At 40.9% G+C, this 57671-nt stretch carries 53 protein-coding genes, 1 tRNA gene and 1 pseudogene (2 of these 55 cut by a window edge); 24 read left to right on the forward strand and 31 right to left on the reverse strand.

Annotation, left to right across the window (positions count from 1 at the left end; genetic code table 11):
- A protein-coding gene (locus tag V7K45_RS04015; RefSeq protein ID WP_335000612.1) for a GAF domain-containing protein crosses the window boundary here: on the forward strand, positions 1-497 show its 3' portion. The gene continues 2092 nt to the left of window position 1, outside the view; 497 of the gene's 2589 nt are visible here — the last part of the coding sequence; its start codon lies off the left edge, out of view; the stop codon is at positions 495-497.
- Positions 498-829: 332 nt separating this feature from the next.
- Here V7K45_RS04015 and V7K45_RS04020 read toward each other — a convergent pair whose 3' ends face one another.
- Together V7K45_RS04020 and V7K45_RS04025 are read right to left on the reverse strand one after the other, a co-directional pair.
- Positions 830-1912: a response regulator gene (locus tag V7K45_RS04020; protein ID WP_335000614.1), complete on the reverse strand. Its 1083-nt coding sequence runs from the start codon at positions 1910-1912 to the stop codon at positions 830-832.
- A gap of 1342 nt (positions 1913-3254) precedes the next feature.
- Positions 3255-3746 (reverse strand): hypothetical protein, encoded by a 492-nt coding sequence (locus V7K45_RS04025; protein ID WP_335000616.1) that lies wholly within the window; start codon positions 3744-3746, stop codon positions 3255-3257.
- Between the two features lie 1804 nt (positions 3747-5550).
- Here V7K45_RS04025 and V7K45_RS04030 point away from each other — a divergent pair.
- From V7K45_RS04030 to V7K45_RS04045, 4 genes are all read left to right on the forward strand, one after another.
- Complete coding sequence (locus V7K45_RS04030; RefSeq protein ID WP_335000618.1) at positions 5551-6780, forward strand: sedoheptulose 7-phosphate cyclase; 1230 nt, start codon at positions 5551-5553, stop codon at positions 6778-6780.
- A gap of 4 nt (positions 6781-6784) precedes the next feature.
- Positions 6785-7618: an O-methyltransferase gene (locus tag V7K45_RS04035; RefSeq protein ID WP_335000620.1), complete on the forward strand. Its 834-nt coding sequence runs from the start codon at positions 6785-6787 to the stop codon at positions 7616-7618.
- A 59-nt stretch (positions 7619-7677) separates the two neighbouring features.
- Positions 7678-9075: an ATP-grasp domain-containing protein gene (locus V7K45_RS04040; protein ID WP_335000622.1), complete on the forward strand. Its 1398-nt coding sequence runs from the start codon at positions 7678-7680 to the stop codon at positions 9073-9075.
- Positions 9076-9420: 345 nt separating this feature from the next.
- Positions 9421-10473 carry a D-alanine--D-alanine ligase family protein gene (locus V7K45_RS04045; RefSeq protein WP_335000624.1) on the forward strand — a complete coding sequence of 351 codons (1053 nt, stop codon included), beginning with the start codon at positions 9421-9423 and terminating at the stop codon, positions 10471-10473.
- Positions 10474-10634: 161 nt separating this feature from the next.
- Here V7K45_RS04045 and V7K45_RS04050 read toward each other — a convergent pair whose 3' ends face one another.
- The 4 genes from V7K45_RS04050 to V7K45_RS04065 all read right to left on the reverse strand — a co-directional run bounded on the left by V7K45_RS04050 (position 10635) and on the right by V7K45_RS04065 (position 15708).
- Complete coding sequence (locus V7K45_RS04050; RefSeq protein ID WP_335000626.1) at positions 10635-11897, reverse strand: glycosyltransferase family 4 protein; 1263 nt, start codon at positions 11895-11897, stop codon at positions 10635-10637.
- A 120-nt stretch (positions 11898-12017) separates the two neighbouring features.
- Positions 12018-12821 carry a phytanoyl-CoA dioxygenase family protein gene (locus V7K45_RS04055; protein ID WP_335000628.1) on the reverse strand — a complete coding sequence of 268 codons (804 nt, stop codon included), beginning with the start codon at positions 12819-12821 and terminating at the stop codon, positions 12018-12020.
- 200 nt (positions 12822-13021) lie between these two features.
- A complete protein-coding gene (locus V7K45_RS04060) occupies positions 13022-14476 on the reverse strand; it encodes an MFS transporter (protein WP_335000630.1) in 1455 nt (484 codons plus the stop codon).
- A gap of 371 nt (positions 14477-14847) precedes the next feature.
- The gene (locus V7K45_RS04065; protein WP_335000632.1) at positions 14848-15708 is read right to left on the reverse strand and encodes an alpha/beta fold hydrolase; all 861 of its coding nucleotides are present in this window, start codon (positions 15706-15708) and stop codon (positions 14848-14850) included.
- 123 nt (positions 15709-15831) lie between these two features.
- On the opposite strand from V7K45_RS04065, the pseudogene V7K45_RS04070 reads away from it, so the two are divergent.
- A pseudogene (locus V7K45_RS04070) lies at positions 15832-16153 on the forward strand (IS630 family transposase); the annotation flags it as partial.
- A 482-nt stretch (positions 16154-16635) separates the two neighbouring features.
- On the opposite strand, the gene V7K45_RS04075 reads toward V7K45_RS04070, so the two are convergent.
- Positions 16636-16706: transfer RNA gene (locus V7K45_RS04075), tRNA-Cys, on the reverse strand.
- A 243-nt stretch (positions 16707-16949) separates the two neighbouring features.
- Positions 16950-17540: a chromophore lyase CpcT/CpeT gene (locus tag V7K45_RS04080; RefSeq protein WP_335000634.1), complete on the reverse strand. Its 591-nt coding sequence runs from the start codon at positions 17538-17540 to the stop codon at positions 16950-16952.
- 371 nt (positions 17541-17911) lie between these two features.
- Here V7K45_RS04080 and V7K45_RS04085 point away from each other — a divergent pair, with 371 nt between their 5' ends.
- Complete coding sequence (locus V7K45_RS04085; RefSeq protein WP_335000636.1) at positions 17912-19138, forward strand: tetratricopeptide repeat protein; 1227 nt, start codon at positions 17912-17914, stop codon at positions 19136-19138.
- Positions 19139-19202: 64 nt separating this feature from the next.
- The gene (locus V7K45_RS04090; protein WP_335000638.1) at positions 19203-19982 is read left to right on the forward strand and encodes a Uma2 family endonuclease; all 780 of its coding nucleotides are present in this window, start codon (positions 19203-19205) and stop codon (positions 19980-19982) included.
- 344 nt (positions 19983-20326) lie between these two features.
- On the opposite strand, the gene V7K45_RS32895 is transcribed toward V7K45_RS04090, so the two are convergent.
- The 5 genes from V7K45_RS32895 to V7K45_RS04110 all read right to left on the reverse strand — a co-directional run bounded on the left by V7K45_RS32895 (position 20327) and on the right by V7K45_RS04110 (position 23441).
- Complete coding sequence (locus V7K45_RS32895; protein WP_442941953.1) at positions 20327-20473, reverse strand: hypothetical protein; 147 nt, start codon at positions 20471-20473, stop codon at positions 20327-20329.
- Positions 20474-20575: 102 nt separating this feature from the next.
- Complete coding sequence (locus tag V7K45_RS32900) at positions 20576-20710, reverse strand: hypothetical protein (protein WP_442941954.1); 135 nt, start codon at positions 20708-20710, stop codon at positions 20576-20578.
- A 565-nt stretch (positions 20711-21275) separates the two neighbouring features.
- Positions 21276-22283 (reverse strand): aldo/keto reductase, encoded by a 1008-nt coding sequence (locus tag V7K45_RS04100; RefSeq protein WP_335000640.1) that lies wholly within the window; start codon positions 22281-22283, stop codon positions 21276-21278.
- Positions 22284-22395: 112 nt separating this feature from the next.
- The gene (locus V7K45_RS04105) at positions 22396-22920 is read right to left on the reverse strand and encodes a hypothetical protein (protein WP_335000642.1); all 525 of its coding nucleotides are present in this window, start codon (positions 22918-22920) and stop codon (positions 22396-22398) included.
- 209 nt (positions 22921-23129) lie between these two features.
- Positions 23130-23441 (reverse strand): RNA recognition motif domain-containing protein, encoded by a 312-nt coding sequence (locus tag V7K45_RS04110; RefSeq protein ID WP_289798627.1) that lies wholly within the window; start codon positions 23439-23441, stop codon positions 23130-23132.
- Positions 23442-23845: 404 nt separating this feature from the next.
- Here V7K45_RS04110 and ilvA point away from each other — a divergent pair, with 404 nt between their 5' ends.
- The gene (gene ilvA / locus V7K45_RS04115) at positions 23846-25357 is read left to right on the forward strand and encodes a threonine ammonia-lyase, biosynthetic (RefSeq protein WP_335000644.1); all 1512 of its coding nucleotides are present in this window, start codon (positions 23846-23848) and stop codon (positions 25355-25357) included.
- A 147-nt stretch (positions 25358-25504) separates the two neighbouring features.
- Here ilvA and V7K45_RS04120 read toward each other — a convergent pair whose 3' ends face one another.
- Both V7K45_RS04120 and V7K45_RS04125 read right to left on the reverse strand, forming a co-directional pair.
- Entirely contained in the window at positions 25505-26545 is a 1041-nt protein-coding gene (locus V7K45_RS04120; protein WP_335000646.1) for a hypothetical protein, read from the reverse strand.
- 10 nt (positions 26546-26555) lie between these two features.
- A complete protein-coding gene (locus V7K45_RS04125; protein WP_099099597.1) occupies positions 26556-26801 on the reverse strand; it encodes a hypothetical protein in 246 nt (81 codons plus the stop codon).
- Positions 26802-26991: 190 nt separating this feature from the next.
- Between V7K45_RS04125 and V7K45_RS04130 the strand changes: the two genes are divergently transcribed.
- The gene (locus V7K45_RS04130) at positions 26992-27237 is read left to right on the forward strand and encodes a hypothetical protein (protein WP_335000648.1); all 246 of its coding nucleotides are present in this window, start codon (positions 26992-26994) and stop codon (positions 27235-27237) included.
- A gap of 325 nt (positions 27238-27562) precedes the next feature.
- Here V7K45_RS04130 and V7K45_RS04135 read toward each other — a convergent pair whose 3' ends face one another.
- A complete protein-coding gene (locus tag V7K45_RS04135) occupies positions 27563-29074 on the reverse strand; it encodes a TonB family protein (RefSeq protein WP_335000650.1) in 1512 nt (503 codons plus the stop codon).
- A gap of 341 nt (positions 29075-29415) precedes the next feature.
- Here V7K45_RS04135 and V7K45_RS04140 point away from each other — a divergent pair, with 341 nt between their 5' ends.
- From V7K45_RS04140 to V7K45_RS04150, 3 genes are all read left to right on the forward strand, one after another.
- Positions 29416-30069: a MotA/TolQ/ExbB proton channel family protein gene (locus tag V7K45_RS04140; RefSeq protein ID WP_335000652.1), complete on the forward strand. Its 654-nt coding sequence runs from the start codon at positions 29416-29418 to the stop codon at positions 30067-30069.
- The gene (locus tag V7K45_RS04145; protein WP_094352241.1) at positions 30053-30457 is read left to right on the forward strand and encodes an ExbD/TolR family protein; all 405 of its coding nucleotides are present in this window, start codon (positions 30053-30055) and stop codon (positions 30455-30457) included. Before V7K45_RS04140 ends, V7K45_RS04145 begins: the two co-directional genes overlap by 17 nt.
- Positions 30458-30797: 340 nt before the next feature.
- Entirely contained in the window at positions 30798-32732 is a 1935-nt protein-coding gene (locus V7K45_RS04150; RefSeq protein WP_335000654.1) for a hypothetical protein, read from the forward strand.
- Between the two features lie 2 nt (positions 32733-32734).
- Here the strand turns inward: V7K45_RS04150 and V7K45_RS04155 are convergent, their stop codons facing one another.
- The 3 genes from V7K45_RS04155 to V7K45_RS04165 form a co-directional block, all read right to left on the reverse strand.
- The gene (locus tag V7K45_RS04155) at positions 32735-33322 is read right to left on the reverse strand and encodes a Uma2 family endonuclease (protein ID WP_335000656.1); all 588 of its coding nucleotides are present in this window, start codon (positions 33320-33322) and stop codon (positions 32735-32737) included.
- Between the two features lie 78 nt (positions 33323-33400).
- Positions 33401-34084 carry an ImmA/IrrE family metallo-endopeptidase gene (locus V7K45_RS04160; RefSeq protein ID WP_335000658.1) on the reverse strand — a complete coding sequence of 228 codons (684 nt, stop codon included), beginning with the start codon at positions 34082-34084 and terminating at the stop codon, positions 33401-33403.
- 8 nt (positions 34085-34092) lie between these two features.
- Positions 34093-34545: a helix-turn-helix domain-containing protein gene (locus tag V7K45_RS04165; RefSeq protein ID WP_335000660.1), complete on the reverse strand. Its 453-nt coding sequence runs from the start codon at positions 34543-34545 to the stop codon at positions 34093-34095.
- A gap of 80 nt (positions 34546-34625) precedes the next feature.
- Here V7K45_RS04165 and V7K45_RS04170 point away from each other — a divergent pair, with 80 nt between their 5' ends.
- The 4 genes from V7K45_RS04170 to V7K45_RS04185 all read left to right on the forward strand — a co-directional run bounded on the left by V7K45_RS04170 (position 34626) and on the right by V7K45_RS04185 (position 38552).
- Positions 34626-34829 (forward strand): hypothetical protein, encoded by a 204-nt coding sequence (locus tag V7K45_RS04170; RefSeq protein WP_335000662.1) that lies wholly within the window; start codon positions 34626-34628, stop codon positions 34827-34829.
- 37 nt (positions 34830-34866) lie between these two features.
- Positions 34867-35688 (forward strand): PD-(D/E)XK nuclease family protein, encoded by an 822-nt coding sequence (locus V7K45_RS04175; protein ID WP_335000664.1) that lies wholly within the window; start codon positions 34867-34869, stop codon positions 35686-35688.
- 176 nt (positions 35689-35864) lie between these two features.
- Entirely contained in the window at positions 35865-37955 is a 2091-nt protein-coding gene (locus tag V7K45_RS04180; protein WP_335000666.1) for a Piwi domain-containing protein, read from the forward strand.
- Between the two features lie 141 nt (positions 37956-38096).
- Positions 38097-38552 (forward strand): nuclear transport factor 2 family protein, encoded by a 456-nt coding sequence (locus tag V7K45_RS04185; protein ID WP_335000668.1) that lies wholly within the window; start codon positions 38097-38099, stop codon positions 38550-38552.
- Between the two features lie 418 nt (positions 38553-38970).
- Here the strand turns inward: V7K45_RS04185 and V7K45_RS04190 are convergent, their stop codons facing one another.
- Positions 38971-39663 carry a hypothetical protein gene (locus V7K45_RS04190; RefSeq protein WP_335000670.1) on the reverse strand — a complete coding sequence of 231 codons (693 nt, stop codon included), beginning with the start codon at positions 39661-39663 and terminating at the stop codon, positions 38971-38973.
- Between the two features lie 179 nt (positions 39664-39842).
- Between V7K45_RS04190 and V7K45_RS04195 the strand changes: the two genes are divergently transcribed.
- A complete protein-coding gene (locus tag V7K45_RS04195; RefSeq protein ID WP_335000673.1) occupies positions 39843-39974 on the forward strand; it encodes a hypothetical protein in 132 nt (43 codons plus the stop codon).
- A gap of 8 nt (positions 39975-39982) precedes the next feature.
- Here the strand turns inward: V7K45_RS04195 and V7K45_RS04200 are convergent, their stop codons facing one another.
- The gene (locus V7K45_RS04200; RefSeq protein ID WP_335000675.1) at positions 39983-40945 is read right to left on the reverse strand and encodes an orange carotenoid protein N-terminal domain-containing protein; all 963 of its coding nucleotides are present in this window, start codon (positions 40943-40945) and stop codon (positions 39983-39985) included.
- Positions 40946-41417: 472 nt separating this feature from the next.
- Positions 41418-41552, reverse strand: a complete 135-nt coding sequence (locus tag V7K45_RS04205) for a hypothetical protein (protein WP_335000677.1) — start codon at positions 41550-41552, stop codon at positions 41418-41420.
- A 139-nt stretch (positions 41553-41691) separates the two neighbouring features.
- On the opposite strand from V7K45_RS04205, the gene V7K45_RS04210 reads away from it, so the two are divergent.
- On the forward strand, positions 41692-41904 hold the full coding sequence (locus V7K45_RS04210; RefSeq protein WP_335000679.1) for a chlorophyll a/b-binding protein: 213 nt from the start codon (positions 41692-41694) through the stop codon (positions 41902-41904).
- Positions 41905-41973: 69 nt separating this feature from the next.
- On the forward strand, positions 41974-42213 hold the full coding sequence (locus V7K45_RS04215) for a hypothetical protein (protein ID WP_335000681.1): 240 nt from the start codon (positions 41974-41976) through the stop codon (positions 42211-42213).
- A 477-nt stretch (positions 42214-42690) separates the two neighbouring features.
- On the opposite strand, the gene trpE is transcribed toward V7K45_RS04215, so the two are convergent.
- From trpE to V7K45_RS04230, 3 genes are all read right to left on the reverse strand, one after another.
- Positions 42691-44220, reverse strand: coding sequence for an anthranilate synthase component I (gene trpE, locus V7K45_RS04220; RefSeq protein ID WP_335000683.1), 1530 nt, complete (start codon positions 44218-44220; stop codon positions 42691-42693).
- Positions 44221-44426: 206 nt separating this feature from the next.
- Positions 44427-44849 carry a photosystem I reaction center subunit II PsaD gene (locus V7K45_RS04225; RefSeq protein ID WP_335000685.1) on the reverse strand — a complete coding sequence of 141 codons (423 nt, stop codon included), beginning with the start codon at positions 44847-44849 and terminating at the stop codon, positions 44427-44429.
- Positions 44850-45081: 232 nt separating this feature from the next.
- Entirely contained in the window at positions 45082-47091 is a 2010-nt protein-coding gene (locus tag V7K45_RS04230; RefSeq protein ID WP_335000687.1) for a DICT sensory domain-containing protein, read from the reverse strand.
- Positions 47092-48681: 1590 nt separating this feature from the next.
- Between V7K45_RS04230 and V7K45_RS04235 the strand changes: the two genes are divergently transcribed.
- A complete protein-coding gene (locus V7K45_RS04235; protein ID WP_335000689.1) occupies positions 48682-50973 on the forward strand; it encodes an amylo-alpha-1,6-glucosidase in 2292 nt (763 codons plus the stop codon).
- 142 nt (positions 50974-51115) lie between these two features.
- Here V7K45_RS04235 and V7K45_RS04240 read toward each other — a convergent pair whose 3' ends face one another.
- From V7K45_RS04240 to V7K45_RS04265, 6 genes are all read right to left on the reverse strand, one after another.
- Complete coding sequence (locus V7K45_RS04240; RefSeq protein WP_335000691.1) at positions 51116-51796, reverse strand: hypothetical protein; 681 nt, start codon at positions 51794-51796, stop codon at positions 51116-51118.
- Entirely contained in the window at positions 51796-52209 is a 414-nt protein-coding gene (locus V7K45_RS04245; RefSeq protein WP_335000693.1) for a RusA family crossover junction endodeoxyribonuclease, read from the reverse strand. Before V7K45_RS04245 ends, V7K45_RS04240 begins: the two co-directional genes overlap by 1 nt.
- Before the next feature lie 73 nt (positions 52210-52282).
- Positions 52283-52603: a hypothetical protein gene (locus V7K45_RS04250; RefSeq protein WP_335000695.1), complete on the reverse strand. Its 321-nt coding sequence runs from the start codon at positions 52601-52603 to the stop codon at positions 52283-52285.
- 48 nt (positions 52604-52651) lie between these two features.
- Complete coding sequence (locus V7K45_RS04255; protein WP_335000697.1) at positions 52652-52888, reverse strand: BrnT family toxin; 237 nt, start codon at positions 52886-52888, stop codon at positions 52652-52654.
- A 195-nt stretch (positions 52889-53083) separates the two neighbouring features.
- Positions 53084-53413 (reverse strand): DUF2973 domain-containing protein, encoded by a 330-nt coding sequence (locus V7K45_RS04260; protein WP_194045128.1) that lies wholly within the window; start codon positions 53411-53413, stop codon positions 53084-53086.
- 308 nt (positions 53414-53721) lie between these two features.
- Positions 53722-54039 (reverse strand): DUF2605 domain-containing protein, encoded by a 318-nt coding sequence (locus V7K45_RS04265; protein ID WP_335000699.1) that lies wholly within the window; start codon positions 54037-54039, stop codon positions 53722-53724.
- A gap of 489 nt (positions 54040-54528) precedes the next feature.
- Here V7K45_RS04265 and thrS point away from each other — a divergent pair, with 489 nt between their 5' ends.
- The 3 genes from thrS to V7K45_RS04280 all read left to right on the forward strand — a co-directional run.
- Entirely contained in the window at positions 54529-56364 is a 1836-nt protein-coding gene (gene thrS, locus V7K45_RS04270; RefSeq protein WP_335000717.1) for a threonine--tRNA ligase, read from the forward strand.
- Positions 56365-56695: 331 nt separating this feature from the next.
- Positions 56696-56971: a hypothetical protein gene (locus tag V7K45_RS04275; protein ID WP_335000701.1), complete on the forward strand. Its 276-nt coding sequence runs from the start codon at positions 56696-56698 to the stop codon at positions 56969-56971.
- A 392-nt stretch (positions 56972-57363) separates the two neighbouring features.
- Positions 57364-57671, forward strand: the 5' end (the start) of a protein-coding gene (locus V7K45_RS04280; RefSeq protein ID WP_335000703.1) for a GMC family oxidoreductase. 1285 nt of this gene lie beyond the right edge of the window; only the first 308 of its 1593 coding nucleotides appear in the window; it begins with the start codon at positions 57364-57366; its stop codon lies beyond the right edge, outside the window.

Raw genomic sequence — 57671 nt, forward strand, 5'->3', positions numbered from 1 at the left:
AAATTGGTATCGGCATCAACTCAGATACCGTGATTAGTGGAAATATTGGCTCTAGTAAACGGATGGAATTTACCGCCATTGGTGATGGCGTTAATCTTGGCTCCCGATTAGAAAGTGTTAGTAAACAGTACGGTTGCGATATTATTATTAGCCATAACACTTTTAAACCTTGCCAAGATAATATTTGGGCTAGGGAACTAGATTACATTCGTGTCAAGGGTAGAAACGAACCAGTAGCCATATACGAATTACTGGGTTTGCGTTCCAATCCAATTGAAAGCGAAAAATTGCAAGTGATTGAGCATTATCACAAAGGACGCGAATATTACCTCAAACGCGATTTTAACCGTGCTAGAGCTGAATTTGCCCTAGTTTTGGCAGCAGACAGCCAGGACAAAGCTGCTATGTTACATCTGTTACGTTGTCAGCATTGGTTACAATCACCCCCAACAGAATCAGATTGGGATGAAGGAGTCTGGACATTTCAAGAAAAATAATCCTACCGACTTTTCGGTTAGGGCTTGTAACTAATACCAATTTTAAAAAAGATGTAGATTAACTGATTATTTGTCATTGTTAAAAACTTGTGTAGCAGATTTCAAGTTGATGAGATACACAAGCTAAGTTTGCTATCCAGGTAGAAAGCTTGTTTTGCTTCTGAATTCTGTATTTTGCTGTATTAATCTGCCTCTATAAGATAATGACTAATTAATTTTAACTTATCCAGATAATTTTCTATAACTACAATGATAGTGAAGCAAATAATATCCAACCTTAAATATCTAAAAGAATAGGCTGCTTAAATGAAGTGATTTTTTATATTAGGAAATTAAACAATATGTTGAAAAATGACTTTTAGTAAATCTCCTTGTTGAAAAGGCTTAGTTAAATAGCCTGATGCTCTAACCATCTTCGCTTTAGCCCTATCTAGAAATCCTACTTTTTCTGACACCATAATCACAGGTGTATTTTTAAAATGTGAGTGTTTACGCAGCAAAGAACAGAGTTCATATCCATCGAGATTAGGCATTGATATATCCAACAAAATTATGTCGGGTTTTATACGGATAATCTGCATTAAAGCTTTTAAGGAATCAGTGACTCCGATAACGGAAAAGGTCTGCTCATCTAAATAACTTTTAATAGCATTTAATACCGTAGGATTGTCATCAATACACAAGATTGTGTAGATTTTTCTGTCAGCAGGCGGTTGGATGATTTGCTGACCCCTGTGTGCATTAGTATTAATCGAGTAAGTTGCTGGTTTAGAGCCGTGTATTTTAGGTAACTTTGGCGTAGTTTTGGCTTTAGTTTGTAGCTCATTTATTTGGAAAAACTGTGAGGTATGCGATTGATAACTTGGCGATGTTTGACGATAAATCGCTTCATTCTGGGGCGTTAAACATCGTTCAACTAATAAACGAACATTTAGATGACAAAACTTTGGCATATCATCCAGAAAACTCTCAGGAATAAATTCATAACTTCCCTCCTCTAAATTCAGAAATGACTCTAGAACTTCTAGCGCCAATTGCTCTATCAGCATTGCTGCTTGAGAGGAACTGATATATTTCTGATTGACTAACCAACAAATAGCCAGATAATCTGGGTTCGGTATTGCCTGATTTTCAATACCAGTTTCAAATATCGCCCGCAACTGATCTTTGATTCCGTCAGGGAGAGTAGAAATTTGCTGGCTCAAGCATTGCAAATTTCTGTAAAGCGGCTCAAACATTTTCTCTGAGTAGCTGGCATAAATTAGCTTCCCCTCATCTACATATATTGACCAAGAGCCTGATGTGCTAAACACTTGTAAACAACCAGTAACCGACTTACCAGTGATTTTTTTCAACAAAGGTAGGGGCTGGAGCTTTTGAAAAAATCTGTATCTACTAATCGGAAGTGTCTTCATTGCGATCGCTCTGAAATAAAATTAACATTTGCAGGCAAAACTAGTGAATTACCTTTTCGGAATCCACCGTGACTTTGTTGAAAGCACTTTTCAGATAAATATAGCGGTCATATTTGAGTTAGTACAGAGATTCCACACCCCCCAACTCTTAATTCACCAATCTCTGTTAAGCTATTATCCACAACTTACAACTAAACCAATTAATGCTACTGACCAATAGCAAAATTGCCCGACTAGTTGCCAGGATATAGTATTTCAAAAATTAGATTGGTTTTCTGTATCTTTAGCTAATTTAGCCAATCTAACAGTAACTCAAGTGCCACACAAAGACCATTGGCTCTCGCCCATCAGTCACAAAAGTATCATTGTTATCCGTATTTTGTAGCCTAAAATTATAGATACTTGAATTCTTTTGCAAAAGTTTTTGCCCCTCATCCTGAAGTCTGGAGCAACCAAAATCTACTGTAATGTAAATGCAAATGTTTCTCCATCAAGGTTTATAGGCATTAAGTCCGCGCTAAGTCAGTATGTTTTTATATCCGTAACGAAAGTCGTCGGGTACTTTTTCAAGAAGTTTATTCTTGAGGGTAACTTCACAAGAGAAAAAGTATTATTCAAAACTAAGCATTCCAAAAGTTCAATATCTTACTTAAGTTTGTGATTGTAGAGCAGAATGAGTTTGCTGATAATTGCCGCCATGATGGTGTGTGATGAGATGCACAGGCAACCAAATCAGCAGAAGGGAATCTCTTCATAAGTACTGGAAACGGGTTCTAATGTTGTGTGGGCCTAAATATTCACCCTGCACAAATTGGAGTAACAAATTCAAGAACTTACAGGAAAATTCTTGATTAGTAGTAGATACCTTGCAAAATAGCTGTTTTCAGCTAGATGGTAGATAACAAGTAACATGCTCACTAAAACTTAGATTACTATAATTTTCAAAAAAAATTAGTAGAAATATATAAACTTCATGATAAATCAGTAAAGTAAACATGAAAACTAATTAATATCATCTTCCAGAAAATTGTTATAAATATTTATTTGTTTAGATGTCCGGGAAAGCTGAAAATGTATAGTAAAAGAGAACTATATGTCTACTTATGGAATTACACTTATAAAAAACTGAATTATTTTATGGTAGCAATTTACCCGAAAAATCCTAAGTTTGAAAAATCACAAATATAAATACAAAATTGTACGCTTAGGCGTAGCCTGTCGTAAACATCACATTCATCAACCCATAACGATATATATAGTGAAAAGACGCAAAGAAATTCTTTGCGTCTTTAGCGTGAGATTTATAAGTGGACATTCTCACCGTTATACTTTCTCCATCTACTTAAAATTGCTCCCGCCAGCACCAGCTTAAAAGTGTACCACCAGCTATCAGCTTCACTACTTCCAGCAGCCAATAACTACCGTGTAGTAAATTCATTGTCGATGGAATAGCAGCAGCAGCTTCAAATAGGTTAAGTTGAACTCCTATAGCGCACATCTGCGGAGTTAAGAAATAGGTGTCAAGCACAGCGATAGTTAGCAGCAGCACAGATAAAACAATACTGCCAATACTCCAGTGATATCGGGTTTTGCTCAAAGCTAGTGCCCCAGTTAGCACTACAGCAGCTGATAACAATTCCATCCGATTGAAGTTCCAAAAAATTGCATAACCTGCTGTCGTAAAACCAGCTTGACTCATCATCCCAGAAAGATAAAGGCTAGGCATAATTACCCAGTCTAAAACGAGACTAGCACTGAGCCAAAAGCCCAAGGTCAATACGATCGCGGTTTGCCAAATTGGTCGTTTGAATTCAAGGTTAGAAATAGCAGTCATAAAATAATTGCGTGTGTTGTATTTCTTTAGTTTCTAACTTCACCAGCAATTTGACAACTAATATCAACTAACCTTTACAAAGCGATCGCTCCAAATATTCTGAAGTCAATACCAAGATTTTTTAAACTAAGTTAAGAAATCTTAAGATTTTATAAAAAGTAATTTAATATAGATTTTGTTTGTGAGAAATACTCAAGGATAACCCTTGAGCAACTCTTTAAAATCCATAAGTCAATACGCTTGGGTTAAGAGTTATTTATGTTAAGGTTGCCCTTTAATTATGAACTCAATCCCAATATTTATAAATACTCAACTTTTTTTATATTGTAAAGTAACTAAGCGATCGCACTCACAGATTCCCCCCTTTGGCAGCTATCTAGCACAACAGTAACGTTGTCAGTTTTCAACGCAGATATGATCTAAAAATAGCGTGTGTTCCATGATGTCTTAGACTATGCCACTTGGGACGCATATTGTGGCAATATTCTGCTATCTATGTGAATTAGTGTAGTTGCGATCTTTTATCGTAAACTTGTCTGCCAAAGCGAAACTTTGTATGTGTTTGCATCTAGAACCGACAAAAGCGACGGATTTCGCGCAACGCAACGTATGATTAAATTCACAGATGTCTGTTAGATATAGCTGCCGCTCAAAATATCTATCTTTAGACATATTTTTTGCAGATATCTGGTTATCCAGTACACTTCGCGTGGTGGATTGACTTAAAGATATTTACAGATGTTATGATTTGTATTAATGTAATGTTATGATTTGTATTGCACTTTTCACTTACCAACTAGTAAATTATTTGCTGTTTGAAGCTGAAAAAGCTTAATTTAGGGCTAAGAAGGCAATTAAAGCAAACTTAGAAACCTTTAAAAAACACAAGCATTCCTTAAAAAAGTTTAACTTTTGTTACAAGGAACTCATATACATTTAAGTTTTGAATTTTCAGGAGTTGCTAAGGTAGGTATGTTGATTACTGAGCAGTAAATTGACTGAGTAAAGAAGGATTTTACTGGCATTCTGAATAAATAGAATGCAGTGAGTAATCTTTCTTTTTAGCGATTTTATGGTTTGAGACTAATCCAAAAAAAACAGCGAGATGAGGATTAATTATTTCTGTAATATCAAATGTCAGCCTAGAGATAGACAATATGAGTAGTTTACTAAGATATGAGTTTTGCAAGGTCTAACGATCGGAAAGTTGCTAGAGACAAGTATAGTGGAGTTAATAAAAATTCAAATCAACTTTCTAAAAGTCCACTGTTATTCTGAAGCAAAGAGAGTGTAACAAGTTTAGTAATATAAGGTTTGAGACTAATGCTCATAAACAGCGAACTAACGATTAATCAGGGTTCTAATCTAAAATTGAAGCTGGGAGATCAACTATACAATCAGTTATCTCGGTTAGAATTTTTGCGGAATCGTACAGTTGGAAAACCATTAGATTTAAACATAGTGGAATAAATCTGAATTCAGATGAATTTCCCAAATTTAAAGTCAATAATCCATAGAAGAAGCAGCAAGTGTTATTCTAGTACATTGCTAGTGGATTTACTTGACTTGTTTGAGGCTATACCGAATTAAAGGTTAACCCATCTACAAAATTTACTCAAATGAATGGCGTTGTTTAATAACATTGCCAGTCATTAATAAGCGTTAGCTTTTTATTAAAAGCTAATCTTGTCTTGTCTTTTATCTGAAAAGGTAAAAAGCATAGTTCTTTGCTGGCAGACATTAGGGTAAATCGCAATTATTACCGAAATCTCACAATTTTGTAATTGGAATAAGGTCAAGACACATGAATAAAGTTCAAGCATCATTTAAAGCTACGGAATCTGCGTTTCACGTGCAAGGTTACGAAAAAATCGATTTTAGTCTTGTCTATGTGAACGGTGCATTTGATATTGAAAACCGAGAAATCGCAGATAGCTATGCAAAATTTGGTCGCTGTCTGACTGTGATTGATGCCAATGTCCACGAACTTTATGGCGATCAGATCAGGTCATATTTTAGACACTATGACATTGAACTGACAGTATTTCCGATCATCATTACAGAGCCAGCTAAAACCCTGGCAACTTTTGAAAAAATTATCGACGCTTTTTCGGATTTTGGCTTAGTTCGTAAAGAACCAGTCTTAGTCGTCGGTGGTGGTCTAATTACTGATGTGGCTGGGTTTGCTTGTGCTGCTTACCGTCGCAAGAGTAACTACATTCGCATTCCTACCACGTTGATTGGTTTAATTGATGCAGGTGTGGCGATTAAGGTAGCAGTTAATCATCGCAAGGAAAAAAATCGCTTGGGAGCATATCATGCACCTTTGAAAGTAATCCTCGATTTCTCATTTTTGAAAACCTTGCCAACGGCTCAAGTTCGTAATGGAATGGCAGAGTTGGTGAAAATTGCGGTAGTTTCTAACTCTGAAGTCTTTGAACTGCTATACGAATATGGCGAAGAACTGCTTTCCACCCACTTTGGACATGTGAATGCCACACCGGAAATTAAAGAGATTGCCCATAAAGTCAACTATGAAGCAATCAAAACCATGTTGGAGTTAGAAACTCCTAACTTGCATGAAATAGACCTCGATCGCGTCATCGCCTACGGTCACACTTGGAGTCCTACCCTAGAATTAGCACCTCAGATACCCCTATATCATGGTCATGCGGTCAATATAGATATGGCTTTGTCTGCAACCATTGCAGCGCAACGCGGCTATATCACCACAGGAGAGCGCGATCGCATCCTAGACTTGATGAGTCGTATCGGTTTATCACTCGATCATCCTCTACTAGATGGAGATTTGCTTTGGTATGCTACCCAGTCTATAAGCTTGACACGAGATGGCAAACAACGCGCAGCCATGCCTCGTCCAATTGGTGAGTGCTTCTTTGTCAACGATCTGACTCGTGAAGAACTTGATACTGCTCTAGCTGAACACAAACGTCTTTGTGCTAAATACCCTCGTGGCGGAGAAGGGGTTGACGCATACATTGAAAGTCAAAAAGGCAAGCTAGTGGGGGTGTGAAGATATGACGAGTGTTTTAGGACGAGAAACAGCTAGACCGATAACGCCACATAGCATCTTAGTAGCCCAGCTACAGCAAACCCTCAAATTAGCAGAAGAGAACAACATTCCTGTAGAGATATTAGATTCTTTGCGGCAGGGAGTTCAATTAGCGGCGGGGTTAGATCCCTACTTAGATGATTACACCACCCCGGAATCGACCGCATTAACAGCATTAGCGCAGAAAACTAGCATTGAAGACTGGAGCAAGCGCTTCAGCGATGGTGAAACAGTGCGCCAACTAGAGCAGGAAATGCTCTCAGGACATCTGGAAGGACAGACATTGAAAATGTTTGTTCATATCACCAAAGCAAAGCGCATTCTAGAAGTAGGAATGTTCACAGGGTATTCAGCCTTAGCAATGGCAGAAGCATTACCAAGTGATGGGCAACTTATCGGTTGCGAAGTAGATCCTTATGTTGCTGAATTTGCTCAAGCTTGCTTTCGTGAGTCTCCCCACGGCGACAAAATCGTTGTGGAAGTAGCACCTGCCTTAGAAACACTCCACAAGTTGGCTGCCAGAAAAGAAGTATTCGATCTGATCTTCATTGATGCCGATAAAAAAGAGTATGTAGATTACTTCCAGATCGTGTTGGATAGTAACTTACTGACTCCCGACGGGTTAATCTGTGTGGATAACACTTTGTTGCAGGGACAAGTTTACCTACCACCCGAACAACGCACCGCCAACGGTGAAGCGATCGCTCAGTTCAATCGCGTTGTCGCTGCCGATCCTCGTGTAGAGCAAGTTCTATTACCCATCCGAGATGGTGTAACCCTAATTAGACGCGTGGTGTAACAAAGTTTGTAGAGACGTTGCAATGCAACGTCTCTACAATAAACACAAAGGAAAGACTTATGGCACAATCAATTTCTTTATCTCTGCCTCAATCTCCAACATCATCAACAGGTGTTAGCGTAAAAATAGTAGCTCTATTCAAGACTCTCGGTACTCTGACATTATTACTAATAGCCTTGCCGTTCAATGCTTTGATAGTATTGATATCTTTGCTGTGGGGAATTTTGCGATCGCCGTTTACGAAAAAAGCTGTCGTAGCTGCTCATCCTCAAACTATCTTGGTGAGTGGAGCTAAGATGACTAAAGCATTGCAACTTGCTCGCTCCTTCCATGCCGCAGGACACAGAGTTATTTTGATTGAAGGTCACAAATACTGGTTGTCTGGTCATAGATTTTCAAAGGCGGTAAGTCGTTTTTATACAGTTCCGGCTCCACAATCAGATCCTGAAGGCTATATCCAGGCGCTAGTAGAAATCGTCAAAAAAGAAAAGGTTGACGTTTACGTACCTGTATGCAGTCCTGTCGCTAGCTATTATGACTCTTTAGCAAAGCCTGCATTATCAGAATACTGCGAAGTTTTCCACTTCGATCCAGATATAACCAAGATGTTGGATGATAAATTTGCCTTTACCGATCGGGCGCGATCGCTTGGTTTATCTGTCCCCAAATCGTTTAAAATCACCGATCCTCAACAAGTTATTAACTTTGACTTTAGTCAAGAAACCCGCAAATATATTCTTAAAAGTATTGATTACGACTCCGTTCGCCGCTTAAATTTAACCAAACTTCCCTGCGACACCCCAGAAGAGACAGCAGCCTTTGTCAACAGTTTACCCATCAGTGCAGAAAAACCTTGGATCATGCAAGAGTTTATTCCGGGTATTGAATTATGCACACATAGTACAGTACGCGATGGGGAATTAAGATTGCATTGCTGTTCAAACTCTTCTGCGTTTCAAATCAACTACGAAAACGTCGAAAATCCCCAAATCCGTGAATGGGTGCAACACTTCGTTAAGAGTTTGCGACTGACTGGACAAGTTTCTTTCGACTTTATCCAAGCTGAAGACGGTACAGTTTACGCCATTGAATGCAATCCCCGTACCCATTCGGCAATTACAATGTTCTACAATCACCCCGGTGTTGCAGACGCCTATCTTGGTAAAACTTCCCTGGCTGCACCTCTGGAACCTTTAGCAAGTAGCAAGCCGACTTACTTCCTCTATCACGAAATCTGGCGACTAACTGGTATTCGTTCCTGGAAACAACTGCAAACATCGGTTAATACTCTGGTGCGGGGCACTGATGCTATTTACAGTGTTGATGACCCTATACCATTTTTGACTTTGCATCATTGGCAGATTCCCTTACTTTTGCTGAAGAATCTCCAACAACTCAAAGGATGGGTAAAAATAGACTTCAACATTGGCAAACTAGTGGAATTAGGTGGCGATTAAATAATTTGTAAATTCAAGAAGAATTCAGTAGCTCATAGCCGCCTCGTCGTTCGTCTACGGTGTATACAGAAGTCTGAAATAGCTGATGAACCAAGGTTTTACCCCACCCTAACCCTCCCCGTATGTATTGGGGAGGGAACTAGATTTCTTTTTTCCCTTGGAAAGGGGAGGGAACTAGATTTCTTTTTTCCCCCCTTTACAAGGGGGGATTAAGGGGGGTAAATCCAGGGTTTGGGTTTCATTACCAAGATGTTAGACCGTAGTCTTGCTTGCGGGGAGGGGTTCTTATAGCCCACTCAACTGAGAACCGCTATATAAAACTAACAATACATAGGAAGATGAATAATGTCAGTACTTCGTATCCTTCATTTAGTTGGGTCTGCATACAATGATTTTTACTGTGATTTGTCACGCCTTTATGCCCAAGACTGTCTCGCGGCAACGGCAGATCGATCGCAATATGATTTTCAAATTGCATACATCACACCCGATCGCCAGTGGCGATTTCCTCCCTCACTCAGTCGGGAAGATATTGCTGACACCAAACCGATGCCTCTGTCTGATGCCATACAGTTTATAACAGCGCAAAACATTGACCTCGTGTTACCACAAATGTTTTGTATTCCTGGAATGACTGAATACCGCGCTTTATTCGATCTGCTCCAGATCCCTTACATAGGTAATACTCCAGATATCATGGCAATAACGGCCCATAAAGCCAGAACTAAAGCAATTGTTGAAGCAGCAGGGGTAAAAGTGCCTCGTGGAGAACTGCTTCGCCAAGGAGACGTTCCGACAATTACACCTCCAGCGATCGTTAAACCTGTAAGTTCCGATAACTCTTTAGGGATGGCCTTAGTCAAAGAGGCTACTGAATATGACGCTGCTCTCAAGCAAGCATTTGAATATGCTTCGGAGGTGATTGTAGAAGAATTCATCGAACTCGGTCGAGAAGTCAGATGCGGCATTATTGTCAGAGATGGGGAACTAGTGGGTTTACCCCTTGAAGAGTATCTGTTAGACCCCTATTCCAAACCCATCCGCAGGCATGCTGATAAACTCCAACAAACCGATGATGGCAACTTGGGTTTTGCTGCTAAAGATAATAAGAAGTCTTGGATTGTAGACCCTAACGATCCGATTACCCAAAAGGTTCAGCAAGTGGCTAAGAAGTGTCATCAGGCTTTGGGTTGTCGCCACTACAGTTTATTTGACTTCCGCATCGATCCAAAGGGAGAGCCTTGGTTTTTAGAAGCCGGGTTGTATTGTTCTTTTGCCCCCAAAAGTGTGATTTCCTCTATGGCGAAAGCGGCGGGAATTCCTCTAAATGAGTTATTAATTACAGCTATCAATGAAACTTTAGGCAGTAATCAAAAGGTGTTGCAGAATTGCTCGTGAATTTATCGCTATAGGTTTTTCTGCTTGTAGTGGGTAGGAAAGCGATCGCTAATTAAACGGTTGAGACTGCGATCGCTTTGCCAACGCCCGCGTAGGATACCCAAATGGCTGTAGAGCAACGCTTTTAGAAGGTTTTTAATTCCTAGTCAGTGGTTGTTAAATTAATGCGTAACCATTTCCTCAAAGAGGGATAAGTAACGAGATGCTTGTAACTCGATCGGAAACTCTTGTTCGGCTTTTTCACGAGCGCTCGCGCGAAGTTTTTGATGCCGTTCTTTGTCTTCTATTACCCAGATAATACCATTTGCTAAGTCATCACAACTAAAACATTGCGCTCGATATCCATTTTTTTGATGTTCAACTATATCTTTGAGTCCCGTTGAATCAAAAGAAACCACAGGTGTACCGCAGGACAGGGATTCACAAGCAGTCAGTCCATAAGCTTCTTCAATTGAGGGCACAATCATCACATCCGCAGATGCATACAAAAGCGCTAGTTTATTCTCATCATCAACTTTGCCTAAGTAATGCACCTTAAAACCCAAATTAACTGAATCTTGAGGTTGAGATGAACCAAAAACAATTAATTCAATCTTATCTTTCCACTCAGACTGGCTCAATTTTTGCAACGCTGATTGCAATAGTTGAAATCCTTTTCTAGGATTGCTAGTTGCGTTGATTGCTCCGAATAGAATTAGTTGCTTATTTTGCGGGAGGCTCAGTAAGTTTCTGGCTATTTGACTCTTTGTTGGTTTATAAATACTGAGGTCTAAGCCGTGAGGAATAACTCTGATGTCACTATTTGAAAATAGTGAACTGGATTTAGCACATTCAGCAAGCCAATTACTAGGAGTGACAATAGTAAGCTTGAGATTTTGCCATGCTTTAATTTTACGTTGCCAAACCCAGCGAGATAAATCCCAGCTTTGCTTGCTACCGAGTTGAGGGCAATTTCCACAAGATTTTGTATAGCGATCGCATCCTAGAGAATAGCAGCATCCACCTGTGAATGCCCACGTATCATGAAATGTCCAAACAATAGGCTTATTGAATTTTGCCAGTGCTTCAATTGGTATAAATCCGTCACATATCCAATGCAGGTTAATAATGTCTGGTTCGAGTTTAGCAATTTGCGATGTAACTGTATTAGGGAGCCATTGCAGCCGGAAAAATGTAGGGTTACGTTGCCTATTTCTATAAATATTTAGTGGTAAATCATTTAAAATCGGACGCGCTTTCCAGATTGTTTCGGCTAACTTATTGGGAGAACTTACCAGAGTAGAGTCAGCTATTCTTTTATCTTGAATTAACATCTGAGAATCAATTTCTAACCTCAGTAGTTCCTGATGTAGCCGATAAGCAGCACGAGCAGCTCCCGCCCCTCCCTTGGGATCGTAAGTGTTAACCAATAGAGGCTTAATCATTGTTAATTTAATTATTTATTCACTAACAAAAAGTTTAAGACTACCAAAACGCGATCAGTAGATGGTTAAATATTAGTACAAATCATCTTCCAATTCGCTCGAATTATTGATTTGCAGCAATTAGTGATGTAGTTCAACTCTCGGAAATATATCGCAGTCTATTGGCTCACCAGTTTTTTTGGTTTTGAATGAATTTAATTCTGGTAGGTCAATTTCTTCAACAGGTCTGAAAGGCCATGCTTTCGGGCGTTGATAGTAAGTAACATCATCGCCAGTCCAATTCGTGACTACCGCACGTCGTTGTGTAGAAGATATGTTCGTTACTGAATGATGAATTGTGAGAAAATGATGAACCAAGCAATCTCCAGGCTCCATATCCCAGGATAAAATTTCGTGAGGCTCTGGCTCTACAAACCAGGAGGGGTTCGATCCTTCACGTAACTCCTTGCCCCATCGATGAGAAGCTTTGATATACTCTAATCGACCATTTTCTTGGTTGACACTATCTAAAGCCAGCCAAATTTTACAACACTGCCAGCCTTGTATGGGCCAATAAGGTAGGTCGTTATGCCACCCAACACGGCTGTTTGCTTTCGGCTTTTTAACAAAAAAACCGTCAGTCAAAAAGTTCAGTTTTTCCGATTTCAAGACTTGAGCGGCGAGCATTGCTAGCGGAGATTCAAAAGCCAAAGCACGAAAATCAGCATCAGTGAGCCATAAGCTACTGCTATGTTCCACATGACCTTCTGATTTGGGGATGCCCTTAACTTCTAAAGGACCAGGGATTAATACATTTTTGTCAACGGCTGTTCGCATCCGTTCTACCCAGATGTCATCCAAAACATTTTTGACGCAGATAACACCGTCTCGCTGGAAAGCTTCAACTTGTTGGGTGGTGATTTTTGATGTGTCTACCTTAAGCATTACGAAAAAATAAATAAAGTCAGATTTATGTAATTACAGATTTCTATAATCTGCTTTACTGACATTAACTTGGTCGCTATGTTATAAATCTTTTTTACTGTAGAGTAAAGATGTAAGTTAGTAGTTCTTCCTATAGGTGGATAAATCTCCAGGTTGAGTACAACATTCTTTGTTCATAACCGTAGCCAAGAAATTTCATCCTAACTACCCAAATCTTTTTTAACAATGAGTGGCACAAGTGAAGCTAATCGTAATACACCAGATACAATAAATACTTCTGCTATGCCAAAAGACCCAGAAAATTGAGCGATGAAGCCACCGATAGTTGCTCCTAAAGCACCACTTGCTCCAGCGACAGCTGCTGCTGTTGCAAAATAGATAGACTGATTTTTTACTGGTGCAATCTCTATCTGAAGATTGTTGTTACACAAGTCAACTCCTCCCCAATTAGCCCCAATGAAAATGTGTAACAGTGGCAACCACAGCCAGAGGTCGAGAGGACTAGAACCCATCTTCAGCCACAGCCAGGGTATGACGGCAATTAGAATTCCATTAAAAATTAGAATCGGACGATTGCCTATTTTATCTGCTAATCTACCCCACACAATCAGCATCAGCATGTGTGCCCCTGCTCGCAGGCTATTGTAGAAAGTTACCCAACTTACATCCAAGTTCAGCGTATCTAGTAAGTAGAGGTTAAAAAACGGGGCACTCAGATTAACAGCAAACGTCCATGAGCCGAAATAAAGCAGAAACACCAAAAAATTAGAGTTTTTCCAAATGCTGCTATCTATTTGGTTTTGGGTAGTTGGCATTTGTGGCAGAGAGATTGCTTCAGATATCTCACCAGATTCATTTGATGCCGAGTCTGACTGAATCTCACTTGCTTGAGATGAATTAACATAATAAGTATTTTGTAACTGGGGATTTATATCTACCTGGAAATATTGACACCCCAAGCTCACAATTCCAAAGATAATGCCTAAGAGCAAAATCACCCCATAACCTTGGATAGTTCCTCCGTACCAATGTGATACAATTAGCCCGCCTATTGGCAAGCCAATTAACTCGGTTAAGTTAGCAACACTATTGCGTAGCCCGAAATATCTACCTCGCAATCGTCGTGGCACTAACATTGCTATCCAACTGAACCACGATGCAATTCCTAGTCCTCCTAAAAAATGGCTGCATACAAGAATCAAAAGCGACAATACAACTAATTGATTGGAATTAAGCCCTCCCGCACCAAAGCTAACAATGCCAATTACTAAAATTAGCCACAGTAGCCGACCAATCCCATGAGTGCGAAGAGAATACTGAAAGCGGCTAGTGCTGCGTTCAGATAAGTAAGCACCCATCGGCTGAAAAAGATTCACCAACATGGGAATAGAACTTACCATGCCAAATACCACCGGACTAGCATTCAACTCCACCAAGAAATTACCTAGCAAAATTCCGCCAGTGGCAATAGAGAAAATTGCTGCGAAAACACCATCGACAGTAGAAGCCGTCAAACTCCTGCGAATACCATCTTTAGAAATAGCAGGGCTGAGTGTTGAGGTAGGAGAGAGTGTTGATGGTGAGGCAATCTGAGTAATTTCTTGAGCAATTTCTATAGAAAGAGGCGCACCTGTTTCAATTTGGGAAGAATCCATAAATCTAGTATTTAAGAAAATAATTAGGATTTAGGCATCATACATATGTACTATACTAACTTTGGCTTTTGATCTGTGTCTAACACTCAAAAGAGTTGCAGTCATGCCTAAAATTATTGTCATTGATGTGCTGAAAGTCGTTTTCAAGTTTATAGATGGCAGCCGATCTCTGGTTTCTTTATTAAAACCGCAGGGATAGTCTGTACAATCATCAGGTATTGTGTTTTTCATTTCAAGAGTTGATATACCCGATTTGCCAGGGCAAACACATCTAAATTATTCTTAATCGCAACCAACATTAACAACCAAAGAAAAATCAGCGACTCCAAGCGATGTCTACGACGGGCTACGGGTACGCTTGACTATTTAATCTAACGTTTGTAAACCAAGAAACCCGCGATCGCATCCAAAAGTGCTTCTGGCTCATCTGCGCGGATCAAATGACTGCTATTCTCAAAAATTCTCAAATCTGCATTAGGAATTGCCTGAGCAATTTCTTCAGAAAATTCTGGGGCGCAAATCCAGTCATGCCGACCTGCAATAACTAAAGTAGGTGCGGTAATTTTGTGTAACTGGTCAAGAATATTGTAGTTGCGAAGGAAACCGCCAAAAGCAACATTAATCGCATCAACTGAGAGAATATTCCGCTGCCAAGCAATGCCTGATGTGGTGGGATTATATTTTAGCGAATACATCGATCCCAACACTTGAAAATACTGTCTTAGCTGTTCTTCATTTTCAAAGTTTCCATCCCAAAGCCGTTGAGCGCTTGCTTTTTGTTCTTCAGTTCCCTTTGATGCGAGGATTTCTTTAGCCCGTTCTAAAAAGCCACTATGGGCTGCCGTGGCAATCACAATTAGATGAGAGACATTTTGAGGATAGCGGACTGCATAAGTCAGAGCCACCATACCACCGTAAGAACCGCCAATCACAACGATTTTCTCCAGACCAAGGTGTTGACGCAACGCTTCCATATCTTCAACATTATTGTCTAGAGTATAGGTTTCTTTAGGCCCGCGGGCAGACCTTCCTTGACCACGATGGTCAAAATAGACTAGTTGAAGTTTTTGGCTTAAAGCCGAAAAAGTTGGTTTGAAGGAAGTATGATCCGCACCAGGTCCGCCATGAATTAGAAAGGCGACAGGTTTAGAGCAGATGCTCGCGCCATCCACTACTAATGCAGAACCTTCCACATCAAAGAAAATCTCTGTATCTCGTATTTTCGCTCGCATTTTCGGGATTGTATAAAATTACATGACTCGCGCCTAATATGAATTAGGAAAAAAGGCGGGAGAAGTAAGAAGATGAAAGTTAGTAGTTTTCCAAATTAGACTTACCCCATGACTAGCATAGACCTTGGAACGCTAATTTCAACAATCATTGAAGCGGGAAATTCAAAAAATACTATTGATTACCTACAATATCTGCTAGCTGACTCTCCCGATCAGCAATTACTAATTTTTTGGGATGGCGCTAGTTACCACCGTTCTAAAGAAATTCGAGGTTTTTTGTCCGAGGTAAATCTTGGGTTGTCATCTGAACAATGGAAAATACATTGCGAACGCTAAAGCTCCCAATTGCCCACATTTACAGTGGATGTTTGAGTGGTATATCCGACACACTACCTTTGATTTCGCTACTCTCCAGATGTACGGAGTTTTTTCAAAAATCAAATAGGAGTCCTATATTAGTTTTTATGGAATATAAATTTCTAAGTACGAATGTCTAGAATCAAGTAGTATAAATTACGCTTTAGACTACTCAAAACATTGTAACTAAGCGTAGATATAGCGTAGGTGACACAAAAGGCAAAGTAATTTAGAAATCCAAAGTAGAGATAGCATTTTCCTTTTGCTGATCAGTGACACCCTTTAGTACTGATTGTAATTGCTTGCTCAAAGGTAATGTATTTATCACTGATATGCTTCCATTGTAGAGCGATCGCTTCTGATGGTCTGCATCCAGTAAAAAACCACTTTACCCCAGTTTTACCCCAGAAATACTTATTGGGGTAAAAACCTCTACCTTACATTTTTACCCCAGTTCTTTACCCAAACTACCCAAAATTACCCCAAAAATATTGGAAGGCTCTGGAAACAAGCCCTATAACTACCATTAAAAAAGGGCTTCAAAGCCCTGTAATGCTTATATTTATTTGAAGGCGGCACCCGGATTTGAACCGGGGGTGGAGGTTTTGCAGACCTCTGCCTTACCACTTGGCTATGCCGCCACAGCAAGATTCCCTGAACTACTTTAATGTTGCTAAGGTGTCTTAGTAGCCATTTAGTAGCCATAGGGCGCTAGTTAAACCATGATAGCATAGGATTTTGAGGTAAAGATAGTAGGTTAACTGGATGTTTTTGGTAGTCTTTGGGCGATCGCTAAAAAGTGGCGATTACAAGTTGACCAAACCACAGACTACTCTTAGCTGATTAAAGAGAGTTTTAGGTTGTAACTCCTCACTCCTCACTTGTTACACCTTTACTTCATCGGCAAAATTACTCCAACGCACAAAGTGAAATGGACCGGCGATAGAACCCCAGAGACGTTCATCGGTGTCTAAATCCCTTCCCCGGTCGAGGCTGAAAAATTCTGTAGCGTCAATCTCAAATTCGTTATCCAGATAAGTATTTTTGCCGTCACGAACCACTATGCAGCCTTTACCAGGTTCAACTCTGCCTTTGAAGCTCTTACCTGTCCACTCTACAATCATGTTGCAGCCTGACATTTTTTCCAATTGGTCAAGAGACAACTCTTTGAGGCGTTCGGGTTCACGAGATGCACCGTAAAATTTCTCTTCTTCTTTAACGGTGTAGTGTTCAATCGCAATGTGGTTTTCTGCCGGGATTAACTTCATTACCCGCATTCGGTAGGGTTGATTGAGCAAAAAATCATAAGCTTGTTCGAGAAACAAACTTACCCCTGAGAACAACTCTAAGGGAAGGGGACGGATACACACGCGGATATGGGCATAAAAAGGCGGATTTTCAAAAGCTTGTTCTTGATTGCTAAAGTCAGCTGCCATCCAGCGGGCTAAGGTGGCGATATCAGTAGAATGAGTCATTACAAAACGATCGACTAGTTACTTAAATATGATCTAGGATTATTTTGACACTCCCCTGACTCAAAAATCCTGCCTGCGATCGCAATTTTTAAATTATATCTAGGATAGATGCTCTGATTGGAGAAAATCAGGCTGCTTCATCAGTACAAGTTAAACTGCTGACATCTTGTACTTAATAACTAGAACTCGTTAAGCATTTATTTTTGCCAAATCCGCACACTATCTTTTCTCTGTGTGCTGAAGCCACATTGCTCTCAGGTAGGCTTTTCTTGTAAAGCTGGAGAAAAGCTGGAGAATAGTTAGTCAATAATAGGCATGGAGATAATTGCTAATTATCTCATGCAAATCACTCAAGGCCAAGTAAAGTACCCATGCTCAGGCACTTAATTGCGATCGCTACTGCCACTATACTCTTTAGCAATTCCTTAACACTGGCAAAGAGTAAAGCGCCGAAACCACCCGATCAATTTCCTCCTAGCCCTCTAGAGATTACCACACCCGATCCACTGTCACCGCGATCGCCCAAGGATAAACAGCCGTTAACTCCCCAAGAACGGCAAAAGTTAGAACCAGCGTTAGATGCGTTAAATCAAGAAGCGGCGGCGAAACTGCAAGCAGGTGAACAGGTTGCGGCGTTTGAAATTTGGAACCGAGAACTGCGTTTGCGGCGCTTTTTAGGTTCATTAGCAGAGGTGCAAGCATTATCACGAGTTGGGGCGATCGCTTGGAAGCTAAACGACGGACAAGAAGTACAATATATTACGGAACGATTGCAAGCGATTCAAAAGCAGGCGCAATCTCAGAAAAAAAACGTCCCAATCGATCTAGAATTGTGGCGATCGCTAGGTGAAGCTTACAAAAATGTACGAGCGTCTAAACTGGCTATAGAAGCTTACAACCAAGTTTTGCTAGTAGTGCGACAACAACAAGACCAAACAGCGGTATTAGAAACCCTCAAAACAATTGGAGAACTGCATTTAAGTTGGTTTGATTATCGCAAAGCTGCGCCAATCTATGAGGAATTGTTGAGTTTAGCTACATCTGTTGGCGATCGTGTAAACGAGGTAACATATCTGCAACAACTGGCTTATATTTACGAGCAGACAAGCCAACCGCAGCAGTCATTGAATGTACTTAACAAACTAGCAGAAATTTATGTCAATGAAAATCAGCTTACGGAAATACCAGAATTAAAGCTAGCGATCGCTTCAGATTACGAATCTCTAGCCAAGAAAGATCCTAACTTACTGCTAGAAGCTTTTAATAATTATCAAGAAGCTTATACCACTGCTTGGCAATTAAAGGAGTACGTTCGGGCTGGTGATGCTTTGCAGAAGTTAATTGCGCTGTATCGTTCGCAAGGACAAACACAGGAGGCTTTAGAGGCTAGCGAAATTCTGGTGCAGATACAGGGACAAGCCGCCAACTTTTACGGAATGATGCAAGCTTATGACCAAATTGGGCAATTGTATCTAGAACGCAAAGAATTTCCTCAAGCATTAACAGCTTTTCAACAAGGGTTAAAACTGGCGCAACAACTCAAACATGAAGAAGCATACTTTACTGGACAAATTGCAAAACTGTCGAAAGCAAATTAACTGAAATTTCTGCGATCGCTTAACATAAAAATACCCGTCACGCCTAACCACAAGGTGAAAAGCTATGTCAGAAACTACCCTAGCTGCACCAGATATTCAACTTCCACCTACCCAAGCAGAATTGCCATACGATGACGGTATCCCGATGGAAAGCGCACGACACAAAGCCCAAATGGATTTGCTGATAGATGCTTTGATACCTTGGTTGGAAGAACGAGAGGATGGGTTTATCGGCGGTAATATGTTTGTTTACTACAGTCTGGCCCAGGTGCGAAACAAAGACTTTAAAGGGCCAGACTTTTTTGCTGTGTTGGGAGTCCCGAAAGGAGAACGTCGCAGTTGGGTGGTTTGGGAAGAGGGGAAAACACCAGATTTAGTTATTGAATTGCTTTCTGACAGCACAGCCCAAGCAGATAAAAATGAGAAAAAGCTGATTTATCAAAATCAAATGCGTGTGCCAGAATATTTCTGGTATGACCCTTTTAACCCTAATGATTTGGCTGGTTTTTCTATTGAAAAGGGAGCTTATCAACCTATTGTATTCAATGCTCAAAATCAGTTAGTGAGTCAATCTTTAGGGTTAGGATTGCAGTTGTGGCAGGGAAGTTATAAAGGTATTGATGCTACTTGGTTACGCTGGGCAAATTTGGCAGGAGAATTGCTGCCAACTCCTGAAGAAAAGGAACGTCAAAGGGCAGAACAAGAACGCCAAAGGGCAGACAAGGCAGAATCGCAGTTATTACAAACTGCACGCAACTTACTTGAGTCTGGGATGACAGTAGAACAGGTAGCTAGGTTAACAGGTTTAAATGTATCTGAGATAGACACTGAAAAGGATGCATGATTTACGGGATTTTTTTAAGCGATCGCTTTACCAAAGTAATCATACAAGCGATCGCTAATGAAAGCTTGACCACCAGGGGCAACATAGACACTAATTTTTTCGGCAAACTTTCCAGAGTCTTCAGGCATACATAATATATCTAAATGCCGTTAAACTTAGATATTGCAGTGGTTGCAACACCCGCCTCAGAATGAATTCTAAGGCTAATAGCTAAAGTCTTCTTTAGAAGACTAAGAAAAAAAGTTTTAGTCCACTTGAGTGGACTTTAGCTAAAAGCCTGTGAAATTTATTTCTGGGCGGGTTAAGGGGCTAATTGAGAATCATGTTTAATTTTGAGATTAATTTTAGATTAAAAGGATTGATTTTGAATAATTTCCTGTTCCACCTGGCATGACAACCTGACCAATTTTGTCTGCTAATTTCTCTAGGTTAGGCATAGCCAAAATTTCAGCTAATTTAGGATTTGGTTCTGCTTTAGCTGCTTGAGCCACTTCAGGATTAGCTTTAGCAGCCGATTCAACCTCTAGTACAGCTTTGCCATAATCAAGTGGTTGCTCTGGTGCTTTCTCGATCGCTGCTACAGTATGGGGAGACTATTTTTTGAGGGTGACGAGAAACTTGCCAGTCTTATCCACTAAAGACTCTGTTACCTTTTCGGTTGTTTTTTCTAAGGCTTTAGTGGCTATTATAGTGCCAACAGCGATCGCCGCAGCTTCAAGTATCATCATCCTGCCTTGACTATGTGTATCTTATTTACTTATTAACACAGCGCTTTTGTGCTAAATTCCGCAGCTAAGTTAAAAAAACCATATTTTACCCAGCGTTATGGATTTTGCAGAGTTCAGCATTACTTTCTCAATATATTGCGTGTGATATCTAGGCTTTTTGAATTGAAACCAATTGCTGTTACTAAACATCGCTACTAACATCGCGCTTTAAGTTACTAAAAATAACTAGTTTAGTTATCACCACTACGATTTTTGTTACAAACATCATTATTTTCGTTATAACGCTACGATTTTCGTTACTAAAATAACGAGTTTAGTTACCACCGCTACGATTTTTATTACAAACATCATTATTTTCGTTATAACGCTACGATTTTCGTTACAAACATCATATTTATAGTTGATATTGCTGAGGCTATCATTACATTGAATACTATAGCGGTTCCCATTCAGATGCCGTACAACATTATATCGCGGGATGTAGGGGCACGGCACTGCCGTGCCCTTACGGGTATACCTCACACAAACGAGAAGCGCTATATTCAAATTCAGCGACGTTAAAATTTCACTTCGTTTGAAAGATATTTTGTACCATTTTTTTGTCTGCATTCGCCGCCGCCTTATCCAACTCTGCAATCTCACCAGCGTCTAATTGCCAACCCAACGCCCCAAGATTCTCCTTCGCTTGTTCGACGCTCTTTGCTCCAGGGATGGGAATAGTTCCTTTACAGATGCACCAATTAATTGCTACCTGTGACATAGTTTTGTTTCTGAACTGTGCCACCTCTCGCAAACATTCCAAAAGCGATTTACCAGCAGAAGCTACTCCGCCTCTATGCATTCCTGATAATATTTGCTTAAATAACAAACCTCGAACGCCTTTAGGCAAAGGGCCTTGCTCAGAGTATTTTCCTGTCAGTAATCCTAAAGCTAGAGGGCTGTAGGCAATCAATTTAATTCCCAACTCATCACAAAGGTCTTTGAGGTTGAGTTGAGTGACAGGATATGTAGACAACAGAGAGTATTGAACTTGCAGAGTTGTAATCGGAACGCCTCGTTCGGCAAATTTTTTCTGCACTCGCATCAGCCGTTTCGGCCCATAATTGGATAATCCCACGCCCTTGACTAGTCTTTGTTCATACAAATCGGCAAGACCATCTAAAAGTCCTTCCTCTTGCCAAGGAGCATAGTTTGCTGTTGACCAATGCATCTGTACCAAATCGACATTTCTTCCCAAGCGTTGGGCAGATGACTGGCAAGCCTTTACCATTGATTGACGCGTCCATCTCCACGGGTAAGCAGCAAGCTTAGTTGCAATACAAATATTTTCTTTGCCTGAACCTACATATTCTCGGTTGAATCGTCCCAGAAGTGACTCACTCCGACCATTCAATCTCCCCGTTCCGTAAGAATCACCTGTATCAAATAAAGTTACACCGTTGCTGACACAAAGGTTAAAGACGGCTTGCAACTGCTCATCCATACTTTCGTCATATCCCCAAAGCAGTTGGTTGCCCCAAGCCCAAGTGCCGCAGCCCATGCTTGGGAGGGAGAGTTTTTGGAGAGTCTGCATTCTTTACTGTTTGTAGATTGCCTTATTAATTATCAGGCATATATAGCAGTCCGAAATCATTCGTGAAAATTTGTGATAGTTATAACCACTCTGTAGTCTTGATTCATTAATTTCAACTTGACAGGCTGCTATTAGGGAACATGGTTGGATTTGCTAAAAGCCAAGCTTTTTCAGTCCAGGCGTTATTAAATAACCCCACCTCTGGCACATTTAATTCAAATGAATGGGGTGGTGATTCTAGCAACAATGGCGAACCTTTATCCTGGGCCTCAACTAAGTTAACTATCCAGGGAAGAAAGTCTAAGATTTCTTTTGGTAATACAGTTAACTCGAAATCCCACAACAAATTCAGACCTCGGCAGACTTGTCCTTTTCTGGTCACTGTCACTCTACCAGCACTTTTGTTAATAGCCAATCGCAGAATGAATGGGCGGAATGGGACAAATTCATCGGGTGCTGTATAAGCGTATACATTTATATAGTTGAGTCTCTGCCTACGATCCATCCAAGATGCGATCGGTGAATTACTACTATAAGATGTACCAGTTATAAGTACCGGCATATTCATCGCAGCAGCAAAGTTAGTGTAGAACTTATGCCTTAGTTCGTTAACAATATGTTTAGCTTCTGGGTTCATGGTTGCTACACCTATTACAAAAACGATACCTGCGGTAAGCTACCCTAACGCATGGCTTCATAAAAATTATTTCCTAAAACCTCCTGCATCACTTCGACTACGCTCAGTGACCACCTGCTCTCTGGCTTTCTTCGTTTAATCGAAGCACAAAAAAGGCAGACTCCTTGTCTGCCCTTAAGACTTGAGAGTTAAATTTTTGGTTTTAGACCTTAATAGCGGCCGCCACCACCGCCACCACCACCATAGCCTCCTCGTCTACCACCAGAGGAACCGCCGTCTGTTTTGGGCTTGGCTTTATTAACTTTTAAGCTTCGACCCATCCATTCAGCGTTATCAAGGGCATCAATCGCCGCTTGTTCTTGTGCGTCTGATTCCAATTCCACAAACCCAAAACCTCTCATCCGACCTGTTTCTCGGTCGACAGGCAATTGAACATTTTTTACAGTTCCATATTCTGCAAAAACTTGCCGGAGGTCATCTTCTTTAACCTCATAAGATAGATTGCCGACGTAAATTGACATACAATGTCTCCAGAATCAGAGGGTGTAGAGATTTAGATCCGGAGAGGTCTGTAATACAAGTATATATAAAAACAAACTGTACAGCCGAATTTCATCTTCCACGCATACTTTAACATAAATAGAGAAGTTATGTTCGTAAGTAACACTATACTTAATCTGTCGATCTAAGTACTCAGATAGTTGGCAAAACTACTTTCAAATCGACCTATCAACGATCGCATTAAATATGCAGCAATCAAAAAATTTTCATAACTGAACTTAATTTATCTTCAAAGAATATTAATTGGTAATTTTTAGATTTTGTTCAATCAAAATTTCGAGAGAGAACAAACCAATAAAACCAGTGCGATCGCTTGTAACGTAAAATTAGTTTCCATCCAGCATTTGCTAACAGCTTGACGCCCATGTTTTGCGACTACCTCATCCAAATCCTGACTGCCCGTGTGTATGATGTTGCCCAGGAAACACCACTGGAGTGTGCCCCAAATTTGTCTGCGCGGCTGAATAATCAACTCCTGTTGAAACGTGAGGATATGCAGTCAGTATTTTCCTTTAAACTGCGGGGTGCTTATAATAAGATGGTGCAACTACCGCCAGATATATTGGCACAAGGTGTAATTGCCGCGTCTGCGGGAAACCATGCTCAGGGAGTCGCCCTGGCAGCCAATCGTTTGGGAACCAAAGCGATTATCGTCATGCCAGTAACCACACCCCAAGTCAAGGTGGATGCGGTAAGAATGAGGGGCGGAGCAGTAGTGTTATATGGAAACACTTATGATGATGCTTATAGCTATGCGCGTGAATTAGAAATAGAAAAAGGATTGACTTTTATTCATCCCTTTGACGATCCTCATGTCATTGCTGGACAGGGAACAATTGGGATGGAAATTTTACGGCAATATCAGCAACCCATCCATGCGATTTTTGTGGCAATTGGAGGCGGCGGATTAATTTCTGGAATAGGGGCTTATGTGAAACGATTGCGTCCCGAAATCAAAATTATTGGTGTTGAACCAGTAGATGCTGATGCGATGTCTCAATCACTCAAAGTCGGACATCGGGTGCGCTTGTCTCAAGTGGGGTTATTTGCTGATGGCGTAGCGGTGCGGGAAGTCGGTGAAGAAACCTTCCGTTTATGTCAGCAGTATGTAGATGAAATTATTTTGGTGGGTACAGATGATACTTGCGCTGCGATTAAAGACGTTTTTGAGGATACGCGATCCATTTTAGAACCAGCTGGTGCATTAGCGATCGCAGCTGCCAAAGCCTACGCCGAAAGAGAACAAATCGAGGGACAAACCTTAATTGCTGTCGCCTGTGGTGCAAACATGAATTTCGATCGCCTCCGTTTTGTCGCAGAACGAGCAGAGTTAGGCGAACGCCGCGAAGCAATCTTTGCAGTCACAATTCCAGAGGAACGGGGAAGTATTCGCCAGTTTTGTGAATGTATTGGCAACCGTAATCTGACCGAGTTTAATTATCGTATTGCCGATGAAAAAACAGCCCATATTTTTGTTGGCGTACAAATTCAAAATCGTGCCGATGCTGTCAAGATGGTAGAAACCTTTGAAGCTCATGGATTTGAAACCCTTGATTTAACGGACGACGAACTAACTAAACTACATCTGCGGCACATGGTGGGTGGACACTCTCCCCTAGCTCATAATGAATTGCTCTACCGTTTTGAGTTTCCCGAACGTCCCGGCGCATTAATGAAGTTTGTGACTTCCATGAGTCCCGACTGGAATATTAGTCTTTTTCACTACCGCAACAATGGCGCAGATTACGGGCGAATCGTTGTCGGTATCCAGGTTCCCCCCCACGAAATGGAAGATTGGCAAGCTTTTCTCGACCATCTAGGCTATCGCTATTGGGATGAGAATAAGAATCCGGCGTACAAGCTGTTTTTGGGATAGCAGGGGAAGAGGCAGAGGGGCAGAGGGGCAGGGGAGCAGAGGAGATAAGGGGGATAAGAGGGAATTATTGAATAAGTCTCTTCCTTGTCTCCCCCCTCTTCCTTGTCTACCTTGTCTCTTCTCCATGCCCAATGCCCAATGCCCAATCTAACGAGAACTCCCCTTCAATATCAGATTTGAATCCCAAGTATAGAAGCCAATTTGATTAGGAACCCTAGCGAATCTACCTGTGCGATAGCCTCTAGATAGTTCATTCAGCACCTTATTTTTGATCTCTCTAATTTGCTGAGAATCTAGTTCTCCATAAATTCCGGCGATGACTTCAGCCACGCTGAAAACTTTACCTGGATTTTGTTTTAACAGAGAGGTGAGGGCATCAATTAAAAATTGACCCTCAAAGGCTTTGAGCATCGGTACTGTTTTTGTCGGAGGAACGAAAGGCTTCTTATTTTTGTTTTTGATACTCCTAGAAGCACCATTGCGATTATTTGGGGCTACCAAACTTAAATCCAGAGTATAACAACCTGGCTCATCGGGAATAGTTACCCAGTAATTCCTTTCTCTGCCTTGGGTGAGGGAAGATTGCACTCTACCTTTAACTACTTTGAATAGATTGGAATCTAACTCTCCATAAAGCGATCGCACGATAAAATCGATATGACAAACAGTACCTATCTGTTCTTGCAATAGCTGTTTTATGGCTTCCATTCGCGAGATAGCGTGCTGATACTGAGGTAGCATCGGAATTTCCACTACCTTCGTTGAACTATCGTTGTTCTCTAGGGCGATCTTTGGATCTGTTGATGTCGTTTGAGGTTGACTCTCTTTTGTATCAACAGCAGCAGAAAAAGAATTATTTATCTCAACTTGCTCTGAGTCTTTTCGTTCTGACTCTAAAGACTCCACCAAGTTGATTTCGCCGATATCATCAAGGGGTGATAAAAATCGCAGAGAACTTTCCCCAGAAAGATTTGAGGTTTCATCAGTCGCTGTTAATCTTGATATCTGCTTGTTGGTATCAGAAAAAGACCAGTTAGACAACAACGCTTCTACATGATCGAGCTGCGATCGCGCCTGCACAAAGAGGCGTTCATACTCTTCTGTCAGGCGAGCATAATAGTCTCGTAATTCCAACAGTGGTGAGAGAAAGGTGCCCGGAGGCGGTTCTAATTGTCCATTTTGAGTCATAGGGCTTTAATCAATTTAAATCGATGTCACTTTTATAAGACATTGCTCTGGGTTTTGCCTTGTGAGATGCTGGCTGGGATTTCTTAGGCGGTTGGGGAGGGCGACATCTCTCACAATATAAAGGTCGAGGGCCGAAAGTCTCGCGTTTTGTCAGATCGTTACACTCTTTACAGACAAACTGGAAAACACGAGTATGAATCTGTCTTTTGTGCGCCCTGACAGTATATTCTCTAACATCAATGAATTTACTTGCCATAATCAGGAATTGTGAATTGCCGACGTTATCAATGTCCTATCAATATAGCTATTCAAGCAAATCAAACCGCATCAGTGTGTGTTTATGTAGAAGTTTTATTCAAATCAGTGAATTTGACATCTAGACATAAAGTGCAGATGAGCAATTTGAGAGTTAGCTGTTGACTATATCTCTCAGCATATAATTGGTGATGAGCAAACACTACTATCATTCTTCAGGCGCAGCGATTTACATTGCCCCGATCGGAAAAATAGATAGGGAAAGTGCAGGATTATTTACTTCCACTACTATTGATTGGCAAATCAAGCGATCGCCAGTGTCTCTAATTGCCCATCATAAAATTACCGCACTTCTAACCCCTTTTCCTCATGCTAGATGGGTAATGCTTAATAGACTTCTTGGCATTTGTCGGGGAAAGGGAAAGGGGAAAGGGTAAAGGGGAAAGGGGTAAGGGTAAGGGTAAAGGGGTAAGGGTAAAAGTTAGGTTTTAAATTCATTCCCCATTCCCCATTCCCCATTCCCCTTTTCCCGACTTCTGCAAAAAGTCTAATAAGCCATTCCTGTCTAAAGAACAACCGCCCCCTAAAAACAGAGGAGGCGGCGATCGTTGTTAATCAAAGTATGATTCCAATAAGTTTGATCCCTCTACTAGTAGTATGTCAAGTCAACTTCACGGGGTCAATAAGTTTGTAGTCAAAACTTTAGTCTTTTGTTAAGCGCTCAAGCGCTTATTATTAACCCATGAATTTCAACTTGACAGACTACTGCGGACTGGGAGCAGCAGGTTGTGATTGAGGTTGTTGGCGTAAACGGCGTAAAGAGTCCCGCAATTTATTCTGGCTAGTGTTATCTCTTCGCCGCCGCCGATTTGTGGTTACTTGTGGCTTTTGTGATGAATCGGTAGCCGTTTGCTCGCGCCGGATGCGGCGTAGGGACTCTCTTGCAGTTCCTTGAGTACGAGTTGTTCTAGCTTCAGATGATGAGTTTCTCGCAGGACTTTCTGCTCTTTGAGGTTCCAGTCGCCGACTAAATCCAGATATTGCTGGTCTTGATGCAGGTATCAACTCTCTGCGCCTACGTCTTGGAGTTTCCTGTGTGGAGTTAGCAGCCGTTGTCTGTTGGGTTCTCTCTCTCTCTTGTGCTTGTCTTTGTGTTTTCCGTTCTTGAACTTGGCGATATCGCCGTGAACCTTGTATAGCAAATTCAGTGGCTATAGATACCCCTTGTCTACCACCTTGTGCGGGTTTTAATTTCCAGTCACGCGCTTGTCTCTTGGTTTCTTCATCCAAATCGCGGTTTCCACTAGAGCGAGCAATCCGCACATTGGTAACATTGCCTTCTGCATCAGTATCTACAGCTACTTCTACTCTGCCTTCAACTCCCCGGCGTCTTGCTGCCTCTGGATACTTGGCATTACATTCGCGGCAGGCTGCACGACCATTACCACTACCTGAACTGTTAATTTTTGGAGGTGTTGGCGCTGTTGGTGCTGTTGCTACTGTCGGACGGTTTCCTACTCCATTGCCTATACCACTACCAGTGCCGCTACCGATGCCACTGCCAGTGCCACTACCAATGCCACTGCCAATGCCGCTACCGATGCCACTACCAGTGCCAGTGCCAGTCCCGCTGCCGATGCCACTACCAGTGCCAGTGCCAGTCCCACTGCCAATGCCACCGCCAGTGCCAGTACCAGTACCTCCGCCAAGGCCAGTACCGCTGCTTGTACCTACAGCAATACCACTACCTGAGCCTAAACCAACACCAGATCCGCCGCCGCCGCCACCGCCACCTGCTGAACTTGCTTTGGAATCTTCAGACGGAGCTGATTGGGGAATGGATGCAGATTTCACAGGTACTTCTGGTACCGATCGTGGAATAGGTGCAGATTTCACAGCAACTTCTGGCTTGATAGGAATTGCTTTTGGCGGCGTATTTATCGGCTGTGGCTTCTGAGGGACTGCTGTAATCTGTTCAAATTTTTCTACTGGTGGAGTTTCTATAGGCTGTTTTTGGACAATTTCTGGTTCTTTTTTTATTTCTTCTGGAATCTCTGCAATTGGTTTTTCTGGTTCCGCAGTCGGAGAATCCACGATCGCTAATTCTATTGGTTCTTCTTCTCCTGTGGGCACTCTCGTCAAATAATTACTTATGCCAGAAGACAGTACGCCGATATGCAGCGCCAGTGAACCTATTAGACTGTAAGTCAGAAAAGACTTGAGAGCCTCAACTTCTTTGGAACGTTGCTCGACAGTAATGCCGGAAAAGCTCATAGCTATTGCTACCTATTCTCACTAATTTAGCTATCTTAGAATGCAAGGTTACAAATATCAAGTAAAGAATTTAAATTATTTGGGATAGCTTTACGGAACCCTGGACTAGCATAAACAGCTTTTTAAACCACCAATATCATGGTTTTTGGACAAAATTAACTTTTATTGCAATTAAATTAAATTAATTTATGTAAAACAAACGAACGAGTAAATAAAAATCATGAACGTTCCATTTGAAAAAATTCTCATTATATTTTATATTCTGTTGAGAATAAGTTTCAGCTTTCTCTAGATTCTGGTAGTCTGATTTTGTATTGTGGATGACGTTATAGAGGCACTACATGGGAATTCAAAATTTGTTTGCAGCAGGCGGTGTGGTCATGTGGCCCCTGTTGGCGTTTTCGGTATTGGGTGTGGCACTGATCGTCGAGCGGATCGGGTTTTGGGTACGGATTAATAAGCGTCAAAACCGGGTGGTGCGTGATGTTTTGAATCTCTACCGTCTTGATAATATTGTCGGTGCAATGGATAAACTTCAGAAAAACGCAGATTTGCCACTGGCTCGGATTTTTCTGGCGGCTTTAGAATTAGAAGAGCCAAATCCAGAGGAATTCCGTTTGGCCTTAGAAAGTGAATCGCAAGCTGAGATACCTGTACTCAAACGTTTCCAAAACCTTTTCGAGACAATTATTAGTCTGGCACCACTGTTAGGACTTCTCGGCACAGTATTAGGATTGATAGCCTCCTTTGCTTCCCTAAATCTTGGTGATGTGGGAGGTAGTAAAACGACAAGTGTTACGGCTGGAATTAGTGAAGCCCTGGTATCAACTGCATCAGGATTGATCGTTGCTATATTCATACTCATGTTTGCCAATACCTTCCGGGGATTGTACCAACGGCAAATTGCACTAATTCAAGAGTATGGGGGACAGCTAGAATTACTTTACCGCCGTCGCTATGAACGAGGAGAAAAAACGTATGCGTCTACCAGATGAACCAGAACTTCCATTACAGATCAACATCGTGCCGATGATTGACGTGATTTTTGCAATTTTGACATTTTTCATTATGTCAACTCTGTTTTTAACACGTTCAGAAGGTTTGCCAGTCAATTTACCAAAGGCCGCCACAGCTAAACAACAGCAAGTTCCCACTAAAATTACCATTACGGTAGATGAAAAAGAACAGGTAAGCCTGAACCGTAAACCAATTGCAGTTGATGATTTAACAGCACAAGTGCGGACTTTAGTTGGTTCTAACCCAGAAGTGTTAGTGATTATTAATGCTGATGAAAAAGTTGATTATGGTCGGGTAGTGGCGGTGATGGATCGGGTACGTCAGGTTCCGGGAGCTAAATTAGCGATCGCTACCCAAAGAGAGTAAATAGATATATTAGGCATCAGAAGTTCAGAGAGTCAGGAAAATTCTATATTCTGGCTCCTAACTCCTTCTTATCTAATAGACATCTCCAGCAATTTATTATGCATTAGCCAAAATCCTTGTTATACACAATTTATTAATTTTGCCTACCTGATTTTCACTAGATGTTTAATTCTAACGGCAGTAACTTTTATTCATGTAGGTTTTGTCAAGGTTAAGTTTCAGCCGAATGCTTCCATTCTAGTATCTACAATCACGACATAATCCAAACTGACTTGATAAATTGCTAATTACACGAACAAAATAAGGCATAGCAAATTTATACAAGCAGGTAGATTATTTGATGACTATTCCAGAGTCAATTAAAAAATTCATTACATGGATACAAGGTTTTGACCATCGTGTTTTACAAAATGAATATGATGTAAAAGAAAAGTTTATTTTGCCAATGTTTCATTATCTCTGCTATCCAGAGATATGTCATCGTGAATACTCTTTGAAAACATATCAATCAGAAACACACACCAAAAATCCAAAAATTGCTCAGATTTATTTTGCAGCAGATGATGTAAAAAAACAAAATACAGATACATCACTGATTTTTGTAGAAGCGATAAAACCACAGAAAACTAAGTTAAATGAGGCTATTGAGCAAGCTAGATTTTATAGTAATCATTTTAATACACTATTTTTTATTGTCACTAATGGATATGAAATCAAGGTTTTTCAGCGTATCCATTACAATCCAGAAGAATTAGTATTCGATCTAAATATAGATACCTTAAAGAATAACGATTTTGCCTCAAAGTTTTATAACAAACTCAATTTTGATGTAGTTAAAAATATCGATAAAAACACAGCCAGTATTTTGACATATACTAAATATAACTTAATAGAGAACTTAATCACACGCCATCCAGATTTTCAAGGTTTTTTAGAACAATGTGATTTTGAGCCTTCTATAACTCGAGAAGATGACCGCTTAGTTGTTGTTAGACCAAAAGTAGCGATCGCCTGTAATTTACCCCAAGCTTTTGGAGAAGGTAATTGTCAAATAGAATTCAGTAGTATTCTTTTTAAAGGTTTAAAAATTCACTTAAATCATCAAGATATTTTAGGTCAATTAATGACTGGATTGCATACCCAGCCAGATTGGGGTTGTCGTCGTTTTTTGAAAGAACTAGATAAAGATAATTTTACAGTAAATTTTGGTCAAATAACAGTCATTCTATCAAAATTAGAAGCAACAGACTTGTGTTTGTGTATTGATGAAATTTGTCAGAAATATCAAAATTTAATAATTGAATTTGAGAATGCTCTAGAAACATGGGATTTTAAATTTGTAAACTTCTCAGAAGTTCGCGGTTTTATACTATTGTCTGTAAAACAAGAATTATGGGAGTTGATGCAGCAGTTTGCTAAAGAATTTGATTATAAGAAAGATAAGTCAGAATGGCATCTATTTCATAGAGAAAATATATCAATTCGAGTGAGTCGAGGAATTCGTGACCATACATTTATCTTCCCTAAGTTTGACAAAGATTTATCTTTATTACCTAGCAATCAAGTTAATATAATCTACGAACTAAATGATATTAATTTACAATCTATTAAAGTAGCTCAATTTGGCTTGTGGCAGCAAGATATTGGAGTCAGAGGAACTTGGACAGCTAGATATACCAAACAGTGGTTATTAGATAAATATATTCCCAAGGTTATTAATTACTATTCAGAAAAGTCTCAATTATCTGAAGCTGAATTGCTAGCAAAAATAACAAATAACAGAAGTGAACGTGCGCTGATTAAAGAAATTGAGAATATTGGAGATTTAGTACCTTATCTTCGTGACATACAATATTGGCTGCATATCTATGTAGAAAATATTGCAGCTTCGCTATTGAAACCATATTACCAAGCCTATACAAATTTAGTGCGTAACACAGATTCTTCCATAATAGGCATAGACTACATTTTCGGAAATTTGCGGCGAGTTGAGTGTAAAAATCCGTCAGAAGAAAATTATAGCAATTCTACAGACTGGAAAAACTTGACTTTTAAATATGCCATAGATTGCTTAGATAAACAAGTAGTAAGAATCAATAATAGTGAATACGAGAATAGTTTCAAGGCAGATTTAATCACCCGGATATTTATTTGGATTATAGAAAATGGTAAAATATCTTTTTCACAAGCTCAGTTAAGTGCTGCTAAACAAGCTTTAATCCCACTTTGGGAACAAAGTCGTTTTGAAATGCGCTATATCTATCCTAATCAATAAAATTACATAATTTGCTGTAAGTCCAACACAAACCCAGGAAGTACATTTTCTCCAGATAAACTATTAGGATTGTCTAATATTTCTACATCTTTAGCTGGACGATAAATTTCCACTCGCTTGTTTTTCCGATCAATTAACCAGCCTAATTGAGTGCCATTTTCGATATACTCCTGCATTTTCTCTTGCAATTCTTTCAATGAATCAGTACGAGAACGCAACTCTACGACAAAATCAGGACAAATCGGGGCAAATTTTTCTTGTTGTTCTGGGGTTAAAGCATTCCATCGCTCAATTTTCACCCAAGAAACATCAGGAGAACGTTCTGCACCATTAGGTAGGGTGAAGCCAGTTGAAGAGTCAAAACCTTTGCCTAATTTAGTCTGTTTATTCCAGATGCCTAATTCAACAACCATATCAAAGTTACGGTTGCCAGTATCACTACCTGTAGGTGGCATAATTAATAATTCCCCTGATGCTGTGCGCTCAAATTGATAATCGCGGTTTTTCTGACACATCTGGAAAAATTGCTCATCAGTCAAGTCAATTTTCAATTTAAGTGTAGAAGGTAAAGTGGTTGTCGCGGCGTTCATAGGTTATTGTGAGCATCTTAGTTTCTAGTTTAGTAGTTTGTGGAGTGCGATCGCACTTTACCTATTAAATAAATTTGTCTACCCATTTGGTATAGCTTTACCCGGATATATTTGTCTAGAACCGTTGGGAATAGAAATCCAGCCAAGGCTTTGTAAGCGGTTCTTTAAATTAGAAATTGTGACACCAAGCTCATCTTTCATTGCATAAAGGTGATTCCAATTAGTTAAATCACGTCCTCTTTGTACTTCTTCTAGTTTAAAGAATGGCATGAGAAAGCAACTTGCAAAATACTGAGCTTGCCATTCAATTCCTTGCTGAGTAGTAACACTGCGGCATAAAAATGGTTCTACAGTTTTTTCAATACCCATTTCTTGGAGTTCTAAAAATCTAGAAACCTTATTTTGATCTATATGAAGTATCCAGTGTCCAATTTCGTGAGCGATTGATGACTCTTCAAATCCTTGAGGGAAGTCACGATAATTTTCATTCATTATAATCTTACGTTCGGTGGGTAAAATCATAGCTGCAATAGCTCCTTGCTCATCAGCAGGTATTTCCCCACAATCCATATCTAATCCTAGAGCTTCTGCCATATAACCAGCATCAATTGGCCATTTGAGAGGAAGTCGGCGCTTTGCTTGCACATACATGAGAACGTCTGTCGCTCGACGCTCAATGTCATGTTTGGGAATGAAGCGATACGGCTTAATAACTTTTAACTCTGATTCATCTTTGGAAATGAAGGAATGCTGTTTGTTCACCGTTAACTCTACTTCTCCTCACCTTCTGATTTTGTTGTTTCCTTCAGTAACTTGTGAGCGAAGTCAGGCTCATCCCTCATTCGGCGTAGTAAAGCAGGCATTTGCTTATACTTCTTGACCAAATCCTCAAAAACTTTTGTGTCATCAGGTGTAATTCGACCAGCAAGGTGTCTTAACTCTTCTTCATTCAAATTTAGGTGAAGAGCTAATTTATGAATGACATCCTCACTAGGAGGATACCCAGCATGATCGTTCTCTAGTTTGGATAGATAGGTGTAATCCACACCTATCAATTTAGCCATTTCACGCTGACTGAGTTCCTTTTCCTTGCGAGCTGTACGAATAATATTGCCAAAAGTTCTACTCACTTCAGTGTTCCCAAAATTTCCTGAGCTATCTTGACAAACTTGATTAAATTGGTCAACATGGTCATTGTATGCAACAATAACAGTATAACTCATCGCATAACCCATGCGATCGCAAATTTTCGGTTTTTTTTAGCTTTAAATTATACCTACCTACAACAGGAGTACTCAATTTTATGAAAGAACAGCCTGTAACTTTTGAACAATTGTCCTTTTCTGTTGGTAGACCTTTACCAGTTCTGCTTGAAGAAATTCAAAAATCAAGCCGCAATCCACAACTCATAAAGGCTGCCGAACAGATGCTAGAAGGCTTGCATACCTTGGAAATGGCAACCGAGGTTGGTGTATATACGGCAATCTACGAAATCCTAACCAAGTAAAACTTTTTTCTCTGCTAAATTCTGGGGTTTGACATCAATGAGCCAAAATTGGCTACCATTTGCCAGTTACAACTTATGGTTGCAGTACTCTCCACCCATAGGGAAAGAACACTTACACTGTGACATGAAACGAGGTTTTACAAAAGCGCGATCGCGAGAACCTGCGGTTGCAGCAATCTTGGCAAGTGATAGCACTCCTCAGCGAATTGGATTACTAGCACAAAGGGGAGTTTATGAGTTTCATAAAAACTCCCCGATGTTACATCAAGAAGACGCTGTAGAAAAAATGATAGAGATTCTGGAATTGCGGAAAGAGTCAGATTTGGTTCAGCAGCGAGTACTTCAAATACTGACAAACTACCAGCAAAATCCAATTCTTGCTGAGAAGAAAATTATTCAACTTAGCCGAGGTGATGAGGGTTTTCCAGAACCAATTCTGATTAAGCAGGGTAATCAATCTTTTAACTTCTTTGCTGCGATTGACTGCATTTTTGCCGAAGAAGATGATACTTTGCACATTTTAGATTTCAAAACTGGCCACTCTGATTTTGATCGGCGACAAGGGTATATTTATTTACTAGCTGCTAGTTACCGATACCCCCAGCAAAAAGCAGTAGCGTCTTTTTATAACTTAGAAAATGGTAACTGGTCAGAACCTATCAGCGCAACACCTAACACTCTTAAGGCTTTTCAGATAGAACTCGCTTTAATAGCTCAACGACATCAAGAAGATTTGAGACGCTACCGTAAAAATTCTGCTGATTTCAGTCAAATATTTCCCCAAAATCCGGGTGTAAGTTGTCGCTACTGTTCGTTTAACTCAATTTGTGAATTTACTATATCAGAGGTTTCTACATGACTGCTGGTGTGCTTCAATCCCCCTTAAAAACTAATATATCCCCAATATTTTTGGTAGAGATATTTTTACTAAATATTCCTCAACCTAACTTAATCTGCTTTCGACTGACTCCCAGAGTAGATCCTGAAATAGGAAATCGCTTAAGTTGGCGGTTTAGTCAGAAATTTCCTGATATTATGGCCATCTTTGCAGATGGTAATTTCTGGGTTTTAGCTAAACCCGATCAAGCAATGCCAAGTTTAGATGAATGGCGAAAAGCTTTAACAGGAATTCAAGAGGAATTGAAAAAAGATATTGGCGATCGCTATTATTCAATCCAATGGGTAAGCCAACCACAGATATCTGCTGATATCCTTTCTCAACTGGCTATAAGAATATTAAAAATTAGACGACCATTTTCATATTTTACTATTCCATTTAACAACATTGAGGTTAGACGAGAAGCAAAATTTTGGGAAGAAGCAATTGAAATTCAAAATATTTCACACCCAGCTATTGCTATAACCGTTCGCAGTTCTTTTGTCTTTAAAGGAAAATTGTCTGAATTTTACGAGAATCATCCTTATAGACAAAATCCAAGAGATTTATTAATTGGTTTAAATGTTCGAGATATTGAAAAGAATAGTTCAGCTACTATTGTAGATATAGAAGGAACTATTGGTGAGCGTGAAGAAGAATTACTCAACTATAGGCCTGCATCAACCAGTGAAATAGCTATTCGTGAAGCACCGAGAGATCAACCTGTTGTAGTTGTGCAGTTTAATAAGGATAAAAGACGGTATCCTTATGCAATGGCTGCTCTTACTCCTTGTATCACAGAGGATACTGCCAAACGATTTGATGTAAACTATGGGGATTTACTTAAAGAAGCTAAGATTCCTTATCAAGAGCGGCAAAATAGTTTGGCTTCATACAAAAGAGAAGCTGCACTTGCTCTAAGTATTTATGGATTTGTGTTATCAGAAACCTGTATTAATAGTAGAAAGAGTGGCAATTGCTCTGAATTATTCTTACCACTAAAATTTAACCTTGAAGATACTCAACTTCTATTTGGAAAGGATAAATATGGTCAAAATTTTATAAGTAGGAGAGGAGATGTCCTTAAAGGACTATCACAAGGAGGGGTTTATCGTCGTCAAACTCAATATGAAGATAAAGCAACACCGATTCGTATTACAGCTTTGAAGCTTTGTGATTTGAAAGTAGATCCTTTTATTAGGGAAGTTCAGCAACGTCTAAAACGCTATGGATTTGAAAGCATAATTGTTCATCGAGTTGGTGTATCAGTAAAGAGTTCAAGCGTATCTGATGATAGAGAAAAAGTTGAGCAAGCTATTAATGAATTAATGGCGATTCCTACTGACATTGTTTTGACATTTCTACCTCAGAGCGATCGCCATGCTGATAATAGTGATGATGGTAGCTTTTATTCATTTATTTATTCACGCTTACTCCGGCGTGAAATTGCTAGCCAAGTAATTTATGAAGATACATTAAAAAATACCAGCAATTATGGTAATATCCTTCATCAGGTAATTCCAGGAATTCTCGCAAAATTAGGAAACTTACCTTTTATATTAGCTGAACCTTTAGAAATTGCTGATTATTTCATCGGCTTTGATATTTCTCGAATTTCTAAAAAGAAGGGAATCGGAAGTAGAAATGTCTGTGCGAGTGTCCGTCTCTATGACAAGCGAGGGGAGTTTATTCGTTTCCGACTGGAAGATGCTTTAACCGAGGGTGAAACAATTGATAAACGAACACTAGAGAGGTTTCTACCATCTGCTGAATTAAGACAAAAAACTGTACTAATTTACCGTGATGGACGTTTTTGTGGTGATGAAATAAAGAATTTAAGAGAAAGAGCAAAAGTTATTGGTTCAAAGTTTATTTTGGTAGAGTGTATAAAATCTCAGATTCCACGACTATATAAATTTCAGCAGTCTGTAGTGACAGCACCAACTAAAGGGTTAGCTCTTCGCTTATCACCGCATGAAGTAATTTTAGTCACTACTGAAGTTAAGTCTGAGAAAATGGGTTTACCTTATCCTCTGCGTTTAAAGGTTATTCCCGATCCCGAACATCAACAGCAAGTATCAATTGAAAGTTTAATAAAAGCTACACTTAAACTGACATTACTACATCACGGGGCGTTGAAAGAACCTCGCTTACCCGTCCCATTATACGGTTCTGACAAAATAGCTTATCGGCGGTTACAAGGAATTGCTCCAGGTACAGTAGAAGGCGATCGCCAGTTTTGGTTGTAGAATTTTAACATCAACGCTACAGACATTCTGCATGCAACCAAAACTTGACTTTTCACAAGAGCGATCGCAATACAAACAACTTCTGGTTAAATTCTATTAATGCTCTATAAGCTTAATACTTTAGAGGGTAGAAAAATCTAGATGCTTTGGTTATCTCAATGGCTAGTGTTAGGAACTATATTTGTTAGCTTAACTTTTAGCACACCTTTATTTGCCAGTCAGTCCATGAACCAACAAGATATCCAGATATTAATAGAAAAAGCTAAAGATGCATGGGTTGCTCAAGATGTCGATGCTCTTGTACAATTGTTTACGGTTGATGGGGAACTAATTGTGCCTGGTCAATGCTGGCGGGGCCAAGAAAGAATTCGAGAAGAACTTGCCAATTTTAAACAACACTATTCAGATGTTAAAATAGACATCAAGCGGATTATCATTGGAGAAAATCAGGCAGCAGTAGAATGGTACTACGAAGATACAGAAAAGGCGACAGGTCGCCGCAATCAAGCTGATGACGTAATTGTTGTAGATTTCAAAGATAGTCAAATTAGTCGTTGGCGTGAATATTTTGACACACAAACGCCAACTAACAGATAGTTAAATTAGCCGTGAAACTCCAATATACTTAATTTATTTTGAATCAAGGATATTGAAGTTTCAAAACTAACTTGTAACGTAAAAAACACAAGACGTTAATCACCTTAGACCGCTCTGATGAAGAATTTCACCTTCCCTTCAGTGATAATAAAGTGGAGGAAGCGACAAAAACTCCACACCGTCAAGGATTTTTATTGATTTACACTGTTCAAACATCTGTCATCGCTCTCCTTCGATGTCTGATATTGGGCCACAGCGGCATAACACCCATACAGTGCTGTCTGTTTTCATAAACATAGAATAGCTAACAGTTGAGTGAAAAACTCTCTCTCCCAAGTATAAACACTAGCTAGCCTAGAGATATAGCTATATTGTTCATACAAACTTGTCTAAAGCAAGATTTTAATTCTTTATAACTTTAGCTAGTCATTTGACGCCGTTGAGACTGTACTTGGTTAAACTGCTTTTGTTGTGGTGTTAATTGGCTGTAATCACTTGAAGATTGCATATCCCATTGTAATTCTGCTAGCAACAGTAAACTAACGGTCATAATTAGCCCTGTGGAGAGAAACTGCATGACACCGCAGTATGGCAAAACTAAGATTCCCAACAAATGAATAAACCCCGTCAGCATAAATGTGCGCGAACGCATTCCTATCCCGGTGCAAAAGTAGCCGATGGCACTTAATCCTAACCACAGTGGACACAAACGGATCAACACCTCTCCCCATCCCAAAAAAATGCTCAGATCGGTCAACATTAAACCCACTATGATTAAAATCGCCCAGCTATAAATAACCCAGCGTAGCTGTTCTACAGTTGCCCAAAACCAAGTTAGACTTACCATACCCGCTGCACCGAATAAGGTAAGCACTGACCACAAAATCGCTTGGCTACTCCAGCTAATGGGTAAAAACTGGGCGGTTACAAAAATCCCAGATGAAATTAGTCCCCAGAGAATAAATGCTTGATCGACGCGAGTATAAAACTTTGAAAAGAGAACAAAATTTCCAATTTGGTAGTTGAGACAGACTAGACCTTGAATATCTTGAAAATCTAGCTCTTGCTGTTTTTCACGTAGGAGCGGCTCCGAGGAATTGAAAAAAGTCATTGATAATCTATTACCCTTGGTAGATGAATAAATTATTACTCTATCCAAAGATATATTGTTATTTAAATACAAACAAGTAAAGAATAGTTGAGATGTTCTTGAGCGAGAAAGGTTCTGGAAGTCAATACTACTTATTGTAATTTTATATATTTTGATACTTTAAAACTAAAAGATCGCTGATGGAATCGGTTGTTTTCAATAGCGATCGCAACATGAAGATACCAAATAAGGCGCTATCAGTTTTTTTGCTTAAGCGTGGTGAGGTAGCGATTGCTCCTCACTCATCCACGCTTAAGCAGCAACTAATCTAGCCCTATCTCTATTTACGTACTAGGTTCAGCAGTTCTTTAGGAGAAGCCAGCAAGTCAATCGCTACAAAGAATATTTTGCCTTGGGGATCTAGCAAAAAGCGCCATGCAATATTCATGCCCACGCTAGCACCGAACCAAGGGGTTTGGACTTTGCCTGTAACTTTAACTTGGGTATAGCCATCTTCCACAGGCTCAGATACGCCGCGCTCTGGGAGCATCTTCAATCCCTGGCATTCTTCACGCATATAAGCACGAATTGCGTCTTGACCAACAATTGGTCTTTCAAAGGGAGGCTGCAAAGCACCTTCGGAGGTAAACAGAGAAACCGCAGCATCAAAGTCATTGGCATTCATGTTGTTGATATAGCCAAGTACCGTAGGATTGTTGACGCCCTCGATAGTAACTTTAGTCCGAAATGCTGGTGCAGTGGGAGGAGCTACCGGCTCTGAGACTTTCTTGTAACTACCAGGAGCATTCGGGTCAAATCCCATGCTAATTACGGTATTGCGTAGGATGGTAATTTGTTGACCTGAATCTGCATTGCGGATGGCTTGTAAAACATCGGCAGCTTTAGAAGAAAGCTTGTAACCTGATGGGATTGGAGCAACGATTCCCTGAGCCATCCATTCTCCTAACTGATACCAAAAGCCCAACTTGATGTTCACCGTGAAGGATGCATAAGAACGGCACAGAGGAGTGTCAGCACGGTTAGCCAAATCGTACATGACTTGCGTTTGAGCCTCAAAAGGCATCTGCTTAATTTGTTCGAGTAAGCCTTGTGCAAGGATCATGTTGGCTGCCCCAGGAGCCGCAACTGTAATACTTCTACCCATCTCGGTATAAGCAAACCAAAGTAATGCTAGTTGATCTTCAGCATTGAGCTTAGAGAATGATTCGACGACGGTTGGAACAACGTCAGCAACTAGGGTGCCGGGAAAAATACTTTGAGCCGACTGGATGGTAAAAGACATAGCAGAAATTCCAAAAAGAAAATTACAGTTCTACCGAATGTGAAAAATCAAATGTGCAAAGACCGAGGAGAAATGCGTTGAAACGTTAATAAAGGCACTCAGTAGTTTATGTATCACTAGACAGCCTGTTGTAGAGATAGCTCTAAAAAAGGCATAGTGATGCGTTGCCATTGAGTTTAGATACTTGGCAAAGCACATTGCAGGCTCAACTGCATAGTTATTTAGAAAGCCTTGATTAACGGTGGTTTAACGCATTGATGCTGCTTTTGTATCTTTATGTAAAGAAACATAACAAGTTCGTTACAAATAAGCAATACTTTCTCAGTTATATATTAATAAGTTTTGTTTATATAAACTATAAGTTTTACTGATATTTAATTTAATGCAATCAGTACTTTTGTGTGCATCAAATTTCCATAATCCTTCGCAGAACCTGTTCGCCATCAAACATCACGAGCATCACAGGCTACTGTCAATATGGTTCGGTTAAGATTTTTGATGAAAATTCTAGATCGCTAAAAATGCGAGAAATCGCCGTCTCTACAATAATCGGCGATTCATCGCGTCTCTTGCCTTGACCAAACAGTATTGAGCCGACTGTAGACACGCCTAGTTCTCCTACACATCCGAAATACCCTACTCACTTAGTACGGTTCTTACTACTTTTATTTTTATGTCAAGTAGTTGCAAAAAATATTTACAATAGTTAATATTCGTTTACAGAAAGCAAAAACAAAGAGTCAAAAATGGCAAGTAAAAGCTTTACCATTAGCGAACGCGGTCAACTCAATAGATTTGCGATTGAACCCAAGGTTTATGTTGATGAAACTCCACGGATAGGATTCACCAAATATGCCGAAAAACTCAATGGGCGTTTGGCAATGATTGCTTTTGTTTCACTCATAGCTGTAGAAGTTATCACTGGACACGGTTTGGTTGAATGGCTAACCAGCCTTTAAAGAAGACACTTTGAGATTTCTTAATTTTCTTCACTTGACGAATAAAGCAATTTAGAGGCAAACTTACTTATGAAAACTGATTTTGATTATCCCAAAAAGGATTTAATTGGACCTGTCGTTTTTAGACCTGATTTCAACAACTTTGAGACTATCAATGCAAATCAAGCCTGGTCATTGTTTTTTACTGTCGGTCACGATGATAAAGGGTTGGGACAAGAAATTGAGTTCGGGAGATTTTTTACTAACCTTTTAATTGCCATTGGAGTAACTGGAATTATCTGGGCGATTTACTTCAGCCAATTAGGATGAATAAGTTTGTTCATTTCTAGTGTGTAGTAACTTCAACAGAGGTCTTGGATTTGGATACCAGGACTTCTTTTAAATTTTCAATAAGTTTAAAAAACTCTATTTAGCTTTGGAAAAAGTTTGATGTTGATTGGATTTATAAAGCTTCCAAATTTGTCACGGTATTGTGGATACGTGGGCTTAGAAGTAGCACAAATTGTTTCCAAACATCTTGCTGTTCAAAGTAAAACTTATGTAATTCAAAATAGAAGGGTATTGATACATCAACTTTTAAAGTCTGGTCTGGATGCTCATACGGCAGATCGAACTGTTACTGTACTTATATCAAACCCAGTTTTACAGTTAAGCAACAAAAACCAGTGTGCAATTAATTGTATGCGAGAGAAGCCATAATACAGGTAGGAAAAAGGATTGGGTTAAAGTAGAGTTTACAGGTGACAGGTAATAATCTGTACTTTATTCCCTTCTTTAGTCCCTAGTTCAACGCAAACAACGAATCGCCTCTAATAGACCTCTAGCTTTATTCAGCGTCTCTTCGTATTCTTTTTCTGGCTCAGAATCAGCTACCAAACCTGCACCGGCTTGTACGCTCACGATATTATCATGCACTACCATTGTGCGAATTGCGATCGCAGTATTTAATTGTCCTTCAAAATCGTAATATCCATACACACCGGAATAAACACCCCGACGACTAGACTCTAACTCGTGGATAATTTCCATCGCCCTAATCTTGGGTGCGCCGCTTACCGTACCTGCTGGGAAGGAAGCTTTCAGTAAATCCCATGCTGTTTTACCAACAGCTAATTTACCCACAACATTGCTAACAATGTGCATCACATGGGAGTAGCGTTCAACCACCATTAATTCATCGACTTTGACGCTACCACTTTGACAAACACGCCCCAAATCATTCCGCCCTAAATCCACAAGCATTACGTGTTCGGCAATTTCCTTGGGGTCTTGGAGTAAATCTTCAGCAAAGGCTGCATCTTCCTGAGTAGTTTTACCTCGCGGACGCGTCCCAGCAATTGGGCGTACCGTCGCTATTACTCCACCATCTGAATCGGTTTCGGCTTTCACCATCACTTCAGGACTGGAACCGATGATTTGCCAATCTTGGAAGTTAAAGTAAGCCATGTAAGGCGAAGGATTTATCTGACGTAGCGACCGATAAAGGGCAAAAGGGTCGCCTGTGTATGTTGTTGATAGTCGCTGAGAAATTACTACTTGGAAAATATCGCCTGCTTTAATACAATCTTTCGCCTTTTCAACGCTGGCACAAAAATCAGGGCGGGTAAAATTACTCTTATACTCTTCTGCTCCTCTGCTCCCCTGCTCCTCTGCTCCCCTGCTCCCAGGCGGATTCCATTCCAGTCGAGTTTTTTCCGGCGATAAGGGTAAAGATAGCTTTTCGAGCATTTGGGTGACGCGATCGCCAGCTTGTTGATATGCTGCTTTTAAATCTACATTCGGGTCGCGTAAATCAGCATAAGCGATCGCCCAAATTTTCCGCTTCACCTGGTCAAAAATCAACAAGTGGTCTACTTGCATCCACAATCCATCAGGGATATTCCGCTCATCTGGTGGATAAATTGGCACACGCGGCTCAATCCACTGAATCAATTCATAGCCCCAAAACCCAAACAAGCCGCCAATTCCTGGTGGTAGCTGTGGTAATTTCACTGGGTGATACGGTGCTAAACATTCGGCTAAAGCTGTAAAAGGATCGCCAGCAAAAACCACCTCCGAACCATCGCGGTTTTTCTGAGTCGTGCGATCGCCCCTTGCTTCCAAAACCCACACCGGATCGCAGCCCACTAAACTATAGCGTCCCAGCTTTTCCCCACCTTCGATGGATTCCAACAAAAAGCTATAAGGCTGACCAGCACAGACTTTATACCAAGCAGATACGGGCGTATCTAAATCCGCCACCCATTCTTGATATACCGGGACGAAGTTGCCTTGTAAAGCTAGTTGAGAAAAGTCGGAGAAATCAGGGAATACCATAAATTGCTTGGGGATGGAGCATAAGAAGCAGAGGGGCAGGGGGGCAGAGGAGAAAAATAACTCCTACTCAGCACTCCTGAAGCTTATGGGGCACAATAAGCAGAGGGGCAAAGGGGATAGAGAGCACAGGAAAAAGATTTGTTGTAACTTCCCCCCTGCTTCTCTGCTCCTCTGCTCCTCTGCTCTCCAGTCCCCAGTCTTACTTCCTATTCATCATAGGTAGTTTTACCACTAAACTTGATCTTTGATGGGCTGAGATTTTGCCCAATCCTGCGTGGGAGAAAACGCACTTTATCACGACCTTCATTTACTTTTTCGGGGAAGACACCATCAGCTGGGTGAAGTAAGGTAGTTTCTCCGTTGGGTAAAATCCGGTAAACTTTGTAATCTGTGATTTTGAGTTTACGAAGTTGCTGACCGCCCAAAAAGATGCCATATTCTTTACGAGCTATATACAGCAGGTTTTCACCTTTCCGCATAGTAGCAGCACCACCTGTAGGCAATTCAAATACTTGCTCTTTCGGACTAGTCCAAGTGATAGCGTACTTTTCTTCTACTGCTGCTTTTGTAAGCAAGCCACCAGTGCTGCCAGCAAATAGCGGGGTTTGTCCAGAGAGTGTTTCTGCCATAAAGTCTATTCTCTCAACGTTTTTAGGGAATCCTAACATCGCAACCAGGATCATATTGCGATCGCGTTATAGACTGTAACAGTTTTTAGTCATTTGTCCTTGGTTCTTTGTCATTTGTTAAAAACCAATGCCCCATCCTCTTCAGGAGTGCTGAGTTAGGAGTGCTGAGTGCTGAGTGCTGAGTTAGGAGTTATTAATTTCTCCTCTGCTCCTCTGCCCCCCTGCCCCCTGCCTATTTACTCTTAACTTTTGTCCGCTTTTCCTCTTGGCTACTCCGAACAATTGGGATAGTGAAGTGAAACTGACTGCCCTGGTCTTTGCCAGTGGACTCTGCCCATATTTCTCCACCCCAGCCATTAACAATTTGACGGCAAATTGCTAAACCCAGTCCAGTCCCGCCAGTGGTGCGGCGCAGCGCTCCTTCTTCTTGATAAAAGCGGTCAAAAACTACTTCTAAACGATTTGGTTCAATGCCGCGTCCAGTATCAGCTACAGTTACTTCGACCATTTGACGGCTGTTGTAAATCGCTTTAATCGTGATTTCTCCTTGAGGTGGCGTAAATTTCAAAGCATTGTCCATGAGTTTTGCTAGTACCTCGACTAGCCAATCACCGTCAGCTCTTACTAAAGGTAGGTTTTCGGCAATTTGAGTCTTGATTTGGGGCGGCTTTTCCGTTGAAGAACGCGTGCGATTTCGGCTGAGTGCTAAATCCACACATTCTTGTAAGGTGAGGGATTCTGGATGCCATTCCACTCGACCGCTTTCCAAGTTGGAAAGTGTAAGAAAATCTTGTACCAGTTTTCGCATCCGTTCCGAGTCGGAAAGAGCGGTATTGAGCATGACCTGCTGCAACTCCAAGGGCATATCTGGTTCTGTAGCGAGACTTTCCAGGCACACTTGAATTGTGGATAGGGGAGTACGCAGTTCGTGTCCAGTGATGGCTATGAGGTTGCTGCGGGTGCGATCTAGGGCTTCTAGTTGCTGGTTAAGTTCTTCTAGGTTAGCGTAAGCTTCCGCTTGGATGAGAGCTGCTCCTACTTGGGTAGCGATCGCTTCTACCAGATCCAATTCTCCAGGTTGGCACTCGTGGGGTGGCATCCGGCAGTAATGTAACTCCACAATCCCCAATAATCGCCCCTGATAAAATACTGGTTCCATCAACCAAGAACGAATGGCAAACTTTTTGGCGATCGTGGAAAGTCCTGGCGATTTGGTAACGCGGGGGTCACTCAGCGTATCGCTGACACAAACTCCTTCGCCAAGTTCTACGATGTCCCGAAATAGGGAATTTTTCTCTAACTCCCAGGTTTGTCCGCAAACAGATAAGATACCAGGAGTCAAAAACTCGTGTTCAATTATCGCTTGGCTATCGGTAGCTTGAGCGCGGTAAATTAAACAGCGACAAGCTTCTAGGTGTTGCCCTAATTCTTGTGCCGCCACCTGGAGAACTTCATGAGGATCGAGCGATCGCCGAATGGCAGTACTAATCGAGTTGACTAATCGTTCTTTCCGTGCCTGGGCAGCAATAGAACGGTAAGCTTTGTGCAATTTGTACTGACTAGCTTGCAAATAAGTTACTAAGCGCTGCACAAAGGGATCTGTATCAATGTCACAGGCATACTCGTTTATCTGTTCGGCTCCAGAGTAGTTTCGCGGCTCCCCAATGCCAAACCTCTGGCGTGCCTGTTGAATTTTACTTGTCAGTTCTGGTCTGTAAACCAAAACCCGATCTAACAGCAATTCGGCTGCTTTGAGGCTAACTCCTCTTTCTGATGTCCAAATTCCCTCAAATCTTCGGGCTGTGTCTATATCCAGATTAGGGCTTAGTTCCGGTAGTTGGTTGTTTTTGGCAAGAGAACCAAGGTTTTCTCGGCAAACCAGACAAGTAGCATAATTGTCAGCAATCACTACCAAATGCCACTCCTGACTTAAGCCATCCGTTGGCTCAAAAGCCACTTTTTCGTAATGTTCCGAACTGTTGGCAAAATCCGTTTCTGGAGCAGATAATACGTATATTTGATTACTTCGCAAAGCAAGTCGCTGGTAGCGATGGGCTTCTTGGCGGTAGAATCGCTCTCGCTGGAAACTAGCAATTACAAGGGGTTTCGCTAAAGTCGCAGCCAAAACTTGATCTTCCATCGCGTGGGAGAGCGCCGTTAGTGAAGCCTTAAAGTATAGCTGGGGCCGCAAGTAGGGTAGGGACTTTAGCAGATCACTCAGCACAGAAGTCGAAATGCTCATGAATTATTGTTAAACGCTCAACCTCGATCAGATCCACGTCACAGCTGCATTGTACAAATTCCAAGGGACTCTCTAGTTAAATAGATAGTTGCAATATGTAAAGAACGCTAAAAAGCGCTTTTCGCCAAAGCAGTCGCAACACTTTGTTACTAACTAAGGAGCATGGAACTTGATTTGTTGATTGACAACCTATTACGCCCAATATACATTCTCGACAACTGATGCTTTTGCTTGCACAGGTAAAATCTTTCAGGAGTAAGTACTAAAACATTAATTGTTGTATTGTTTTAAATCCTATGTCCGCTAATCAGCACGGACAATCGATTTACAGTCCATGCGTCGGCAAAATAGCCTGTCGTAGACATCGCCTACTTTAGACCTCTTGGCATTTATGCTTTTTGCAAGAGGGGGAAAAGGGTAAAGGTTAAAGGGGAAGGGGACAATACAGAACCCTTTCCCCTTTTCCCGACTTATGCAAGAAGTCTTTTGCCGATGTTGATTTCTGCTCGCTAAATCAATTTCTTAGCCAAAAATCTTGACTGCAATATTTACATAACTTAATCCTGATTAGTGATTAAACTTAATAAATTAATTATCATAAATTAGTCTAATCAAATATCAAAGATTATTTAAAATAAAATCGGATACTAAATAAATTTTCTTTATGTTCAACAAAAACTGTAAGACGTTTTTGCTGAGTATACTATATTAGGACTTAGGAATTGACAGAGAGGCCAAAATAGCAACTATGCCTTTCAAAGCTTTTAGCTAAATTTTTCAACTCCCTGATTGCAATGCCTGCGGCTGGCTACGCCTACGCAACTCACAAATGATAGTTTGTAAAAGGCTGAAACAACGTATTTTCGTTAATACACAAGATAGTTAGTTTGTACAGTGCGTAAGCGCTATATACTTGTGTCTTTGAAAGTTCAACGACTAATAAATTATCTCAAAATCCTCAGTTTTCAATCTCGATCTGAGGCTTATAAAATATAAATTTATCGACGAAAGACAGTTATTGCTGTTCGCGCAGCGTGTCGTAGACAGGGCAGTCTTCCTGCCACCTCCTGCGGCTCGACTGAGCGATCGCCGAACGTCCTTCTGCATCCTTCATAAACAAGATTTGTTTATATAGATATAAGCGCTGCTATTTTGTCAGCAATATGTCAGGATTATTTTGGCTAGAATAGCTCAAACGAGTTTTAAAGAGCGTCTTTTTTTGGAAGTTGTGAGGATGAACAAGAAGCAGAGAGGATGGGCGCAAAGGGAAAACCCCATATTTACAGTGACTTTCAGCTATTTAGACCACGACTGAGACGGGGAGTAGAGGTAGTGTAGGTCAATTAAAAAGCGCTGTAAAAGCAGGGCAAGATAATTGACCTGACTCCGTACTTTGTGTATCTCGACGATAAGCTATTCTTTATTTATACTACGTGTGTCGACACAAATCTTTCTTTTTCCGACCTAAATAAATTTAGTTGCTCTGTCCCAAAGCAAGAGAGTATTTCTTATTTCCTCTCTGCCTCTTGGGTAAGAGACTTCTACTCAAAAGACCACCAAAATATAGACCTGTACGCGGAATTTTGTCTAATGACCCCGGATACGCTAATGACCCCAGAAAAAATTTTTCTGGATGGAAAAACTTTTATTCCTGCCGAACAATTACCGATCCCGGAGTGGCCTTGTGTTGTGGCTGAAAGATCGCAACCGACACTAACGGTTAAAGATGATGATTTATTTTTTGTGACAGATACTATCGGGAATATTTCTGGCTGTTCCATCAACGATGGTAATCCCAGTCTGGGACTGTTTTGTTGTGATACGAGATTTCTCAATCGCTTGGAGTTGCAAATTGAAGGGCGATCGCCCGTACTTCTCAGTAGTACTGCTGAGAAAGGTTTTTCACTCTCAGTTTTGTGTACCACTCCCAGAATCGACGACCGCCTGAAAGCCGAGACTATCGGAATTCGCCGAGAACTCGTGCTGAATGGGGCACTATTTGAAGAAATAGAAGTATCTAACTACAGCACAACTACTGTCAATTTTGAACTAACCATCAGCTTTGATGCGGATTTTGTTGATTTATTTGAAGTCCGGGGCTATGACAGAGAAAAACGAGGTCGGCTTTTACGCTTAGTAGAACCGACGACTGAGGAAGGAACATTTTCTCAGGTCGATGGTGTTGCACCAGTACCTAAAGAGCCATCTGCTTCTAGAGAAGAATCCTTAACACTTGCCTATCAAGGTCTGGATGGCTCAGTGATGGAATCTCGGATTCTATTCCAGCATCGGCAACCAGACTATTTCAAGGGTTACACTGCGGTTTGGCAGCTTGAATTGGCTTCTCACGAAACTCAAAAGCTGGGCTATCGAGTGAATATGTTGAGAAACAACCAGTCCAGCTCAACCGTGAGTGCCGCCACTACATTGGGACAAGCGAAAGCCGCTGAGTGGATGGAGGAGCAACACTGGGTACAACAAATTACCCGCATTAGTTCAGATAAGAGTACCTTCAATCGAGTGATTGAGCGAGCTGAACAAGATATGTATTTGTTGCGCCAGTCTTTTGGTAAGCATAAGACTGTTTCTGCTGGAGTACCGTGGTTTTCGACATTATTTGGGCGAGATTCGCTGATTACAGCTTCCCAAAGCCTGATGTTAAACTCGCAAATCGCTAAGGAAACTCTGATATTACTGGCGACATACCAAGGTAAAATTGACGACGAATGGCGCGAAGAAGAACCGGGTAAGATTTTGCACGAGTTACGTTTGGGAGAAATGGCTCGTTGTCAAGAAATTCCCCATACACCTTACTACGGTACAGTTGATGCCACTCCCTTGTGGCTGCTGCTCTATGCCGAACATTATGCTTGGACTCACGATCAAGAACTCCTAGAGCAACTTTGGCCCAATGCTCTAGCTGCAATGGAGTGGATCGATCGCAATACGAAACAAAGCACTTACCTCAGCTACTTCCGTAAATCCAAACGCGGTCTTGTTAACCAAGGTTGGAAAGATTCCGGCGACTGTATCGTAGACCGCAAGGGAGAATTAGCCAACGGCCCAATTGCCCTCTGTGAGGTGCAAGCTTACGTCTATGCTGCAAAAATCCGCCTAGCAGAAATAGCTAGGATGAAGAAGCGGCTTGATTTGGCAGATCGTTGGCAAGAAGAGGCGAGAAATCTTAAGGTTCGTTTTAATCAAGATTTTTGGGTGGAAGACCAAGATTTCTGCGCTCTGGCTTTGGATGGAGAAGGCAAGCCAGTAGACAGTATTACCTCAAATCCTGGCCATTGTCTGCAATTGGGACTCTTCACAGACGAAAAAGCTCACAGTGTAGCAGAACGGTTGCGGGCACCAGATATGTTTAATGGTTGGGGCATTCGGACTCTAAGTAGTTTGTCACCCGCTTATAATCCGATGGGTTATCACATTGGTTCGGTTTGGCCCCATGATAACGCTCTGATTGCAATGGGATTGCGATCGCTCGGTCTGATCGATCAAGCCTTAGAAATATTCCAAGGTTTATTTGACATGACTCAGCAGCAACCCTATCAACGTCCTCCCGAACTTTTTTGCGGCTACGAACGGAATGGTGATAATGCCCCAGTGCAGTATCCGGTTGCCTGCACTCCCCAAGCTTGGGCTACGGGTAGTGTTTTTCAACTACTGCAAATGATGGTCAACTTGGTGCCTGATGCTCAAAATAACTGCTTGCGAATAATCGACCCCGCTTTGCCAGAATCGATTAATCGTTTGTCATTTCATAATTTGCGAGTCGGCCCCACCATCCTCGATCTGGAATTCGAGCGTTCTGGGACTACGACTGCTTGTCGCGTTGCGAAAAAACGGGGTAATTTGCGGGTAGTTATTGAAGCTTAAATGAGATTAGGGAGTGGTGAATGGCTCACTCCCTATTTTATGATTAGTGCGTAGGCGTAGCCCGTCGTACACATCGCTCGGTAGCATCGCCTGAAATTCAACACCAGGGGTTGTCCTACTATCCACTCCAACCAACGCAGTGTTAGCCTGCTTCATCGTCAGTGTGTACAGTTCTCAAGAGTTGTTCTGTAAGCTCGATCAATTCATATACAGAATTTGGCGTAATTTGTGTAGTTTTGAAGCCATGAGCAATAGAATTACGTAATGGGAGTGCATTCATTAGTAACTGATACTCAGATTTTGAAATTACACCTTCAGTTGCTAATTGCTTTATTAAGTAACGTGGATCAAATCTTTGTAAACTTAGCTCTTCCTTTTGGGCAATAAGTCTTAAAGTTGCTTCTACTAAAGACCAGGAAGATAGCAGAGCTAATTCTGGATTTTGCGTTGTAAGTTGCCTTGCTACTTGCAACTGTGATTCTATTTCATGTTTTTGAAGAGAAGCCTCTGCTTTCGGAGAATACGTTGTATCCTCTGGGTTGGTCATTACTAATTCAAATCTCCAACCAGGATGTTTTTCTACCGCTTGAGCTAAATTACCTAAGTATTGATTAGAAGAAGAGTTAAGTGAGGAGCGTGACTTGACTTCAATAACTACATTATCTTCTCCCCGACGTACTATCATGTCAGGGCGATAGTTATTAAGAAAGTCAGGCAAATCTTCTGGATTTGGATGAAAAAAAACTTCGTAACCTTTCTGGCGATACTCCTCTGCTAGTTTCAGCAATCGCTCTCTTTCTAAATTTGCGGTTGAAGTTTCCATTAAATAATTACCTCCTGGTTGGGAGCATCAATTACGACAATATGTAAGAATTCATTGCCGCGAGCAAAGCCTTCTGCCAATGTCGAGGTCATATTTTCTATTTTAAAGTTACCTGACAAATTCCTCTTTCTAACTAGGAGGTCGCTTACTTGATTATCATCGACGTAGGCTAATCCTTTAATTGCATCTTGAATAGGCTTCACTATATTGTCTACATCTATTTGATCGGAATCATAGAAATACGTTATTTGCAGCATAACCAACCCAGTAGCTGTTTTTTGTTCCAAAGACCAGTATTTTTCAGCCTCTTGTCGCACTGTCTTTTTCCAATCTTGAAGTCTATTGCCCTTACCGCGAGTACGAGCCTGTTGTGATACTGGTGGCCCATCTACTATGAACTCAAATCTGGTCAATGCACTTTTAAATAATAGATTGCAGTTTATTCTATGCTAGTAACCTAGAACACAAGCAGATAAGTCCCGCTACTCATGACAGAGGAATACTGCCGTTACTAAGTGTTGCTGCGTCGCCAGTAGCTTCGCTGAGTGCTTCACGAATTATCTCATCACTCACACCATGCCGTTTTAGGCTAGCAATCAATGTAGAAACAGTATCACCTTCAAGTCGCTCGATATCGGCTCTAAGTCCTTGTCCGATGTAAGCACGAACTAATGGCTGATAACCAGAAAACCCTAACAATGGTGCTACTCGCTTCAAATCCTCAATCACATCTTCGGGAATGCGAATTGTGATTGTTGTCGTTGGACGATTTTTATCGAGTCGCTTTTTTAAAACTTCAGCTTTCATAGTATTCACGTTCCTTGCGCGTCGCTTTCCGAGCCGAGATGATGCGAATCATGTCGTTTTCCCGCTCATGTAGACGACGTACAGAAGATTCCATCGTCTGTCCAAGCCAATCACAGCATCTCGCTCCTCATCATTGCGGCTTGCATCAACCACCACTAGAAACGGATCGAAGAAAGCTTCTACAGCTTGCTGAAATGTTATGCCGTCATAATTGCTAGGATTAATCCAAGCTTTCTCCTCGTTCCAAAGGAAGGTGACACCATTAAGCACGAAAAAAACATCCATACCTCATAGTCTAGGCAAGATGTATTTACGTTGTCAATACGATTTGTTGTAAAAACTGTTAACTTACCTGCGTAACGATGCGATCGCACCAAATTTCAGGATGGTAATAAATTTATACTAAAAAAAATTAAGGATGTAAAACAACAATCCCTTACATCCAAACTCCTAACAGACGCGATTAATCGCGTCTCTACATTATGCTTCTTCGGAATTATCTCTTTTATGTCCTGGGGATGCTTCGTAAAGTGCATCGAGATGTTGACGCGCATCTTCAACGTTAATCGAACGCATTACCAAAAGTGGCTCTTTAATTAAGTTGCCCGCGCTATCTAACAACTCTGGATGGGGTACAAACTGTTTCTTTGATGAATAATAACCATAGTTGCCTTGGTTATTCATTGGCGAGGAATTTGTCGGGTAAGTCCGCTCCCGATCGAAACTGAACATAATCAGGTTACGAATTAAGTTGCCAACAGCTATAAATGCAAGGATTGTAAAAGCAAGAATGTAAAGCAGATGTAACATTTGATTTTCCTCCAGAACAGCAATTTTTAAAACTTTATTTTGTAACGCTTTGTTTCGCCGATACTGTACTCACAGTTAAGACGATTATTCTACGCACTTTTCAGGCGCTTACATTTATATGGAGCTATTTGTCAACCGTTATTCCACTTACGGTAGCATAGGATACATTATTTTGCTAATCCAGTTAATGTTAAGAAATTGTTAAGAATTTTCTACTATCTTTTTAACGATTGATTTACCATCTTGCGTAGACGCTTCGTTGGTAAGTCTTGAGACATCGCTAAGTTGTCTGCCGAAATTTAGCGCCCTTAGACTTCACGTCCTTGACGAAAGCGCATTGCGACATTCCAGCATTCTGTTACTAATTCATGCCAAGGCATTAACGTTGCCATATCAATTCCGACTTGTTTATCAGTTGCATTAAATAGCATCTTCGCCGTATTTAGTTCATCCTGCGCTTGCTTAACCCGCAAGAGCAAGTCAGATTGCTCTTGCTGACTCATAAATGAGAGTTCCTCAGTTTCGAGTAAATGGCGCGATCGCGTAAACCAATGCTGAAAATCTTCCAGCAGCGGATCTAAAACCGTTTTCAGCAACTCTGTCCCTGGTAAATTTGAGTCTGACATAAATAAAAGAGATATTTCAAACTTGCTTACTAATATTAACGTTATTTACGTTTCTTAATACTTTTTGGTTTTCTCTCATAATTTTGTAATGTAAAATTTTGTAACAAAGGGCACAAAATTTATTATATAGTCTTGATATCTGGTTTGTACAGTGCCTTTGGACAGGCATCTATAGGTATATATGACACCGAGTTGTAATTCATAAGAGAATTTAGCGGTCGCGGGCAATCCTGAATTTCCAACTCAGGTAACAAATCAAAAATTTATCTTTATTTTTGGATTGAAGAAGAATTCAGGAGTCAAAATTCAGGACTCAGAATCAAACCGCTACGCAAAGTCATTAGTTATTAGTCATTAGTTATTCGTAACGGATAAATGACAACGGACAAATGACAAATGACTAATTAACCAAAGTCGTTATAGTTGAATAAGCCTACAGATTCAGATAAATCAACTTTTGTAATCATTTCGCCAACGGTTCAGCAGCCAATGTCGCCAAATTCATCAAATCAGTCACAACAGTCAGAACAAGTTGAAAAAATTTATTTACCGCGTACCAGCGAATCGGAGAACTTAAAAAAGATTCGTCACACTGCTTCCCATGTAATGGCAATGGCGGTACAAAAGCTGTTTCCCAAGGCACAAGTTACAATCGGCCCTTGGATTGAAAACGGTTTTTACTATGACTTCGATAATCCAGAACCATTTAGCGAAAACGATCTCAAAGCCATCAAGAAAGAAATGGCGAAGATTATTAATCGTAAATTGCCAGTAATTCGGGAGGAAGTCAGCCGCGAAGAAGCCGAACGCCGGATTCAGGAAATTAAGGAACCTTACAAGCTAGAAATTCTGGCAGATATCAAAAACGAACCAATCACAATTTACCATCTGGGGAATGAATGGTGGGATTTGTGCGCGGGGCCTCATCTGGAAAATATCAGTGAATTAAACCCGAAAGCAATTGAACTAGAAAGCGTTGCTGGCGCTTATTGGCGTGGGGATGAAACTAAAGCCCAACTACAACGCATCTACGCCACCGCTTGGGAAAGTCCAGAACAACTCGCTGAATATAAGCGACGCAAAGAAGAAGCGCTGCGACGAGATCACCGGAAACTGGGTAAGGAACTGGGATTATTTATATTTTCTGACCAAGTGGGGCCGGGTTTACCTTTGTGGACACCCAAAGGTACTGTGTTGCGGAGTACTTTAGAAGACTTCCTCAAGCAGGAACAGGTAAAACGGGGTTACTTGTCTGTAGTAACACCTCATATCGCCAGAGTAGATTTATTTAAAACCTCTGGACATTGGCAGAAATATAAAGAAGATATGTTCCCCTTAATGGCAGACGATCAAGAAGCTGCTGCACAGGAACAGGGCTTCGTTATGAAGCCGATGAACTGCCCCTTCCATATCCAAATATATAAGAGTGAGTTACGCTCTTATCGGGAATTACCGATGCGACTGGCGGAATTTGGTACTGTTTACCGCTACGAACAATCAGGAGAATTGGGCGGTTTAACACGCGTGCGCGGCTTTACTGTAGATGATTCTCACCTGTTCGTTACCCCAGAACAGTTAGATAGCGAATTCCTCAGTGTGGTGGATTTGATTTTGTCGGTGTTCAATAAGCTGCAATTGAAGAACTTTAAAGCTAGACTGAGTTTCCGCGATCCTGCTAGTGATAAGTATATGGGTTCCGATGAAGTTTGGGACAAAGCCGAAGGTGCAATTCGCCGTGCAGTTGAAACCTTGGGGATGGAACACTTTGAAGGAATTGGGGAAGCCGCTTTTTATGGCCCCAAACTCGACTTTATCTTTAGTGATGCCCTAGAACGGGAGTGGCAATTAGGAACTGTACAAGTAGATTACAATTTGCCAGAACGCTTTGAGTTAGAGTACGTTGCCGAAGATGGTGTTCGCAAACGCCCTGTGATGATTCACCGTGCGCCTTTTGGTTCGCTAGAAAGGTTGATTGGGATCTTAATTGAAGAATATGCGGGCGATTTCCCTTTGTGGTTAGCGCCAGTACAAGCTAGGTTACTACCCGTGGGTGATACACAGCTAGACTTTGCTAAAGATGTGGTAACGAAGATGAGAGCGTTAGGCATCCGTGCAGAAGTTGATACCAGTGGCGATCGCTTGGGTAAACAGATTCGCAATGCAGAGAAAGAAAAAATACCCGTGATGGCAGTGGTGGGAGCCAAGGAAGTGGAAACCAACACCTTGAGCATCCGTACCCGCGCCTCTGGAGAATTGGGAGTTATCCCCGTCGATGAGGTGGTAGATAAAATGAAGGACGCGATCGCTAAGTTCGAGAATTTCTAAAATCTAACCGCAGACGCACACTAATTATAATTGGTGTGCGTTTTGTCTAGTAGATTAGATTATTGGCTAGCTGGTAGGTTTTGGCAAAGGTGCGATCGCGTTCTATTTGCAGTTTGAAAAAGCCGTTGTCGTTGCCTCGAAGTATGTTCGATTTCCGACAAATTGAGGAAAAGTAGAATCTTTCAAAAAAAGCAGAGGAACTGAGGGAGCAGGAGAAGCAGGAAACAGAGTTATCAGGTGAATTCATGAGTGTTAAATACTCATTAACGGAGTCCAAAGGTGGATTCATCCAGTTGAAAAATTCATTTTAATTTTAACTTTTCACTAGATTTTGCAGGTCAGCGATCGTAATCGCCGTTATGAACGCGAGAATAACCGTCGTTATGACCGGGACAATAACCGTCGCTATGAGCGCGAGAATAATCGCCGTTATGAACGCGAGAATAATCGCCGTTATGACCGGGACAATAACCGTCGTTATGAACGCGAGAATAATCGCCGCTATGAACGCGAGAATAATCGCCGCTATGAACGCGATAATAACCTTCGCAACATTTATGACAATAACCGTCGCTATGAGCGCGATCGCGACTGGGGTCGTGGTTAATTCCTTTGCCTATTTATTAAGCTTAGTTCCAGTGAACTGAGCATTGATTCTACCTGGTATTAGGACAAACACAATCTCTTTTTTCACTAATTCTAATATCTGACTTTTTACTCTTATCTAAAAAACCTCGCTTCTATTCTCTAGTAAGGAAACTTGCTCAGGGTTTAGGTTTAGCGTTAGCTTTTTTATATGACGTGAAAGGTCAGATTTTTTTATTAAATTAAGAATTTATCCTTAGCCTAGACTCATTAATGGAGTTGAGAGGGTAGATTCACGCAGTTCAAGGACTTTATTCTTTTAGTTGACAGACATAGAGGAAATATTGCAGTCACAGCAATATATTATAAAAAAAGTATTTCTCTAAAAAAGTTGTCATTAACAAAGAGAATATTATGAGTGAATATGATTATATTGTCATTGGTGCAGGTTCGGCGGGCTGTGTTGTCGCCAATCGTCTAACAGAAGATGGTCAAACTACTGTGTTATTACTTGAAGCAGGTAATCCAGCTACCTTACCAGAGCATCAAGTTCCTGTAGACTGGACAAAACTATTGGGTACTGAGGTGGACTGGGCATATTTTACGGAAGAAGAACCGTACCTAAATAACCGCAAAATCTATTGTCCGCGCGGGAAAGTCTTGGGTGGCAGCAGTTCGATCAACGCCATGATTTATATTCGAGGCAATCGGCATGATTACGA

The sequence above is a fragment of the Nostoc sp. genome, assembly GCF_036917375.1.
Classification (GTDB): Bacteria; Cyanobacteriota; Cyanobacteriia; order Cyanobacteriales; family Nostocaceae; genus Nostoc.

Bases quoted from the DNA above. Each gene is read 5' to 3' on its own strand.
- V7K45_RS04135 (WP_335000650.1), bottom strand. From the start codon at position 29,074: ATGAGCTTTTCCGGCATTACTGTCGAGCAACGTTCCAAAGAAGTTGAG.
- V7K45_RS04030 (WP_335000618.1), top strand. From the start codon at position 5,551: ATGAATAAAGTTCAAGCATCATTTAAAGCTACGGAATCTGCGTTTCAC.
- V7K45_RS32900 (WP_442941954.1), bottom strand. From the start codon at position 20,710: ATGATGATACTTGAAGCTGCGGCGATCGCTGTTGGCACTATAATAGCC.
- V7K45_RS04260 (WP_194045128.1), bottom strand. From the start codon at position 53,413: ATGTTACATCTGCTTTACATTCTTGCTTTTACAATCCTTGCATTTATA.
- V7K45_RS04230 (WP_335000687.1), bottom strand. From the start codon at position 47,091: ATGAGCATTTCGACTTCTGTGCTGAGTGATCTGCTAAAGTCCCTACCC.
- V7K45_RS04105 (WP_335000642.1), bottom strand. From the start codon at position 22,920: ATGAACCCAGAAGCTAAACATATTGTTAACGAACTAAGGCATAAGTTC.
- V7K45_RS04265 (WP_335000699.1), bottom strand. From the start codon at position 54,039: ATGTCAGACTCAAATTTACCAGGGACAGAGTTGCTGAAAACGGTTTTA.
- V7K45_RS04125 (WP_099099597.1), bottom strand. From the start codon at position 26,801: ATGGCAAGTAAATTCATTGATGTTAGAGAATATACTGTCAGGGCGCAC.
- V7K45_RS04055 (WP_335000628.1), bottom strand. From the start codon at position 12,821: ATGCTTAAGGTAGACACATCAAAAATCACCACCCAACAAGTTGAAGCT.
- V7K45_RS04145 (WP_094352241.1), top strand. From the start codon at position 30,053: ATGCGTCTACCAGATGAACCAGAACTTCCATTACAGATCAACATCGTG.
- V7K45_RS04120 (WP_335000646.1), bottom strand. From the start codon at position 26,545: ATGACTCAAAATGGACAATTAGAACCGCCTCCGGGCACCTTTCTCTCA.
- V7K45_RS04235 (WP_335000689.1), top strand. From the start codon at position 48,682: ATGACCCCGGATACGCTAATGACCCCAGAAAAAATTTTTCTGGATGGA.
- V7K45_RS04250 (WP_335000695.1), bottom strand. From the start codon at position 52,603: ATGAAAGCTGAAGTTTTAAAAAAGCGACTCGATAAAAATCGTCCAACG.
- V7K45_RS04240 (WP_335000691.1), bottom strand. From the start codon at position 51,796: ATGGAAACTTCAACCGCAAATTTAGAAAGAGAGCGATTGCTGAAACTA.
- trpE (WP_335000683.1), bottom strand. From the start codon at position 44,220: ATGGTATTCCCTGATTTCTCCGACTTTTCTCAACTAGCTTTACAAGGC.
- thrS (WP_335000717.1), top strand. From the start codon at position 54,529: ATGTCGCCAAATTCATCAAATCAGTCACAACAGTCAGAACAAGTTGAA.
- V7K45_RS04190 (WP_335000670.1), bottom strand. From the start codon at position 39,663: ATGACTTTTTTCAATTCCTCGGAGCCGCTCCTACGTGAAAAACAGCAA.
- V7K45_RS04255 (WP_335000697.1), bottom strand. From the start codon at position 52,888: ATGGATGTTTTTTTCGTGCTTAATGGTGTCACCTTCCTTTGGAACGAG.
- V7K45_RS04175 (WP_335000664.1), top strand. From the start codon at position 34,867: ATGAGCCAAAATTGGCTACCATTTGCCAGTTACAACTTATGGTTGCAG.
- V7K45_RS04085 (WP_335000636.1), top strand. From the start codon at position 17,912: ATGCTCAGGCACTTAATTGCGATCGCTACTGCCACTATACTCTTTAGC.
- V7K45_RS04150 (WP_335000654.1), top strand. From the start codon at position 30,798: ATGACTATTCCAGAGTCAATTAAAAAATTCATTACATGGATACAAGGT.
- V7K45_RS04195 (WP_335000673.1), top strand. From the start codon at position 39,843: ATGGAATCGGTTGTTTTCAATAGCGATCGCAACATGAAGATACCAAAT.
- V7K45_RS04210 (WP_335000679.1), top strand. From the start codon at position 41,692: ATGGCAAGTAAAAGCTTTACCATTAGCGAACGCGGTCAACTCAATAGA.
- V7K45_RS04035 (WP_335000620.1), top strand. From the start codon at position 6,785: ATGACGAGTGTTTTAGGACGAGAAACAGCTAGACCGATAACGCCACAT.
- V7K45_RS04200 (WP_335000675.1), bottom strand. From the start codon at position 40,945: ATGTCTTTTACCATCCAGTCGGCTCAAAGTATTTTTCCCGGCACCCTA.
- V7K45_RS04065 (WP_335000632.1), bottom strand. From the start codon at position 15,708: ATGCGAGCGAAAATACGAGATACAGAGATTTTCTTTGATGTGGAAGGT.
- V7K45_RS04170 (WP_335000662.1), top strand. From the start codon at position 34,626: ATGAAAGAACAGCCTGTAACTTTTGAACAATTGTCCTTTTCTGTTGGT.
- V7K45_RS04155 (WP_335000656.1), bottom strand. From the start codon at position 33,322: ATGAACGCCGCGACAACCACTTTACCTTCTACACTTAAATTGAAAATT.
- V7K45_RS04185 (WP_335000668.1), top strand. From the start codon at position 38,097: ATGCTTTGGTTATCTCAATGGCTAGTGTTAGGAACTATATTTGTTAGC.
- V7K45_RS04040 (WP_335000622.1), top strand. From the start codon at position 7,678: ATGGCACAATCAATTTCTTTATCTCTGCCTCAATCTCCAACATCATCA.
- V7K45_RS04050 (WP_335000626.1), bottom strand. From the start codon at position 11,897: ATGATTAAGCCTCTATTGGTTAACACTTACGATCCCAAGGGAGGGGCG.
- V7K45_RS04060 (WP_335000630.1), bottom strand. From the start codon at position 14,476: ATGGATTCTTCCCAAATTGAAACAGGTGCGCCTCTTTCTATAGAAATT.
- V7K45_RS04090 (WP_335000638.1), top strand. From the start codon at position 19,203: ATGTCAGAAACTACCCTAGCTGCACCAGATATTCAACTTCCACCTACC.
- V7K45_RS04080 (WP_335000634.1), bottom strand. From the start codon at position 17,540: ATGACTCATTCTACTGATATCGCCACCTTAGCCCGCTGGATGGCAGCT.
- V7K45_RS04180 (WP_335000666.1), top strand. From the start codon at position 35,865: ATGGCCATCTTTGCAGATGGTAATTTCTGGGTTTTAGCTAAACCCGAT.
- V7K45_RS04225 (WP_335000685.1), bottom strand. From the start codon at position 44,849: ATGGCAGAAACACTCTCTGGACAAACCCCGCTATTTGCTGGCAGCACT.
- V7K45_RS04020 (WP_335000614.1), bottom strand. From the start codon at position 1,912: ATGAAGACACTTCCGATTAGTAGATACAGATTTTTTCAAAAGCTCCAG.
- V7K45_RS04130 (WP_335000648.1), top strand. From the start codon at position 26,992: ATGAGCAAACACTACTATCATTCTTCAGGCGCAGCGATTTACATTGCC.
- V7K45_RS04215 (WP_335000681.1), top strand. From the start codon at position 41,974: ATGAAAACTGATTTTGATTATCCCAAAAAGGATTTAATTGGACCTGTC.
- V7K45_RS04025 (WP_335000616.1), bottom strand. From the start codon at position 3,746: ATGACTGCTATTTCTAACCTTGAATTCAAACGACCAATTTGGCAAACC.
- V7K45_RS04165 (WP_335000660.1), bottom strand. From the start codon at position 34,545: ATGAGTTATACTGTTATTGTTGCATACAATGACCATGTTGACCAATTT.
- V7K45_RS04045 (WP_335000624.1), top strand. From the start codon at position 9,421: ATGTCAGTACTTCGTATCCTTCATTTAGTTGGGTCTGCATACAATGAT.
- V7K45_RS04110 (WP_289798627.1), bottom strand. From the start codon at position 23,441: ATGTCAATTTACGTCGGCAATCTATCTTATGAGGTTAAAGAAGATGAC.
- V7K45_RS04140 (WP_335000652.1), top strand. From the start codon at position 29,416: ATGGGAATTCAAAATTTGTTTGCAGCAGGCGGTGTGGTCATGTGGCCC.
- ilvA (WP_335000644.1), top strand. From the start codon at position 23,846: ATGTTTTGCGACTACCTCATCCAAATCCTGACTGCCCGTGTGTATGAT.
- V7K45_RS04100 (WP_335000640.1), bottom strand. From the start codon at position 22,283: ATGCAGACTCTCCAAAAACTCTCCCTCCCAAGCATGGGCTGCGGCACT.